The 57,671-nt window shown below is 57.9% G+C and carries 36 protein-coding genes and 3 riboswitches (2 of these 39 running past the window's edge); of the genes, 16 read left to right on the forward strand and 20 right to left on the reverse strand.

Going from position 1 to position 57,671, the window contains the following annotated elements:
• From DSCA_RS11205 to DSCA_RS11240, 8 genes are all read left to right on the forward strand, one after another.
• Nucleotides 1–442, forward strand: partial view of an ABC transporter substrate-binding protein gene (locus DSCA_RS11205; RefSeq protein ID WP_155316514.1) — the 3' portion only. It extends 353 nt beyond the left edge of the window; the window shows 442 of its 795 coding nt (coding positions 354–795); the start codon falls outside the window, past its left edge; its stop codon occupies nucleotides 440–442.
• Nucleotides 443–588: 146 nt separating this feature from the next.
• Nucleotides 589–1,257: an amino acid ABC transporter permease gene (locus tag DSCA_RS11210; RefSeq protein WP_155316515.1), complete on the forward strand. Its 669-nt coding sequence runs from the start codon at nucleotides 589–591 to the stop codon at nucleotides 1,255–1,257.
• Between the two features lie 2 nt (nucleotides 1,258–1,259).
• Nucleotides 1,260–1,928, forward strand: coding sequence for an amino acid ABC transporter permease (locus DSCA_RS11215; protein WP_155316516.1), 669 nt, complete (start codon nucleotides 1,260–1,262; stop codon nucleotides 1,926–1,928).
• A 17-nt stretch (nucleotides 1,929–1,945) separates the two neighbouring features.
• Nucleotides 1,946–2,674, forward strand: a complete 729-nt coding sequence (locus DSCA_RS11220; RefSeq protein WP_155316517.1) for an amino acid ABC transporter ATP-binding protein — start codon at nucleotides 1,946–1,948, stop codon at nucleotides 2,672–2,674.
• Nucleotides 2,675–2,718: 44 nt separating this feature from the next.
• Nucleotides 2,719–3,936 (forward strand): CapA family protein, encoded by a 1,218-nt coding sequence (locus DSCA_RS11225; protein ID WP_155316518.1) that lies wholly within the window; start codon nucleotides 2,719–2,721, stop codon nucleotides 3,934–3,936.
• A gap of 31 nt (nucleotides 3,937–3,967) precedes the next feature.
• Nucleotides 3,968–4,876, forward strand: a complete 909-nt coding sequence (locus DSCA_RS11230) for an aspartate/glutamate racemase family protein (protein ID WP_155316519.1) — start codon at nucleotides 3,968–3,970, stop codon at nucleotides 4,874–4,876.
• 23 nt (nucleotides 4,877–4,899) lie between these two features.
• The gene (locus DSCA_RS11235; protein WP_167527718.1) at nucleotides 4,900–5,886 is read left to right on the forward strand and encodes a D-alanine--D-alanine ligase family protein; all 987 of its coding nucleotides are present in this window, start codon (nucleotides 4,900–4,902) and stop codon (nucleotides 5,884–5,886) included.
• 3 nt (nucleotides 5,887–5,889) lie between these two features.
• The gene (locus DSCA_RS11240) at nucleotides 5,890–6,747 is read left to right on the forward strand and encodes an N-formylglutamate amidohydrolase (RefSeq protein WP_155316521.1); all 858 of its coding nucleotides are present in this window, start codon (nucleotides 5,890–5,892) and stop codon (nucleotides 6,745–6,747) included.
• Between the two features lie 121 nt (nucleotides 6,748–6,868).
• On the opposite strand, the gene DSCA_RS11245 is transcribed toward DSCA_RS11240, so the two are convergent.
• From DSCA_RS11245 to DSCA_RS11335, 20 genes are all read right to left on the reverse strand, one after another.
• Entirely contained in the window at nucleotides 6,869–9,307 is a 2,439-nt protein-coding gene (locus DSCA_RS11245) for a tetratricopeptide repeat protein (RefSeq protein WP_155316522.1), read from the reverse strand.
• 129 nt (nucleotides 9,308–9,436) lie between these two features.
• A complete protein-coding gene (locus tag DSCA_RS11250; RefSeq protein WP_155316523.1) occupies nucleotides 9,437–10,084 on the reverse strand; it encodes a hypothetical protein in 648 nt (215 codons plus the stop codon).
• 25 nt (nucleotides 10,085–10,109) lie between these two features.
• The gene (locus DSCA_RS11255) at nucleotides 10,110–10,931 is read right to left on the reverse strand and encodes a hypothetical protein (RefSeq protein ID WP_155316524.1); all 822 of its coding nucleotides are present in this window, start codon (nucleotides 10,929–10,931) and stop codon (nucleotides 10,110–10,112) included.
• The gene (locus tag DSCA_RS11260; RefSeq protein WP_155316525.1) at nucleotides 10,928–11,881 is read right to left on the reverse strand and encodes a MauE/DoxX family redox-associated membrane protein; all 954 of its coding nucleotides are present in this window, start codon (nucleotides 11,879–11,881) and stop codon (nucleotides 10,928–10,930) included. Before DSCA_RS11260 ends, DSCA_RS11255 begins: the two co-directional genes overlap by 4 nt.
• 7 nt (nucleotides 11,882–11,888) lie before the next feature.
• Complete coding sequence (locus DSCA_RS11265; RefSeq protein WP_155316526.1) at nucleotides 11,889–12,626, reverse strand: hypothetical protein; 738 nt, start codon at nucleotides 12,624–12,626, stop codon at nucleotides 11,889–11,891.
• Complete coding sequence (locus DSCA_RS11270; RefSeq protein WP_155316527.1) at nucleotides 12,613–14,292, reverse strand: putative porin; 1,680 nt, start codon at nucleotides 14,290–14,292, stop codon at nucleotides 12,613–12,615. Before DSCA_RS11270 ends, DSCA_RS11265 begins: the two co-directional genes overlap by 14 nt.
• 168 nt (nucleotides 14,293–14,460) lie before the next feature.
• Nucleotides 14,461–15,159 carry a TonB C-terminal domain-containing protein gene (locus DSCA_RS11275; RefSeq protein WP_155316528.1) on the reverse strand — a complete coding sequence of 233 codons (699 nt, stop codon included), beginning with the start codon at nucleotides 15,157–15,159 and terminating at the stop codon, nucleotides 14,461–14,463.
• Nucleotides 15,160–15,381: 222 nt separating this feature from the next.
• A complete protein-coding gene (locus tag DSCA_RS11280; RefSeq protein WP_167527719.1) occupies nucleotides 15,382–16,347 on the reverse strand; it encodes an archaeosortase/exosortase family protein in 966 nt (321 codons plus the stop codon).
• 222 nt (nucleotides 16,348–16,569) lie between these two features.
• Entirely contained in the window at nucleotides 16,570–16,977 is a 408-nt protein-coding gene (locus DSCA_RS11285) for an ExbD/TolR family protein (protein ID WP_155316530.1), read from the reverse strand.
• Nucleotides 16,978–18,768 carry a DUF2341 domain-containing protein gene (locus DSCA_RS11290; protein ID WP_167527720.1) on the reverse strand — a complete coding sequence of 597 codons (1,791 nt, stop codon included), beginning with the start codon at nucleotides 18,766–18,768 and terminating at the stop codon, nucleotides 16,978–16,980. It lies immediately after the preceding gene.
• Between the two features lie 85 nt (nucleotides 18,769–18,853).
• Nucleotides 18,854–28,588: a filamentous haemagglutinin family protein gene (locus DSCA_RS11295; RefSeq protein WP_155316532.1), complete on the reverse strand. Its 9,735-nt coding sequence runs from the start codon at nucleotides 28,586–28,588 to the stop codon at nucleotides 18,854–18,856.
• A gap of 168 nt (nucleotides 28,589–28,756) precedes the next feature.
• A complete protein-coding gene (locus DSCA_RS11300) occupies nucleotides 28,757–30,385 on the reverse strand; it encodes a ShlB/FhaC/HecB family hemolysin secretion/activation protein (protein ID WP_155316533.1) in 1,629 nt (542 codons plus the stop codon).
• 55 nt (nucleotides 30,386–30,440) lie between these two features.
• Nucleotides 30,441–31,784: a thioredoxin family protein gene (locus DSCA_RS11305; RefSeq protein ID WP_167527721.1), complete on the reverse strand. Its 1,344-nt coding sequence runs from the start codon at nucleotides 31,782–31,784 to the stop codon at nucleotides 30,441–30,443.
• Between the two features lie 82 nt (nucleotides 31,785–31,866).
• Entirely contained in the window at nucleotides 31,867–32,712 is an 846-nt protein-coding gene (locus DSCA_RS11310; RefSeq protein ID WP_155316535.1) for a hypothetical protein, read from the reverse strand.
• A 171-nt stretch (nucleotides 32,713–32,883) separates the two neighbouring features.
• The gene (locus DSCA_RS11315) at nucleotides 32,884–34,182 is read right to left on the reverse strand and encodes a substrate-binding domain-containing protein (RefSeq protein ID WP_155316536.1); all 1,299 of its coding nucleotides are present in this window, start codon (nucleotides 34,180–34,182) and stop codon (nucleotides 32,884–32,886) included.
• A 79-nt stretch (nucleotides 34,183–34,261) separates the two neighbouring features.
• Entirely contained in the window at nucleotides 34,262–34,969 is a 708-nt protein-coding gene (locus DSCA_RS11320; protein WP_155316537.1) for a VPLPA-CTERM sorting domain-containing protein, read from the reverse strand.
• A 124-nt stretch (nucleotides 34,970–35,093) separates the two neighbouring features.
• Nucleotides 35,094–35,179, reverse strand: a riboswitch (cyclic di-GMP riboswitch).
• A gap of 382 nt (nucleotides 35,180–35,561) precedes the next feature.
• Nucleotides 35,562–39,605, reverse strand: coding sequence for a PKD domain-containing protein (locus DSCA_RS11325; RefSeq protein ID WP_155316538.1), 4,044 nt, complete (start codon nucleotides 39,603–39,605; stop codon nucleotides 35,562–35,564).
• 226 nt (nucleotides 39,606–39,831) lie between these two features.
• Complete coding sequence (locus DSCA_RS11330) at nucleotides 39,832–40,881, reverse strand: hypothetical protein (protein WP_155316539.1); 1,050 nt, start codon at nucleotides 40,879–40,881, stop codon at nucleotides 39,832–39,834.
• Between the two features lie 274 nt (nucleotides 40,882–41,155).
• On the reverse strand, nucleotides 41,156–41,329 hold the full coding sequence (locus DSCA_RS31970) for a hypothetical protein (RefSeq protein ID WP_167527722.1): 174 nt from the start codon (nucleotides 41,327–41,329) through the stop codon (nucleotides 41,156–41,158).
• Between the two features lie 322 nt (nucleotides 41,330–41,651).
• Complete coding sequence (locus DSCA_RS11335) at nucleotides 41,652–42,143, reverse strand: hypothetical protein (protein ID WP_155316540.1); 492 nt, start codon at nucleotides 42,141–42,143, stop codon at nucleotides 41,652–41,654.
• Nucleotides 42,144–42,397: 254 nt separating this feature from the next.
• On the opposite strand from DSCA_RS11335, the gene DSCA_RS11340 reads away from it, so the two are divergent.
• From DSCA_RS11340 to DSCA_RS11375, 8 genes are all read left to right on the forward strand, one after another.
• A complete protein-coding gene (locus tag DSCA_RS11340) occupies nucleotides 42,398–44,239 on the forward strand; it encodes a lysophospholipid acyltransferase family protein (RefSeq protein WP_155316541.1) in 1,842 nt (613 codons plus the stop codon).
• Nucleotides 44,240–44,675: 436 nt separating this feature from the next.
• A riboswitch (cyclic di-GMP riboswitch) is annotated at nucleotides 44,676–44,750 on the forward strand.
• Between the two features lie 120 nt (nucleotides 44,751–44,870).
• Entirely contained in the window at nucleotides 44,871–45,389 is a 519-nt protein-coding gene (locus DSCA_RS11345; protein WP_155316542.1) for a VPLPA-CTERM sorting domain-containing protein, read from the forward strand.
• Between the two features lie 79 nt (nucleotides 45,390–45,468).
• Nucleotides 45,469–45,577, forward strand: a riboswitch (cyclic di-GMP riboswitch).
• 116 nt (nucleotides 45,578–45,693) lie between these two features.
• The gene (locus tag DSCA_RS11350) at nucleotides 45,694–46,419 is read left to right on the forward strand and encodes a VPLPA-CTERM sorting domain-containing protein (protein ID WP_155316543.1); all 726 of its coding nucleotides are present in this window, start codon (nucleotides 45,694–45,696) and stop codon (nucleotides 46,417–46,419) included.
• A 333-nt stretch (nucleotides 46,420–46,752) separates the two neighbouring features.
• Nucleotides 46,753–50,946 carry a CBM96 family carbohydrate-binding protein gene (locus DSCA_RS11355; protein ID WP_155316544.1) on the forward strand — a complete coding sequence of 1,398 codons (4,194 nt, stop codon included), beginning with the start codon at nucleotides 46,753–46,755 and terminating at the stop codon, nucleotides 50,944–50,946.
• A 342-nt stretch (nucleotides 50,947–51,288) separates the two neighbouring features.
• Nucleotides 51,289–52,269, forward strand: a complete 981-nt coding sequence (locus DSCA_RS11360; RefSeq protein ID WP_155316545.1) for a hypothetical protein — start codon at nucleotides 51,289–51,291, stop codon at nucleotides 52,267–52,269.
• A gap of 22 nt (nucleotides 52,270–52,291) precedes the next feature.
• A complete protein-coding gene (locus DSCA_RS11365; RefSeq protein WP_155316546.1) occupies nucleotides 52,292–54,196 on the forward strand; it encodes a S8/S53 family peptidase in 1,905 nt (634 codons plus the stop codon).
• 217 nt (nucleotides 54,197–54,413) lie between these two features.
• Nucleotides 54,414–57,281 (forward strand): choice-of-anchor I family protein, encoded by a 2,868-nt coding sequence (locus DSCA_RS11370; protein ID WP_167527723.1) that lies wholly within the window; start codon nucleotides 54,414–54,416, stop codon nucleotides 57,279–57,281.
• A 233-nt stretch (nucleotides 57,282–57,514) separates the two neighbouring features.
• On the forward strand, nucleotides 57,515–57,671 hold the 5' portion of the coding sequence (locus DSCA_RS11375; RefSeq protein WP_155316548.1) for a hypothetical protein. The gene runs 152 nt beyond the window's last position; the window shows 157 of its 309 coding nt (coding positions 1–157); the start codon lies at nucleotides 57,515–57,517; the stop codon falls past the right edge of the window.

Consider the following 57,671-nt stretch of genomic DNA (forward strand, 5'->3'; position numbering starts at 1 on the left):
CCAGCCCTGTGTATTCACCAAAGAAGGCGCATCTTTCCAGAAGCCTGCGGATGCCGACAAACCGGACGTCACCGTGGGCGTCCTGCTGGGCTCCACCGGTGAAACCATAGCCAAAAAATACCTGCCCAACGCCAAAATCAAAACCTACAAGGGCGGCGGCCGCATGATCGTCCAGGCCCTGCTGGCCGGCCACGTTGATGCCGGCGTCAACGACGACCTGGCGGTATTGACGGTGCTGCCGGATTTCCCGCCCGACTCGGTGCGTGTGCTGGACGACCGCCTGGGACAGGGCAAGGACCCGCTGGCCTTTGCCGTGCGCCACGAGTCGGTGAACCTGTGGCAGTGGGTCAACCTCTACCTGAAATTTGCCCACAGTGACGGGTCCTACGACAAAAACGTCAAGTACTGGATGGAATCCACGGACTGGAAAAAGGACCATTGATTCTGTCTGGTGTTCATCCAGAAACAGGCAAATTGGCCATTTATGGATGGGCACGATCTCACTGCGTTTGAAGTTCCTAATTGCAACCGGCCCCGGGAAGAAGGGATTCCCTCTGCTTCCCGGGGTCAATCGCCGAAGGGAAACCGATGCTCGAAGGGTTTAATTTCAGGATCATCTGGGAGTACATGCCGTTTTTTCTGGAGGGATTGCGCAACACCTTTCTGATCTCCATCGTCTCGCTCTTCCTGGCCCTGATCGCCGGCATCACCGCCTGCGCCGGCCGGCTGTCGCCGTGGAAAGCGGTTCGCGGCCTGGCCATCGCCTACATCGAAGCCATCCGCAGCACCCCCCTGCTGGTCCAGATCTACTTCCTGTACTTCGGCCTGCCCACGCTGGGCCTGCGGGTGCCCGAGCTTCAAACGGGCATCATCGCCCTGATGCTCAACAGCGGCGCCTACATCGCCGAGATTGTCCGGGCGGGGATGACGTCGGTGCCCAACGGCCAGATCGAAGCGGGCATCTCGTCGGGGCTGAATTACTTTCAACGCATGCGTTTCATCATCCTGCCCCAGGCGCTGGGCGTGACCGTACCGCCCCTGCTGGGCCAGGCCATCGTACTGGTGAAAGATTCCTCCCTGCTGTCCCTGATCTCGGTCCTGGAGCTGACCCGCTGCGGCCAGACCCTCACCTCCGAGCGGTTCATGCCCACGGAGGCATTTTTCACCGTGGCCTTCTTCTACCTGTGCATCTACTTCGTGCTGAAATCCCTGGCCGACTGGTCACAGAAAAAGCTCATCTTCAGGGAGGCGTACTAACCATGATGCTCTTTTATTTCCAGCGCCTGATCGAGATTCTTCCCTTTTTCATGAAAGGGCTGTGGATGACCGTGGCGGTGTCGGGTATCAGCCTGGTGCTGGGGACCGTTTTCGGGTTGCTGCTGGGCATTGTCCGCGCTTCGGGAAACAGGCTGCTGGTGGGGATCATCGGCGCCTATGTGGCCGTCATCCGGGGCACCCCGTTCGTGGTGCAGATCTTTATCGTCTTTTTCATCCTGCCCGAGTGGGGCATCCAGCTGGAGGCCTTTCCGGCGGCGATCCTCTCGTTGACCATCCTGGGAACGGCATTTATCTGCGAGATCGTGGCCGGCGGCATCAAAGCCGTTCCCCGCGGCCAGTGGGAAGCGGCCGCATCGTCGGGGCTGACCATTTACCAGCAGCTGCGCCACGTCATCGTCCCCCAGAGTCTGCAGACCATCCTGCCGCCCCTGGTGGGGCAGTATGTCCTGCTGATCAAGGACTCGTCCGTCGTATCGGTCATCGGCGTGGTTGAACTGACCCGGGTGGGCTGGGTCACCGTGGTGCGGATTCCCGAAGGATTGATGGTCTTCTCGCTGGTGGGAATCCTCTATTTTGTCATCTCCTATCCGCTGATCCGCCTGTCCAACACGCTCGAAAAGAAGATGGCGACTCAGCAGGTCATGCTCTAACCATTGGAAAGAAACCCATGATCAAATTCAACGGTGTCAACAAGTGGTTCGGCAAGCTGCATGTCCTCAGGGACATCGATCTCCATGTCACCTCCGGCGAAGTCGTCGTGGTGTGCGGCCCCAGCGGCTCGGGCAAGTCCACCCTCATCCGCTGCATCAACCGCCTGGAGAAATTCCAGAAAGGAGAGCTGTTCGTGGACGGGACCCCTCTTCACGACCATTCCACCAACCTGACCCGGCTGCGGGCGGAGATCGGTTTCGTCTTCCAGCAGTTCCACCTCTACCCCCACATGACGGCCCTGCAGAACGTCACGCTGGCCCCCATCAACGTGAGAAAAATGAAGAGCGCCGAGGCCGAAAAACTGGGCCGGGAGAAACTGGCCCGCGTGGGCCTGGCGGACAAGGCCGATGCCTACCCGATGCAGCTATCCGGCGGCCAGCAGCAGCGTGTGGCCATCGCCCGCGGGCTGGCCATGACTCCCAAGATCATGCTGTTCGACGAACCCACCAGCGCCCTGGACCCCGAGATGATCGGCGAGGTGCTGGACGTCATGGTCAAGCTGGCCAGCGAAGGCATGACCATGTGCGTGGTGACCCACGAAATGGGATTCGCCCGGCAGGTGGCCCACCGGGTCATTTTCATGGACGAGGGCACCCTGGTGGAAACCGGAGAGCCCCATGCCTTTTTCGACAATCCGCAAACCGACCGTGCCGCCCAGTTCATCAGCAAAATTCTCACGCACTGAAACCGTCAGCCGGTTGCCCCGGCGGTCTGGGTACAGGAGTTTCCATGAGTGATCGTGTGAACTGGAAAAACGGAACCTGGACGAAACAGGCGCCCGCCGGCCGGCCGTACGAAATCTGCATCGCTTCGGACTGGGCACCCATCCGTGCCTTCAGCCAGACCATTCTCGACGCCCCCGAGGCGGTATACGGGGACCTGCTGACCGAACTGCGCGCCAGTGACGTGCGCATTGCCAACCTGGAATGCCCCCTGACCCGAAGCGATTCGGCCGTTTCCAAAAGCGGCTCCGTTTTAAAAGGCCTTCCGGAGCACATCGCCGGGTTGACCTGCGTACCGGTCGACATCGTCACCCTGGCCAACAACCATGTGTTCGACTATGGACCGGATGCGTTTCAGGAGACCTTGGACCTGCTGGACGCCAATGGAATCAAAGGCGTGGGCGCCGGCCTGACCCGGCAGGCCGCCACCGCCCCGCTGACCGTCGACGTGGGAGAGACAACGGTCGCCCTGATCAGCTTCAGCGAGGGCGAAGACCTCACCGGGGCCGTGGACGGGCCCGGTGTTTTCGGCTGGGAGGTGGAGGCGGTGCTGCAGGCCGTTCGGGAGGCCAGGGCGACGGCGGACCTGGTCGTCGTAATCTGCCACGCCGGCGTGGAGTACATCCCCTTGCCCCCCCCTTACCTGGCCGGAGCGCTGCAGCGGGTGGCCCGGGCCGGGGCCGACCTGGTGGTCGGCCACCATCCCCACGTCCCCCAGGGAGTGCAGATCGTCGACGGCGTACCGGTGGCCTACAGCCTGGGCAACTTTGTCTTTTACCAGCCGTCGGACCTGATTTACCGCAAGGTCGGCTATCTGCTCAAGGTGGGCGTGTCCGCAGGCGCCCTGACCGGAATCCGGCTGGTTCCCTACCACATCGGCGACCGGGGTCTGAACCGGCTCGCCGGTGAACGCCTGGCGTGGTTCTGGCGCAAGATGGAACAGGTCTCCCGGCCGCTGGAGACCACGGCGGGCATCGAAGAAGGCTGGAACGGGTTTCTGTGTCAATACGGTGTCGGGGGCTTTTTTGAAGAGATAGAGATGCTCATGGGCAAGTTGAGAGAAGATCCTCCGAAAGGGGCCGCCATGGTCCGCAACCGGGTGGCCACCATGCAGCACCGCGAGCACTGGATCGACGCCATGACCCGCATCATCGACGGCAGCATCGACGACGCACCCGGCTGGGCCGTGGAACTGACCCGGGAATGGCTGACGCGAAAAAGTTGACCCACCCTGCAACTGACAACGCCGGACGACCATGAACCAACTGCCGGATAAAGAAAACCTGACCCTGCTGGTCACCGACTCCGGGCTGGGCGGGCTGTCCATCTGTGCCCACATGGTGCGCCACCTGACCCGCCAGTGCCTGTTCAGGGACCTGTCCGTGGTGTACTTCAACGCCTGGCCCCTCCAGGACAAGGGCTATAATTTTCTCGATGGGGATGCACAGCGCATCCGGGTGTTCGGCAATGCCATAAGCCGCATGGACCGGTATGACCCGGATCTCATTTTCATCGCCTGCAATACCCTGTCGCTGGTTTTCCGGCAGGGGGCATTGGCGGCCGGCGCCCGGGCGCCGGTCGTGGATATCATCGACTTCGGCGTGGAGATGATTGCCGGGCAGCTCAACCGGCATCCCCAAAGCACGGCACTGATTCTGGGCACCAGGACCACGGTGGCGGCCGGCGCCCACAAAAAACGTCTCATGGAACGGGGCATCGCCGGACACCGGATCGCGCAGCAGGACTGCCACGGCCTGGCCGGCGCCATCGAAAGCGACCCGGACAGCCCGCAGGTCAGGGCGCTGGTGGAGCGATTCATGTCCCGGGCCGCCGCTGCCATCGATCCGGGCACGGATCACATCTTTGCCGCCCTGTGCTGCACCCACTACGGCTACATCCGGCCGCTGATCAGGGAGATCCTGGTGCGGCACACCGGCGCCACGGTCGATATCATCGACCCCAACCGGGCCATGAGCGACTGGGTCTGCGTTGAAGGGGCAGAAAACCGTTTTTCGTCGGTAAACCTGGACGTACGCGTGGTTTCGCGGGTGCGGCTGCCAGCGCAGAAAATCAACGCCATCGCCGCCCGGGTCGCCTCCGTCAGCCCGCAGACGGCCCGGGCCCTGCGGGACTACCGGCACATACCGGATCTGTTTGACGTTTAAGAAACCATCGCGTGGAGATGCAATTGAAAAAAGTACTCATCATTACCGGCCCGGCCGGCGACGCCCAGGGCTGGGGGGATCTCGGTGTCACCGAAACCCTGCGGGACGCCCTGTGCGCCAATGGCAAGTCGGCCCGGATCGCCTTCGTGGAGTCCATGGAGGATGTCACCCGGGCCATCCGAAACCACACGTTCGATATCATCTGGAGCGCCCTGTACCACATCTCCGACAGGGCGGAGATCGTCGGGCTGAGCATGGCGGACGACGCCTGGCTGGCGGACCGGTTCGATGGGCTCGGCCTGCCCTACATCGGCCCCGACGCCCGGACCATGAAACAGCTGATCAACAAAACCGAAACCCACGGGATCCTGCAGGCGGCAGGCATCGCCGTGCCGGACCACCATCAGGTCGATGCGGGAGCGGATCTTCCCCGCATGCGTTTCCCCGCCTTTGTCAAGCCCAGCTGCGAATCCAGGTCCGTGGGCATCAGCGACGACAGCGTGGTGGAAAACCGGACGCAGCTGGCCGCCAGGGTGGCCTTCATTCATCGCGAATACGAGCAGCCGGCACTGGTCGAGGAATACCTGCCCGGCCAGGAGTACACGGTACTCATGCTGGGCAACGGCGGCAGGCAGGAGTTTCTGCCCGGCATCGTGACCCTGGACGGCGAATACGGCAGGTACCCCATCCTGCGGGCCGACCTCCGGGGCGTGGGGGTGACCCGAATCAAGCGGGCGGAGACCCTGGCCGATGAATCCGTGGCCCTGTGCCGGCAGGCGACCGAGACCCTCAACTGCCTGGACCACGTGCGGGTCGACATGCGCCTGGACCGCGCCGGCCGGCTGCGCATCATCGAGGTGAACGGCATACCGGGCCTCAAGCCGGTCAAAAGCTGGAGCCCCCAGATCTATACCCTCTACCATGGTTCCCCACAGGGGCCGGACCACGACTACCGCCAGATGGTCAACCTGATCGTGGACTCGGCACTGGAACGATACGGCATCGGCTGACCCATGACGATTCCGGACAGCCCCCGATGGCAGGCCCGTTTTCAGGCCGACGGATGTATTGACGGCCGCGGCCGCCTGGGGGGCTTCGTTTTCCGGGTGGACGGCTCCGCACCCTATATCGCCACGGCCATCCATGCCGGCGGCAGGGTCCGCAACGAATTGCTGCCCTTGATGCAGGTGGGCGCCGCGGAGCGCCATTTTGAAGAAGACCCCGAAACCGACGCCATGATCGGACAGGCGGCCTCGGCGGCATGGGGCCTCGACAGCAGGAGCGAATACGACCTCAACCGCCCCCCCGGCGACGCCCTGCCCCTCAGGCCGGAGCAGTTCTGGGGCACCCGGGTCTACGCCCGGCAGCCCACCGCGGCCATGAACCGGACGAGTCTGGCCAAGTACGACGAGTTCTATGCCTTTCTGGCCGGCTGGATAAAATTGACGTTGGAGCGCTTCGGGGTGTGCCTGGTTTACGATGTCCACGCCTACAACATCACCCGGCAGGTGCGAAAAGGCATCGCCCGTCCGCCGGTGTTCAACCTGGGCACGGCCGCCATCGACCGCCGGCGCTGGGCGGCTGCGGTCGACGACTGGCTGAAGCGGCTGGAGAAGATCGAAATTCCCGGCGTGCGGACCACCGTGGCCGAGAACCGGGTCTTCTCGGGCAGGGGCGAACTCTGCCGCCGCCTGACCCGGTGGGACCCGCGCATCCTGGTGCTGCCCACCGAGGTGGCCAAGGTCTATATGGACGAACGCACCGGCCGGGTCGACCGGTCATCGGTGGAGGCCCTTCGCGACGGGCTGGGGCGGTCCATGCAGGCCCACAGCCGGATGTTTCTGGAGGCATACGGGAACTGTGAACTGTAACTGACAACGGCCGGTTCAATTGGTTTAATTGGTTGTTCACCGTTCACTGTTTCCAGTTGACAGACAGACCATCTTCTGATTTCCCGCTATGAGCTATGAGCTATGAGCTATGAGCTATGAGCTATGAGCTATGAGCTTTTAGCTTTGAGCCCTTCGCCTTCATCTCCTTCAACAGGGCCTCGGCATGCTCGCGCCCCACAAAGTGAGTGGCGGCGCGAGTGGCGGTCAGCAGTTTTTCCCTTGCCGTGTCGATATCTCCGGATTTTTTCAGGACCACACCCATGTGGTAGTTTACAACCGGGTCTTCGGGCGCGGCGATGATCAGCTGCTCGTAAAGGTGCAGGGCCTGCTTGGTCTCCCCTTTTTTGTAATGAATCCAGCCCAGGGTATCGATGATGGCCGCATGCCCGGGTTTCACCCGATAGGCGGCCGTGGCAAATTTGAGGGCGCGATCCAGGGTTTCGACGGACGTGGCCGTGTCAGCCAGCAGGAAAGCCAGCCGATTGGCCGCGCTCCAGAATCCCGGGACCGTGGCGACGGCGGTTTCATATACCGAAATCGCTTTTTCGTATTCCTTGCGCTCTTCGTATAACCTTCCGAGCACCAGGGTGGCGGTAGGGTTCTTGGGATTGCGTTCCAGGGCCGCCTCGAAATGGTCGATGGCCTGTTTCTTTTTGTCCTGAAGCAGGAAAACGGCGGCCAGGCTGTTGCCTGCTTCCGGCCACATGGGGTCTAATTCGGCAGCGTTCTCCAAGGCCTTGCGGGCGGAATCGTACTCTTTCATGCGGGTGAAGACCTTGCCCTCCAGATAGTGGGCAAAGGCTTCGTCGGGATGGGTCTTCAACCGGTCCTCGCATAGGGCCAGGGCGTCTTCGGTGCGCTCGGCGGACAGCCAGACGGTAACCAGTTCAGCGGCCAGGGCCTGGTCTTCCTCCACCAGGTTCATCCCCTTTTGCAATTGGCTGGCGGCGTTGTCGGTCTGCCCCTGGCGGGCATACAGCCGCGCGAGTCTGATGTGCCCCACGGCCGAACGGGGCGCTTTCAGGACAATCTCACTGTATTCGCGGCGGGCGGCGCTCTCGTCGTTGAGGGCCAGGTAGAAATCGCCCAGTGCCGCCTGAGCGTCGATGGCCATCGGGTATTTTTCGACCAGGCGGTGCAGATGCGCCTCCGCCTGCTTGTAGTCTTTCTCCATCAGGCAGACGCGGTAAGAAGCCATGAGCAGTTCCCGGTTATCCGGCGCCATGCGCAGTCCCGCATTCAATGCCTTTCTGGCCATGCCGGTCCGGCGGTCCATCACATAGGCGTCGGCCAGCTGGAGGTAGCCTTGCAGGAAATCCGGCTTGCGACGCAGGACCTGCTTGAAATCCCGTTCAGCGGCCTCCGGACTGCCGGCGCTTTTCATGACCATACCCCGGGTGATCAGGGCCTGAAGGTTGGTCGGATCCTGCTGCAGTACGTTTTCGGCATAGGCGTTGGCCGCTTCGAACTGTCGGGCGGAGAGGTAGATCCTGGCCAGGGCATTGTGGATGGCGGCCCGTTCGGCGATGTCCGAAGCCTTGGTCTCCGCCACCCCTTTTTCGAGCAGGTCGACGGATTCCTGGGGCCGGCCGGTCTTGAGGTACAACTCACTCAGGGCCAGCCGCAAACGGACACTGCGATCGCCCGAAGCGAGCCCTTCGATCAGAAGATTTTGGGCGCGTTCGATCTGCTTCTTCTGCAGGTAAAAATTGGCCACGGCAATCCTGCGGGCCGGGTCGGCCGGACCCACCTCGATCGCCCGCTTCAGAACCCGGTCGGCCTGTTGGTTCTCCCGGGTTTCCCAGTACAGCATGGCCAGGGTGATCGGGTAGGCCACGTTGGCAGGGTCGATATCGATAATGGTCGTCAGGACGTCCTGGGCCGCTTTCAGATCGCCGGCACGTTGATGGGCGCCCGCCAACTGCAGGTGCAACGCGATATCCGTGGGGTGGGCGTCGATCCCCGCCTTGAGGACCGACTCGCCCAGGGCCGTCTGTCCGTTTCTGAAATGGGCCGCGGCCAGCAGCAGGATCAAGTCGCGGTGGCGCTCTCCCTTCTCAAAGCGTGGCGACAGCATGGCGATCGCATCGGCGGTGCGCTTCTGGGCCAGCAGGGCCGAGCCCTTGACCAGCATGGCATCCAGATTGCCGGGATCGTCTTTCAGCACGATCTCAAGGCGCAGCAGCGCCTCCTCCGGCATGTGGGCGGCCATCAGGATCCGGGCCAGTTCCAGTTGGGCCTGAATGTGACCGGGGTCGATGCGGGTCGCCGTGGTTAAATAATCGAAGGCCTGCTGACCCTGTTTGCCTGCAAGGGCGACCCGGCCCAGCGTGTAGTAGGCCTCGGCATAGTCCGGGTAGTTCTCGATCGCCTTTTCAAGGTTCTGCCGGGCGTCCTGGTAATCGTTTTTCTCGTAGGCTTTCAGGCCGTTTTTATAATATTTTCTGGCCGTACGGTCGGGGCCGTCCGCTGCCGATACCGGAAATGCCGTGACAAAAATTAACACAATGACCAGCAAGGTAGTGGTGATGGGCTTCATGTTTCCTCGATTCAAGATTTTTTACAGGTGGCGGCTATCGGTTGAAGTCTTTTTTTCCTGGCCGTTCACGGGGTTGAAACGATCAATGTATTGAACAAACCGAATTGTAAGACAGCGTTTACAGAGGGCCTAGATGCAAGGCCTCGGGCATGCGGATGACCCATTTGTACTTCCAATGCCCGGAAACGAAGCAGATGCGGCACCCTGTGTCTTACCCGTTTTCAGTCCGAAAGCGACGAGGCCCGACAAAAAGAACAGCAGGGACGCCGGCAGGGGAACCGGCGTGAGAGATGAATAATTACCGATCGTCATACTGCCGGTTGCTTCAAATATCCCGTTTAAAACGGGTGTATGGGAAAAGAGAAGTACATCCCCGGCCTCAGGCATCAATGCATATGGATTTTGGAACATGACAACGTCGGAAAGGTCGGGCATCGCAGGTTCCTGTTCGGGCGGGAAAACGGTTATGGTCTCCCCGATCAATGTGATGTTGCCGCTGATGCATAGATCCTGACGGGTGCTGAAAACAGAATAATCGAGGAACAGGTCCCCATTTACGAAAATATGGCAAGCGTCACCAGGGACCGTTGGGTCGGTAGTGTCCGGCACGCTGGAATCACCGTCGGTCAATACGAGGCCGTCTTCGAGGGTTGTCAGCCCATCACCGCCGGTCAAAATGATCCCGGTGCCGGACGTCGTCGACAAGTCGCCGGCATCGCCAATGGCCAGCATACCGGCTGTGGCTGGGGGAACAAAAAATAAAAAAGCGACGACCATCAGGATGGTCCGGAGCGGTTTCATGTCAATCATCCAACAATTCCAATCGTTCCTGAAGCCGTTCGAGTTCGTCGAAATGGCTGTAGATGTATTTGGGGTCTTTGATCTGGCTCCAGCGGTCGTAAAACGCATCCGCCGCCCCGCTGTCGATCTCCTCCTGGATCCGGGCAATCTGATATTGCAGCCGCTCCTGCTCACCGGCGGCAACGGAACGGTCAGGGTTCTCCACGATGGCGCCCTCCTGCCCGTCCGCCGCATCGGTTGCCGCCGATGCACCGACGGTGCCGCTCTCCTGCGACAGCACTGAACCGCCTGAGAGGTGGTGGGGTTGCTGTGGACGGGCTGAGGTGGCGTCCCTCCCGTGAATACGGCCGGTCCCGCGCCGGCCCCCTTGCGCCCGGGCCTGCTTCATGCGGGACGCGGGCCGGTCGTTTCCGGCGGCCACCGGCTTCATATCCGACGTCGGCAAGGATCGCCCCGAGGCCACAGAAGGGGTGACCGCCGCTCCCGGGTGCGGTTTTTCAAAACTGCTGTAGGAGTGCGACGGATCATTGAAAATGACCGCATAGCTGTATCCCTTGAGGACCGATTTGAGGTTGTCCATGGGCGACCGGTTGGCGAGGTCGACAACAACACGCGCCGCCCCCAGTTCTGCGAGGATGGTGATATGGGCGTTCAGTTGGTCGGCAAGCAGATCGACCGCCCGGCCGATGGGCATGGACCGGGCCGATGGCGTGGCGGCAGGTCCGGGGAGCCCCCCGTCCACGGCCGCCGCACCCCCGGCGGGGACGAGCAGTACCAACAGGATCAGGGGCCAGCACCAGGTTGTCAACCGGACGGTCCTCATGCGCCTTTCTCCTCTCTTTCAATAACGTCGACCAGCGCCCTTCGTTCCGGCACCTTATCCTGCCACCGTGCGAGGGTCCGGCCGTTCTGGATCAACAGGTATTGCGGCAGCGGATCATCCTTCATCAGGGCCAGCAGGCTTTTTTCGGTGACCGGCAGCACCGGATAAAAGGCGAAATTCTCCTCGACGAAGCGGTCGATCGCCGCCTGGTCATCGGCTGCCAGGGCATAGACCGTGAGGGCATTTCCGGCCTCGGCCACCATCTCATTGAGCAGGGGCACCGACTGGCGGCAATGCATGCAGTCGGTGGCCATCAGGGCCACCAGACAGGTGCCGGTGTTCAGGTCGACCTGTCCGCCGGACGGGGTTTGCAGGACCATGCCGGCCGCTTGGCCGGACGCCTGGGACGCCGACGCCGATTGGCGTGCTTGCAGGGTGCCAAGAGCCAGTGGCAGGGTCATGGCGATGACGGCGGTGGTGGCAACGGCCAGCGATTTCATCGGGTGCCGGTAGTAAATCGCCCGGTCCTTGAGCTTCCAGGCGGAGAAGGCGAAAACAAGCAGCAGGCCATCCTCGATCATCGCCTCCGTCGGGCTCCTGCGGGCGGCCGGGCCAAAGCAGCCGCAATCGGAGACACCGCCATGGACCATGGCCCAGGAGAGCGCCCCCATGAAGAACAGCAGGAGCAGGATGACCCCGGAAAGGGAGGCTTTAGGCCGCCAGTTGGCCACCAGGGCGGCCCCGAGGATCACTTCAACGACCACCATGAACCAGGCCGCGGCAACGGCCGGCCGGGCATCGTCGGGCAGGATGCCGTACTGCCGGATCTGCAGGGCGAACTGGTCCAGGTCGACGCCTTTGAATGCGCCGGCCGCCAGCAGGATGGCGCCTAAAACAATGGTGATGAAGCGATAGCCCAGAAGGCGGGTGTCGGGTGCTGTCCGGTTCATGATACGATTATTCCTCGTCCCGAAGGGTGTGGTCGTCGATGTTGTCCAGGTAGCCCTGGATCAACTGCTCCAGTTCCACTTTCTTGATCTGGGTGAACGGTTCGGTGTGCAGGATGGTGTTGGCGAACACCCCGTCTTCGTCATACCGGACGAGGATCGACTGGGCGGTCGCAGCCATCTGGCGGTTCTCGTCCAGGTAGCGGTCCCGGGTCCGCGTGGCGAATTGAAGATCGGATTCCAGCTGCCGGGTATTTTCCGTCATCGCCGCGATGGCGGCGTCGCGCTCACTGATGGTTGCCCTGGCCTGGCGGTGGGCGTCGGTCAATTTGGCATGGCTTTCCTTCCATTGGGCGATCGCCTCATCTTTTTTGGCCAGGCGGCCCTCAAGGGCCCGTATCTTCCCGGCGTTTTTCTTCTCCAGGGCGGCCATTTCGGCAACCTGCGCGGCCACCTGTTCGGCCAGGGCTTCGGCCTTCATTTCCGCCTGCCGCTTCAATCCCTCAACGGTCAGCCTGGCCCGCTGAAAGGCGGCGGCCTGGGCCTTCTGCTCGGCGTATTTGCGCTGCAGCAGCTCGGCCCGGTGGGCCGTCTTTTCAAGGTCCTGCCCCAGCGCCGCGTGTGCCTTGCCCAACGCATTCAGGCGATAGCCAAGGTAGCCGCTCAAACCGACGCTAAGAAAAAGCACCAGGCCGATGATGATCTTCTTACCCAATGGTGCACCTTTATAATCGTTAGAAGCGGGCATTGACATCCACCTGCAACGTATCCACCCCAAACTGCGGCCCTTCGATCTCATCCGAAGAGAGCCACCGGGTGGTCAGCCAGACGTTGCGGTACAGGCCGTACTCCCCCTTAAGGATCCAGCCTTTGGCGTTGGTGCCGCCCAGGTGGAAATCGGAATCCGTGAATGCGTCCAGCACCGCATCCGCGCCCAGGTACTTGTATTTCAGGCCCACGTTCCATTCCCCATGATTGGTGATCACGGGGTAGCCGATGGTGGCGCCCACCATGTAGCCGTCCGTGTCCTCCACCGGGTTGTCATTCCCGGTGACCTCGGCAACGTGGTCCCGGTCAAATCCGAGATTCTTGACATACTGGGCTTCAAGAATCATTTGCACCGGATAGAAAATACCCAAATTGGCGTTAAAATATATATCCAGGATATCGTAATCGGTTGCCAGCGCAGATTTAAGAGAACCGGTCGGATCGATATCCATCAAGGTGTTTCCCATCTGCATGAAGATCGGCGCGGTAAAATCATAATAATTGGGACGATCAATATCGTTCTGGATGCCTTCGATATTCTGGTAATCATAGTAGGCTGTGCTCAAGGTAAACAGCATGTCGTAGCTGGGCCTGTATTCAAAACCGACCTGCCCCCCCCAGAACCATTTGTCCCGGCTCTGCAATTCTTCCTCTTGAAGGGGAAAAATGCCGGCGGTGAAAAACAGGTTGAACGGCTGCATCTGCTCCGTATCGGTCTCGTAGCCGACGGCGGCGCCCTCGAAGTTCAGATCGGAATCCCACACCAGATCGCTGGAGAACCACGGGTTGGCAAACCGGCCGCCCACGAGGCTGACCTGGGGCATGCGGTCCCACACCGGATCGATGGGGTGCCACTTCCACTTAAGGTAGGCGCGATCGAAGACAAAACTGTCGCGGTTCATGTAATCGCCCATGGTTTCGTTGGTGGAAACCGGCTCTTCTTCATTTCCGGTGGTCATGCGGAAGCCGGCCTCCACCTTGCCGATGTTGGTCTCCCGGAAGTCCAGCAATTTGGCCTTCATTCCCAGGCGTGCACGATAGCGGAAACGATGGCGATCCGTGTTGTTATACTTCACATCGTCATCCCCGGGGTTGTCCGGGTCGGAAATGGAATCGTTATTCAACAAGATATCGTTCCCTTCAGCAAAATAATCGCCCTGGTAGCGAAGTCGGACGTCGCCGCTGAGGGTAATCCGCTGAGCCCATTCGGATTTGATGGCCTTGTCCATCAGCGGGTCCAGGGTGTTGGCCTGCATGTCGTCGATGCGCCGCACCAGCAGCCGCTGGTCGTTTATCGTCGCGTCGCTGGTTCGTCGGGTATCCTCCCGCAGGGCCTTCACATCCGCCCTGGTGGCCGGCTCCGGCCGGGTGTCGGCGGCAACCGGGATTGCGGCCCCGCCGGCGTCCGGAGTCTCCGCCGGTGGCGTCGTTTCGGCGACTTCCTTCGCTGGTTGTCCGCTGACCCGTTCCATGAAGGCCGCGGCCTCGTCGCCGGTGATGATGCCCTTGTCCTCCAGCAGTTCGATAATCGCCCGGGTCTGGTCGTCGGACAGGCCGGGAGAGGGGTCGCCGGCAAAAAGGGACCCCGCCGAGGAAAATATTAAAATGCCGGCCATCAACACGGCCACTCCGTTTCGCATGTGCATGTAACACTCCCGCTTCAATTGAGTTTGTCTTGTTTTGTTTTTTGGATATCGTCCGAATGTTGAAAACGTCTGCGGATCTCGTGCGCAACCGGTCGGGGAAATGGCCCTGGCTGGTCCACGCCCGGTCCGACGACAGCCAGGCAGGTAAAACCCGTCAGGCGCGTCCGTCTACCCCTTTGCAGAGATCTTGAGTTTGATAATCCGTGGCATGCCCCGGGGAGGCGGTTCGCTGATCGTGGCCAGCTTCAATGCATTGACCACCGCGTCGTCCATCAAGGGGTTTCCGGAGGACCGGGAAATATCGAAATTGACGATCTTGCCGAGATCATCGAGGGTGATTTGGACCTGCGTCTTGAGATTGCCGTCGGGGATGCCCCCGTTCTCTTCCATGTGGCGGTTCATCCGCTTGCGCAGCTCCTCCTGGATAATGCGGGTATACCAGCCGTAGCGGCGCATCATGGATGCATCACTGAGCGTACCGCCGATCAGCGCCCGCCCCCCTTTCCTGGCCTTGAGCCCGAAGCCGTCCGAACCGGCCGTGCCGTCGGCATCCAGGCCCAGGTCCTCGCCGGGCGGGGTATCGTCTTCAGCCATGTCGTCTGCGGGTTCAGGCGGCGTCTCCTCCGGCTCAGGCTCGATCATCTCCTCTTTTTTCTTGATTTCCGGCTCCGGGGGTTTTTCCTTTATTTTGGGCGGCGGCGGCGGCTTGACGACGGTCACCATCTGAATCCGGCGCTTGCGGCGCTGGGAGTCGTCCTTCAACAGGTACTTGAGAGCGAAGACGGCGCCGGCGACAAACAACACCACCAGGCAGGCGGCCACGCCACCGATGATGAACCTGGTTTTTCCTTTTTTATGCTTACCCATGATTGGTTTCTTTTCTCGCGTGCTAAAACGGTGCAGTGGTTATTTACTGATTATCGCCATCTACATCCGCAATGTTTGAAATATATTAGCGACGAATAAAAATCGTTGCACAACGGAGGTTCTTGGCGACGCATCGTGACGACCAGGAGGGAAAAGAGGTGAAAAAAACTTGCGCCTGGCTCCGGCACCTGTAAAGCATTAATCAGACCAAAACGCTTGTCCTCAGCCAGCAGGCTCCCGCTGCCCCCGGACGTTGACCAGAAACCCCAGGGCGACGGCCAGGGGAAGCGCGCGGACGCAGATATTGTAAACCAGTTGGGACAGAGGAGCCAGCCATTCGAACCCGAACGCCGTGATCCATACATTGCACAGCCGGAAAGCCGCCTGAAACAGGGTCAGGGCCACCAGGCCAAGGGCCAGCCATCGCAGGCGCATGACCGGGCCGGCGCCCCTGACCGCCATCAGCAGGCCGCCCAGGGCGATCAGGCTGAAGGTCTGGTAGTAGAGATGGTGGGTCCGGGGGATCACCAGCTGGAGGCCGTTCAAGCGAAAGAACGCGCCGATGAGGGTGTCGATGGCACCGACATACAGACGGTTGAGGTGTATCCAGAAAAGAAACGGCAGGCTGGAAAAAATCAAAAACCGCAGGCAGAAAGCAGCCGGTCCGTTCAGGCGGTCCGCATGGGATTGCCATCGGCACCACAGCAGGCAGACGGCGATGGTCGCCACCAGCATGCCCAGCTGGCCGAAGTAGACATGGGCCGTTTCGAACCAGTCAGGAAACTGCCGGCCGACCAGGGTGACCGCGGCAATCCGGATGATGTTGACGGTAAACAGCAGGACCGTCCCCGCTGCCCATCCGATCCATTTCCCGGCACGGGGCGCCGGAAAGGCTGCGGTAAAGGCGGCGTACAGGACCATGAGCTGGACGGCCGAACATTCGGCGATCACATTGACGCTGAAGCCGCCGGTGCTGATGCGGGTGCCCCGCACCACCGGTTCCAGACCCGTCAACCGGATCAGGTCGCCGACCAGAAGGGCGGTGAGCCGGTTGAGCGGCTGGAAAACGGTTTCGGGAACCAGACTGACGGCAAGTATGCCAACCACGGTGGCCAGCAGGAATTTTCGGGTGAACGGCAGCAACAGGGACCGCCGCCCGACGGCCCGGCGGCCGGCACCCGCCGACACCTGACGTTCTGCCCTCCTGATGCCTTTTGCCCGTTTTGCCCGCATGATGGTTCAGTACTCAGGTATGAGCTCCCCACTATTTTAGTGTTCGTCCAGAAATAGGCAAATTTGGCCGAGATCAAGGCGCGCGAAAAATTTTACCGCAGGCATAGGGTTGATCCCGAGGATAAAATGTTGAGCGCAACGCAGATATCGGGCAAATTGGCCATTTATGGATAGGCACTATTTAACCAGTTTCTGGGTCACCAGCCCCATCTGGGTGATCTCCAGTTCCTGCATCAGGTCCAGCACCGCCACCACCCGTTCGTAGTAGATTTTGGCATCCCCTTTGATGACCACGGGGAAATCGGGGTCCACCGCCTTGAACTGGCGCAGGCGCGTCTCCAGCTCGGCGATGGTCACCGGATAGGCGTCCAGGTAGAGCTGGCCGTTGGCGTGGATGGTGATGGCCTTGGTCTTGGGTTTGACCAGGCTGGGCGTGTTGCTGGCTTTGGGCAGATTGACTTTTATGCCCTGAACCGATGCGGTCACGGCGATGATGAACACCACCAGCAACGTCCAGGCAACGTCAAGCAAAGGGGTAACGTTGATTTCATCAAACCCCTTCATCTCATACAGGTCACGTCGCATTTATTCTCCATTTTCTACTTTTAGCGCAAACTCATCGATGAACACGGTCAGATCGGCCGTGATATTTTTTATCTGGGAGGTCAGAAAATTGTATCCAAAAAGGGCGGGTATGGCCACGAGGAGCCCCACGACCGTCGTGGCAAGCGCCGAGGCCACGCCCGGTGCGATGGCCATGATGTTGGCTTCGCCCGCTTCGGCCATGGCGGCAAAGGTGTTCATGACCCCCCAGATCGTCCCCAGAAGCCCCAGGAAGGGCCCCCCGGTAATGGCCATGGTCAGCACCGTCAGGTTGCCGTTGAGGCGTTTGGTTTCGTTGACATACCATTTATCGAGCTCAGTTTTGAACGTTTTCAGGGTTTTGGATGTCACCCGAGGCGTTTTCCGGTCAACCGTCTCTTCGGCCGCACTTCCGTTGTGGATCACCCGGCATCCGGCCCGATAGACCCGGTACAGGTTGGAACTGCTGTACTCATCCCCGTTGTCAATCTCCATGGCCGTAGGATCGGCCTTGGATTCAAATGTGCTGAGAAATTTTCGGTTGTCCCTTTTGGCCATAAATAGAAAAGCCGCTTTACCGAGAAAGGCAAACCAGCTGACCGCGGAAAGAATCACCAGCAGACCGATGACCACCAGGCCGTCCAAAGTGACGTTCTTTAAAATGGTGCCCAGGTAGAATACCGGCATACTGCCGCCGCCGCCCATGAGTTCCTCGCCGAAGGTCAGAAACAGGCCGTCGGGGCCCTGGGTGGCGAAGGCGGCACGGATACGGTCTCTGGACAGCGCCTGGGTGAAGATGCCGATCTCGTCCAGGTCCCCGATGAAGCTGCGGCCGCCCTGCCCGTCGTCGCCGACGACAAGATCGCCGGTGAGCGCAGGCAACGTGGCCGGCAGATTGCCCCAGGTCATCTCCATGCCATCCAGGTAAATGGCCAGCCGGCTGCCGGGACTGCCGGTGACGGTGACCAGGTGCCAGGAACCCACCGGCAGGTCGGCGCTCCGGTCGGTGGCGATCGGGTCGCCGTCCCCGCTGCCGATGGCGGCGTAGATTTTGGTGTCGTCGATTCCCACCACCAGGGAGCCCCCATCTCCCTGCCGGGAGAAAATCATGGCGTCCGCCTGTGCCATGTTGATCCGGATCCAGGCGGAAAGGGTGAAACCGGATGAGAAATCCAGGGCGGGGGTGGCGGCAACGGTCAGGCGATCGCCGGCGCCGTTCAGGGAGACACCGTTGCCGATCACGCCAGGGAGCCCCTGGCCGCCGGAAAAAAAGGCGGCGTGGTTGTCGTTGGCCGTTGCATCCCGGGGCATGCCTTCCACCTCACCCAGGTGATAGGCGGCCACCTGGGCCATATCGAACGTTCCGCCGGAATCCTGCCCCCCCAGGGCATTTTCGTTTCCGTAGTACATGTTCATATATCCCTGGTCGGTCGCCCCGGCAATGCGCGGCACACGCACCCACACCAGGGCGATTTCGTCCAGGGTATCGATTTTCTCGATATGATGCTTGAGCAGGGTCGCGTCGTCAGCGGCCACAAAGCGGATGTCTCCGCCGTCTTCCCGGGCGCTGGTAAAATCGAAATTCCCGGAATGCAGCCGCACCAGCACCGGCACCTCGCTGAGATTCTCCTTGATGTCCGCACCGGTTTCGGTCGTATTGAAAGCGATCTTCTTGCGGTATTGCCAGCCGTCATTCCACCACCCCTCGCCGGCCGGCGACAGGCCCGGCAGCAAAAGCCCGCCGATGATAATCAATGCCACTGCACGCACATGCACAATCCATCTGTTTTTCACAAACGCCTCCACGATGATGTATAACTTAAAACCAATTGAACCTGCCTGCCTCTCACCAGCTGCTTCATTCCTCAGCACTCAGCCCTCATTTTTTTTCTTTCTCCCCTTCTTGATCCACCGGCACCTCCCGGGTAACGGCAGAATCCGAGGGCTCACCGAAACCGACGACCTCAACGGCCAGCCATTTGGGGACCAGTGTCTCGGTCAGGTCGGCCACATATTCGGAAAAACGCTCCTTGGCATTACCCAGTGCCGTCTGTTCACCGGCAATGTTGCTGGTTTCCGAAACGGCACCGGAGCCGGCCAGGGCCCCGATGCTGGCAGCAGACGCAGAAACATCCGGCACACCGACGGATGAACCGCCGACCTCAATGTTTTGGACGTTGACCACTTTCGTTGCAGCCAGGATAATGTTCTTTCCGGCAATGCCGGCTTCACCGGCATCGATCTCTCCCTGGGGTGCAAAAATATATATATCACCAATCTCGGGCTGTTCTTCTGGTCCTTCAACACCGTCCGGATCATAGGTCAGCGCCCGGACACCGCTGCCTACGGCCGGAGGCGTAAATACGATTTTGGGTTCGTCTCCCGAGAGGTCAACCGTTGCCTCGGACACACTGATGGCCGTCTTGGAACCGCGACCGGCATTGATATTGCCATCCTGGGACCAGGCCGTAATGTCGCCCCCCATGAAGGTCATCAAACGGGATTCGTTGACATTCAGATCATCGTCGACGTACACGTTGATGCTGCCGCCCGACGTCGTGTAGATGCCCGAATTGTCGCTCTGGTCAGTCGCCTGCCGAAAGGTTGACTTGCCCACATTGATTTCTCCGGTGGCCAGGATATAAATGTCTCCTGCGTTGCCGCTGGTATAAATCTGCGAATTGACCATATCGATATCCCCGCCGCCTTTTGCAACGCCGTCAAAAAATGGATCGATAGTATCGCTGTTGATTTCGTCAAGAATTTGCTGAGCGGCCTCCGTGTCTCCTTCAGCCAAGGCAGCGCTGTATTCCTGGCCCTGCTCCCGGAGGTCGTCGAAAAAGCCCTCCGTTTGGTCCAGCTTGCCGGAACTTTCAGTCACATCAATCTCTACGCCTGAATAAACAGCCAATCGCATCGCAGGCTCGTCCAATTCTTCGTCTGGTGTCGGTAATACCTGATTATACAAATTACCCACTGCTTGGATCCCGCTGGTCGTTCCCAAATCAATGGAATTGCCCGCGGTGACAATTATGCTACCAGGCCCTCCGATTTCAATGCCGGCCTGATATGTGGTCCCGATACCGGTGCTGAAGCGAATATCGTTGCCGGCAGCAATCACGGTGACATCATCCAGATTCACATTCTGAGTATGGTAGAAAATATCGGCGATATCACCCCCGGCGATCAACGAGGAGGCTTTAGGGATATACAGCAGCACGTCTCGGACATCCCCTGTAGCGGTAATGGTGGCCGCCACGGGATCATCCTTATGCAGCAACGCGTCGCTGTGTGCGTAGGTGTCAGTGATGAGTTGATATGCTGCCCGGCCATCCTCAGCAAGACCATATACCAGTGATGGGTCCACGTCTGACATGGCCAGGATGTAACGGTTTTGCGAGTCCGAATCGACAGACATGCTGCGAATGTCTCCACCAGCTGTCAACGCCAGGTTTCCCGCTTCACTGGGGGCCAGATAGAAGGACTGCCCTATAAGGATATCCGTTGCCGCATCTATGATCAATGTACCTGGCAGGATGCGTATCCTGGATTTCTGATCCGCCAGATTGTCATAAAACCGCGTACTGCCTGTGAGCATTACGCTACCTGTGATAGCCCTCAGAGCAACCGAAGAAGCCTCAGTATACCGTAAATCCCAGTCGCTGGGCCCAGAATAATCGTAGTTGGCGATGGTTGGGTTCAATATCGTACCCAACTCGATACTTCCTTGAGCCACCAACTCAATTTGGGTATCGAAAGCTTCAATAGGTTGGTTGTCGAAACTTGTAAGTGTGCCGAAGTTCTCGTAGGAGTTCAAATCGATTTGGCCGTCATAGACCAGGAACCGGCCGTCGAGATCCTGTTTAGCTGTTAGGTCAAGGTCTCCCATACCAAAAAGGCCAACCGCACAGGTCACACGTCCGCCTGCATTGAGTGTGATATCACCACCGGCCATAGTAACAATGCCCCTGCTGCCCCCATTGCTATACTCGGCGTGATAGAATGCCCCATTGTATGAGGATGCATCCCAGCAATCTATTGCAAATGGCTGGCCAATGACATCGCCCTGAACCTCTAAATCGATATCGCCGCCGTCAGCGTATGACCAGTACCTATTCAAGAGGTTTCTGAGCTCATTCGCATTAGTATAAGGGTCCGGATCGGGCGCCTCGCCGATGGTACGTATCGCCCCAATGGTATTTTCTTCCCTAATGAAGTTCAGGTCGCCTGTAATCTCGATGCGAATGTCCCCGGTCGCGGTCTGAATTCCGCCATCCTTCATATTGAGATCGCCGCCAACCAGACCGAAGACCGTACCGTTGAAAGAACCGATGTTGTACTGCATACGGTTGTTCGTCATGGGTTCGTCCTGTGACCCCACAACCCCCAACTGTGTATTTCCGGCAGAGGCGAATTGAATGGTCGCATTTTCCGTGTACACCCGGACGCCATCTTCGAAGAGGATACGCCCCGGCAGCGAACCCGAAGACCGATCGATCGCCATGAAGTCGCTGCCGGCAAAATTGGCACCGGCAACCAGATTGATGCCCCAGGATTCCTGGGCCGTGTTTTCCCTCAGGGTCAATACGTCAGTACGCGCATCTATGATATCGGCGCCGATGATCAGATCGCCGGCGCTGCGCAAGGTCAACACGCCGTATGCCATGTCCTCTGCGTAACCGGCAAGGTCAATCTCCTCAGTGACCGCCAGGTTCTCTGCCGACCGGATTTCGATGCCCGCAAGAACGGTCAGGATATTTTCAACAGCAGGTGTCGTATCATTATCGAGACGGAGATGTGCGGTCCAGTCGGCGGCCTGGTCAACGAGGCCGTCCAGGTAGTCAGCGGTGACTGTGTTGTTTTCGTATATGCCCACGCCCTCTGCGATAACCGCCGACGCGCCGACAATCTCTCCCTTGAGCACCATGTTCATCCCGGTGGTACCGGTAATTCCATTTTCGTTCCTGATGGCCCGAAGATAAACGGCACCGTTTGAGAAGTCGGTACCGCTTCCACTCACATTTATCTTCGCACCTTCGTGGAAATCGATGGTTCCGCTGGCAGCCGCCAGTAAAACCTGGCCACCGTCACCGGCTTCTGTAGCGGAGGCATCCAGAACGCTTCCATCGAGCAGATTGATGTCGTCGGAAGCATAGATTTCAAGGGTGCCGCCGCCTTCCGTCCCGGACGCATCCAGTTCACCTTCAATCACCACACTACCACCGTCCGTCAAAAGGGTGATGCTATCGGCAGTCATTTCGTCTGTTTCGTTGACCGTGATGTTGCCCTGTCTGGCCAGCAGTTCAACCTTCCCTTCAAAGTCACTCTCCGCAAGCAGTTCGGCAATGGTCGCAAAATCATTGATGGACAGGGTCTCCAGATAGAAACTGCCCCCGCCCCCCCCTTCCCCGGCCTGGCCATAGAGGTCTCCCTCGATGCTGACATTCTTTTCCGGTGCAAAGATTGAAACCGCGCCGGCGTCCCCCTGTCCTCCGGCTGAAACATCGACGATTGCGCCGGCGGCAATCTCAATACTGCCATGTTCGGTTTCCAGGAAAACGGTTCCTGAAGTGGCGTAGTCGCTGCCCCTGGCATCAATCGAGGAGCCCTCGCGCAAATAAATGCCATCGCCGTCGGTTGTACCCGTGGCAACCAGTTGAACCGATCCGGCAGGGCTGAGGATCAGGCCGGAATGGTCGACAGCCCTGCCCTTCAAGGTCAATTCTCCGCCGTAGCTGTCTGGAGGTGTCCAGGTGTTTCCATTGGCTTGGGTGAACACCGTTCCTGAACTGGATATCATCCCAGCATCGGCGGTCGCGTATGTGACAGCACCATTGTCATCCACCGACGCTGTCAAAGCCGTCATGATGGCGGCGGATTCGATGGATAGATCGCCCTGTGTAACCAAATTGCCCGTGCCTGAAACGACCAGTTCGTTGGCTGCCTGGATTGTCATTGCTCCGGCACCGATAATGCTCAGGTCGTTGGCCGCATCGTCTGCGCCCCCCTGGTCTGTCATGGCACCGAAAACGATGGTCATGTCGTCGGATTGAAAGAAAAGGGATCCTGCCGGCCCGTTCGTTGGATTATCGATTTCGGCGAACACCTCCCCCTTGAGGCTTGTGTTCTGCAATTGGATTTGGGATGCTTCAACGGTTACGTCAACCCCGGTGCTCAGGACAATACGATCACTGTCAAGGGTGAGGATATCGGCAGCCTGCATCCGGAAGTCGCTGAGGAAAGTGATGTCCGAATGACTGCACAGGTTGATGGAGTCAATGCCTTCAACCTTGGCCCACATCGCCTCATCGATGAAAAGCCCGTTGGATATGGACGCGATGTCATGGTTGGCAGTGATAAATATACTCTCGTTGATCAAGGTAAGAGAGCTGTTGTCGACCTCAAGATTTCCATCCAGGTTTAAATTGATCGTATCGAGTCTAATATCGTGCGTGGCATGAAGGGTCGCGGACGGTTCGATGGATATCATCCCTTCTGGAGAAATCAGGCTGAGGATGCCGCCCGCCTCTCCTGAAGCGCTGAGCATAGAGTCGGACGCCACCACAATACGGTCCGAGGCCGCGACGGTAAGGTTAACCGCTTCGAGTATCGATCCCGCGTCAAAAACCACCTGTTCGGTAATGGCTGTATCGCCAAGGGTTACCGTTTCGAAGGCGCTGTTGCTTATGGCGGTTGCATTGACAATCAGTTGGTCCATCAGTTCATCCGGGATCGGGCTGTCGGCAGAAAAATCAGCCGGCAACTGGGCGCCCGCAGTGTTGGCGATAACTTTTTTGCTGGCGAGCGAAAGCGTACCTCCGGTATAGCCTTCAAGTGCCGTAGATTGCACCGTTGCGTTAAAAATGGTCGTGTTCGCCTGGACGGACAACGAACCGGCATCACCGGTAGTTATCTGCTCTATGGTAAAGTTCCCTTCTGCCAGAACATCCGACGATTCACGCACGCTGAAGTAGTGTGGTTGAGAGGTGGCATATGTGGCACCGGTTTCCGACCCAACTGTCGTGTAGCCGGCACTGATTGGGTAGCCCTCGCTGGTCAACGAATTGTCTCCATACGTGCCAGCTGCCGCGCCGAGGTCTTCGACGATCATGGCCCCATCAGAAAACGCGAAGGATTCATCAAGTATGGTATAAAAACCTTCATCAACCAGAGCATTGCCTTCCAGGTAGATCGTCTCGCCTGAATTTCCTGCCCCAGGCACGATAACGTACGTCTCCTCCAATGGATCAGTGGAGCCCTCTACCCCCGGTAGGAAACCATAGGCGAAGATTTCACCACCTCCTGAAAGATCCACGAGGGCACCGTCCTGCATGACAACTTCATCACCGGACAGGGAAACCGTACTTTCCAACGCCCCTTCAAATTCTACATATTTATTGGAAGCTTTATCAAGTACCTGCCAGACAACGGCCTCATCGTCCATCATACCGTAGTTGACCCGGGCACCTCCTGCCACGGATAAGATACTGCCATTTTCCAGGTAAATGCGGCCGTCTTGGCTGTCCACCGTGAATTGAAGCTGGCCTGCAGGCGCATACCATTTGCCGGTATGTGTTATGTTGGCGGCATTAACTGCCAGGCTGCCACCGGCGGACATGACCGGTGCGGCCGTCGAATTGTCGGTTGTGGACCGGGTGGTAAGGTCACCGCCGGAACTGAGAATAAAAACAGTTTGAGTGGTTGGATAAAGCCGGTCGGCATCGATGAGCAAGTCCGCAGCAGTTTCGAGGCTGCCACTCCATACGACAGGCAATGAGTCTTTGGTATCATAAAAATAATCCGCCAGCGTGATATCACGGTTGGCATGGAGGCTAATGGTCTCAAATCCTGACAGAGCGATATCGCCTGCGATGTCAATCCAGTCTGCGGTAAGCTTCAGGTTGCCACCCTGCAGGGCGGGGGATTCTTCTCCTGGCCAATAGGTATTGGTCAGAACGATCCATGGCGCACTCAGGGAAACAGAATGGTCATCAGTTGAGATAATCGGCGCATCCAGTGTCAGTTTACCGTCAACGTGGGTTGTCAATTCATCCGCAAACTGGATTTCTCCGTAACTTGATATGGTAATATTGTCAAAACCCGAATGAATATAGGTTTGCATGTCTTCGGATCCCACGGAAAGGGCTGTAAATGAATCGGTTCGTGTCAACGACAGCGTGCCTCCGATCATTCCGTCCAGCCGGGCATCCGCTTTGATCACGCCATCAAGTTGCAACTCTTTGGAGTACTCAAATTCAAGGGTACCCGGTGAACCGGCAGTTGTTTCCCCGGTGTAGCTTCCATTCGGAGTCAAAAGCAAGTGTTCAATGCGATCGGTGCCGGACACATCCAAAACCGCGTCGGGTTCTACGAATAGATTAAACGCCGAAAGGCTGATAGCGCCGCCATCCAATGGCTTGTAGGCGACAGCGACGCCCGTATCCGCAAGTAAATCGGCAGGCATCAGGTATGCTGCTGCTGATACCAAGGATCCAGATTCGATGGCCAATGCTGCTCCACTCAAGTCGGAAGTCGACTCCAACCCTATGCTTCCCGCTGGCGCCGAAACTGTGCCCGCAATCTCAACCGAAGGCCCTGATACAGATATGTTTCCCATTGGAGAAACAATGACCGAAGCATCGGAATCCACTCGTGCCGTCGCCCGTTGGTTGAGAGCATCAATTTCTCCCGGAATCACATAGTGACCACCAAGGGATTTTCCGGCGGTGAGCGTAATGGAGGACTTCTGGATTTCATTGGTATCTGCACGTATGTATTCTCCGTTGTTGTATACATCCTCTGCAGAGGTATAGTTTGCAATATTCCCGTTGGAATCCACTGCACCAGAGCCTGGGCCTGAAATTTTCAAGGTAGACGGTTCAAGCTTTACCCCGTCCTCGACAGCTATATCAGTCACACTGGTCAAAACGATGTTTGAAGCTCCGGTCAAATCGATCTGGTCGTCACTGATCATCAAATGGGTTGCCACCCCTTCGAGAAGCGGATCTGTAGCGCCCAGATCGGTGATAATCGAATTCGGTTCCGGCTGTTGTGCCGCAACGGTTACCTGCTGGGCATGGAGATCAAGCGTACCGCCATTGGCGCCGGAGAGCGAATGGGTGTAAAGGTCCCCTTCCAGAGCAATGGACGATCCGGCGACCTGGATAGATCCGCCGTCACCACAGTCAACCTCACCACTTTCGTCGATCCGCCATCCGCCGCTGGCATCGATGGCGGCTCCGGGCATGATTATTACACCTTCACCGGCCAGGGTTCCGTCTACAAGGCTGACATCGCCACCCTCAATACGACTGTAGTCGGAAATCAAACCTTCCAGGCTTGCTGTCGTTGAAAGGTCGACCTGCTGCCCTGAAACGTCGATGATGCTTCCCGTAGCCAGATAGATGCGTTCATAGCCCAAATCGGCGCTGCTGACGTATTCGGGGTTGGGTTCGCTGCCCACAAATTCATCGGTTGTCAGGTTGCTTGCCAGTTCCATGGAAACGCTGCCTTCGGGAATAACGATTGTTCCGTGATGTTCGATGTGCCTCCCGAACAGGGTCAAAGAACTGGTTGGATCCATCGCGATGCGTGCATCGGCATCCACGACGATGCCTTCCCGCACCGCCAGGGTGACATTTTTCAAACTGGAATCGTTCAAAATTTCTTCCGAAATCATCGACACCCCAGCCAACGCATCGGGAAGATCACTGGTGGCACTGAAATCATCCGGCAGGATAAATTTTTGGGCACTCACAAGGATCTCTTCAACAATCGGATCCACATCCTCATACCTGCTGTCGGTGAGCTTTTTTCCTATGTTAAAAGTTCCCGCCGAGGGTCTGACGGTTCCAAGGGTAGACTGGTAGCCGTTTTCATCCTGGGTCTCGGTTTCCTCGACCTGGTAGACACCCGGTAGCACTGAACCGTCCAAAGTGGCATTGAGCAGCACCACTGGTGCATTGACATTAAGTATGCCAGCGTCGGCGCCTTCCTGATACCCCGCGTGGTAGTTCAGGATGGGATTTGCAGATCCCACGTAAAACCCGCCACCGTAGCTCGTCGTAATACCGAAGCGCTCATTGGTGTCGCTGATCGGATTGTCCGGCCCGATAATGGCGTCATAGGCGACGTTTTCGGGCGCATCCTCGATACGATAAACTTGGTTTCCCGAAATCAGCAGGGTCGTTTCGACATGCCCCTCCTCGTAGATGATTCCGCCGCCGGAAAAATCGAGCATCGATCCCGAACGGGCAACCACATCGCCTCCGGAATCGATCTGGATTATGCCCCCTTGTGTGCTGAATTCCAGAGCGGTTTTCTCTTCTGAATTCAAGGCTCCGGAAACGTCTCCAATCCCTGAGCCCTCAACCTGGTAAAAATAGATCGTTTCTCCCTGGAGGGTCCCATCTTTCTGTGCATAGTCATCTTTAAGCTCCACACTATTGAGTTGGAGGCTGGCCACTGAGGACCCTGCGGGCAAAATCACCCAATTGCCGCTGACATCAATGAGGCTTTCGGAATCAAGGTAAACCCGGCTGTCAGCGTTCAGGGAAACACTGCCTGAGGGTGCGACGATGGAGCCCTTGACATCAATCAAACCTCCGCTGCTGATATCGATTTCGCCGCCTCCGAATTCAAAAGACTCATGCACCGTTTCGCTGGACGTGGAAATCGGGCTTTCTGTCCGGCTTTGCTCGCCAAGGGTAACCGTTTCGGAGGCCTTGAGTTCGATCTGCCCGTTGCTTTTGACGGCCGTTACCGCCCGAATCAGGCCTTCCTGGTTGACGACCCGTCCGTACATCCCGACGTTGCCCAGTTCGGCCTCCAAACGACCACTATCATAGTTGACGGCCAGACTGGAATCGCCGCCGGCGTTGACCACGGTCTTGTTGTTGGATGCCTGAATCTGATTTTCCATTGTAACCGTGGTTCCGGAGGCCAGAATGATGTTGCCCAGCGGCGCAGTGATGGAACCGCTGTTCTCTACAGTCGGCCCCAGTAAAATCACCGACCCGTTTTCATCCGTCTGGATCGTTCCATGATTGGCAACCACTGCGGCAGCGCCATCGTACATGGACGCATCCATATAATTTTGCGTTTCGAAAGCCCGCGTGCCAGCCAGAAAATCATCATTGGTCAGGTTCAGTGAAGAGGCCACCAAAGAATGAATATTTACCGAGGCTCCCGGGCTGAAGAGCATTCCGTTCTGGTTGATCAGGTATACCGTACCGTCGGCGGTGAGTTTGCCGAAGATCTGGCTGGGGTTCTGGTCATAGATGCGGTTGAGCGCACTCCAGTTGGTATTTCCCTGCTGGTCGAAGTGGGTCCATGCGTTGACGCCTATATCGAAGGATTTCCAGTCTACAATCGCCTTTTCCTGATCCTGATGGACAATGAGGCCGTTGTTACTCACCTGTTCAAGACCAGCAACCCCCTGAACGATGTTCTGAATCTGCGGAATCTGGTTGGCTGCCGGCGCTACCAGATTACCGACACCACCATAATAGCCCGGAATGCTTGCTGCGAAAACCGGCGTCGCAGGGCAGCAGGCAAGTGCCAGCGCAAGGTAAAGGGCCATCATTCGATTAACGGATCGTAAACGTCTCATCATAAAATCCTCATGCCGATTATCGTTCAGCCGATAAAGACAAATGAGTCGGAATTTTAAAAAAAATTAGAAGGCGATGCTGGCGTGGGTCAAGCATCTGCCGTTTCTCATTCAAAGCAGGTATTGGGATACAGCAAATACCCCAACACAAATTGAGAAATATAAGCTGGCTTAAAATTGGAACTTGGTCAGAAAATAGACAACGTTGTCGCCGCTATCGGTATCGGTGGTGGCTTCAAGGGCCAGGCCCCAGTCCACCACGACTTCGATGCGGTTATCCCATGTCCCCCGAATCCCGACGCCCGTTCCTTGAAGCGTGGTCTCCTCATCTTCACCGGGAAGTGGATCGTTCACCGTGAGATAGGCTGCGTCGTAATAAGCTCTCAGGTTGATTTTCAGCCGGTCCCCCCATTTGAAAAGGTCCGCCAGATTTGGGCTGGAGAACGTGAAATTGCCATGCAGCGCGTTGTCGCCGCTGGCCTCGCTCTCTTTGTAACCGTGAAGGCTCATCATCCCCCCCACTGTGTATTGCTCGTTGGAAATCAGAGGTTGGTCCGCCAACTGACCGTTGATTTTGGCCAACAGGCTCATGCCCAGGGGCAAATTTTGCTCCCGATCCACCCCTGCCCCAAAAATGATATAGTTGCCCCTTGCGTTGTAGCGTTTGTTAACAAATTCGGACTCGCTGCTCACCAGCCCCCTCAGGGCCAGATCCAGCCCGGTGCTAAAGCGGGTCACGCCTGATTCACTGCGCAGCGAAGAGCTGTATGATACACTTAACGGAACATAGGTCACCGGCGTCTCCTCCACGTCGTCGCCAAATCCAAGGTCTTCGTCGAAATCCTTGTAGTCGACGCCAAGCGTAAGGTTATGGGCGTAGTCATTTAACCGCGGTAGCGGCATAATTTCGCGATAACCGACGATATAGCCTTTCCCGAGCACCGTAAACCCGCTGCCGAATGCGGTATCACTGTCGGAAATGACGCCGTATAAGACACTCATGTTGTCCTCTCCGAAAAAGGACGGCCACACATAGGAGCCGGATATCAGCTTGACCTCCTGGGTATCCTCAGGAGATGTCTGAAACTGAAACGAAATGGCATGGTCCTTCTGCCAGAGGTTGTCGTAGCGAAGCATGCCGTTGAGCCGCAGATCGGTCGTGGTGTGGGTATTGCGGTTGTTGAGTTCCAGGCTGCCATGCAGGGGCAGTTTGTCCTTGACCTTGAGTTCGACATCGATGGTGCCCAGTTCCTTGCCCGGCATGAGCACCGGAGCCACCTTAAGGTCGGGATTGCGGTTGATTACCGCCAGTTCACTCTGCACGTTGGGCACATAGAGCATTTTGCCTTCCCTGAAGGTCGGCAGGGCGTTCAATATCTTCTCCATAGTAAAATATCGGTTGCCCGTAATTCTCACCCTGCGGATCTTGCTTTCGATCACCTCCAGACGCACAATGCCGCCTTCCACTGTCTGTTCGGGGATGTTGACCAGTGCGGTGGGGTATCCTTTCTCGTGGTAGTAACGCTCAAGGGCAAAGCGAGCCTTTTCAACGTCGTCAGCGGTTTTACCGCTGCCCAGGTATCCGCTCAACACTTCCAATAAGATCTCTTGTGGGAAAACCGAGTTTCCGCTGACCTCAAATTCATCAATCTCGAAAGTGACCAACGTGTCATCGGACCCGGCCAGGGCAACACCATGACAAAAAAGGATTGAAAAAATCAGCAGTACGAATAGCAGACGCACGATTACCGTTGGGATTGGCCTGTCTGACGACGGCACGTTCGAATGATTGTTTTCCATGGAACTCCGCTTCTGAATATCTGCATACCAGCTATTCTTTTAGGATCTTTGATCTTCATTCTTCGTCTTCTACCTTCGACGCCGCCCCAACATGTTTAATCGCGTGCGCCGCTTGCTGCATTCCGGGACCTTCCCCGAGCACCTTATTCAGCGCCAGGGCCAGAGTCCCGCCATCCTGAAATCCACCCATTTTTTTGACGATCTCGCCGTGTGGATCCATCAGTACGACCATTGGAAACCCATCCTGCTCGAAAACCTCCTTGAAGACCCGTTCTTTATCCGAATCGATTTTCAACCATACAAAACGGTCATGGTAGCGCTTGATACGCGGATCATTAAAGGTGTGGGTAAGCAGCCGCTGGCTCCACTGGCACCATTCAGCGTAAAGCACCAGCACCAGGGGTTTTCCGGTGGTCGCCGCCTGTTCCATGGCTGTGTCGTGGTCCTCGATCCAGGGCATCTCGATCTTCTCGAAAACGCTGAACTTTTTCAGGTCATTCACGGACACCTCAAAGGTCAGATTCTTACCGGCCAGGGGGTGGTTATAGTCCACGGTGAAATGGGTTTCATCCTTGCCGCTGACGACCCCCTTTTTCTCGTTGGCATCAAAGGAAGCACCGATGGTCGGATCCAGGGTAAGTACGATGCGATCCGTTTCCACCGCGAGCGTGGCCCGGCCAAATGGTTCCTCTACGGTTTCGCCGTCCGCAGCGAGGTTATCCAGGGTGACCATCCCGGCTTTAACGCCATTCACCCTTGAAGGAAAATAGGGAGACAATCGCACAATCTTGCCGGTTTCCGGCGCGGTGTCGAAGTTTTTCAGAAAAGCGCTGACCGGGAGCACGGTGGTTTTGGGCAGGTTCCGCCGGCGGGGATAGGTCTCGATCTTGCTCTCATCGGCGGGTCCGAATCCCTTTTCCGATGATACCGTGACCGTACGCCGCTGGCCCGGCTGCATTCCCAGCACGGCATGGCCGGCTCCGGGAAAAAGGCCGGATAGGCCGGCAAGCAGGGTTTCGGGACCGGTGGCCGCCCCGGCTTGGGCGAAGAAAACCCGGTAGCGGGCGTCGATGCGTGCAAACATCTCCGGCCGGGTGGAATATACAACGCGCCCTTGCGGGTCGAGGACCGTGTATTCCGCAGTCACCAGATCCGCCGGCTGAACGGTGTCCGCATCCTCTTTAAGGTGAATGTAGACATCCTTTTGTCCCCTGGTTTCAGCAGCCTCAATGGACTGATTGATCAATTGCTGAAAGGACTCGTAGTCATTGACAGCAGCTTCGATGGGGCTGTCCGCTTTGGATCCGTCACCCGCATGGCAGGCAACACCGGCCACCATCAATACTGCAGTGCAAAGAGTGGCCAGCGCCTTGAAATACATCTGGGCAGAAACATTCATTTGGGATTGCGTCCTTTTTTTTGAAGAAAGGCGTGGATGCAGTCTTTCTCCAGTTGCAACCATTTTTTTGGGGTGTCGACGCTTATTCGGTATCTTGTTCCAAGGGATGGGCCGTCACCTCGCACGCCAGTTCACGCCCGCCGAAAGGATGGTCGAAGTCAACGGTAAACAACCGGTCATCGATTTTGCTGATGCGTCCGATGTACGGCCCGACGCGCACCAACCCCCCCAGCCGGACGTCGATCTCAAAGTCGTAGTGATCGCCCCGATCGCGTACCACTGCTTCGCCGTAGTGCATCATTACTTTTTTGCCGTCTTCGATCAGATATCGGACCTCCACAGTATCTTCTTTTACGGCAATCACCTGCCACTGCATGACCTGGTCAGGGAAGAGCACCTGGCCGGCAGACGGCTCCTGCCCTGTGTTGGCCACGAACTGCTCCTTGGGGACGCTGCGCTGCTTGGGACGCTGCATGGTACGGGCAAACTGAATGAAGCGTGCCATGTCAGACAGTCCTTCGATGGCCTCGGCGCCTACGGTCATGGCGTGGGTTTCTTCATATGTCTGTCCGGTGAGCTGGTGTGAGACCTGGTAGGCAATTTCAGGCATAAGCGGAAGAATGTCCGGCGGCGCCGGCAGACGTCTTTCGGCACCCGCTGTTATGGGTATCGCGGCGTAGGCTTTCGTGGGCATGAAGGCATGGGAAAGTTGCGTCCCATCGGCAAAGGCATCGGCCCTGCTGGTGGTGGCCAAAATGGCACCGTCCTCGAGGCGGCAGGTGTAGTCCAGCAGCACCTTGTCATCGCCGGCGATCGGCGGTGGCGGCGGCGAAATCGTTGCGCATCCGGCCAACAGGGCCGCAAAAAGGGCGGCCATCAACGGACGCCAATTGTTCACAACGGTCAGGTTTCGTCGCATCGGCAGCATGGTCGAGTACTCCTTTTTAATCGGGCAATCATCGGTTATGGTCGGCTTGCAATCTAAACCGTTTTTTCACTCATTTTTGTTAGGCCCGCGTTAATCGGACTACAAAAAAATAAAAAGGACGGGCCCGCGAAGGGGCCCGTCCGCAGCTCTGCGAACAATGGTGCGATATGACTACTTCCAGCTCGGGAAGGCGAAGTCGGTACTCTTCGTCACCTTCATGTCGCCTTCGGCAGCCCAGAAACCAGCCTTGCTGGCGGGAATGTTGGCGCCGATGGAGGCATAATTGCACAGTTCGACAACCTTGGCTTTGACGGTTGGATCTTCGTCGGCACGGTAGTACAGCCACTGGGCGCTCCAGAAGTCGTAGATGCCGTTGGAAATGGTGTCGACGGTGGCGTCGGCGCCCATGTACTTCAAGCGCTGGATGCGGTCGGCCTTTTTAGGTTCGGCCGGGTCGAAATCGGCGCCGTTCTTGTCGGCGTCGGCGTAGCCCACGGCGCCGAAACCGGCATCACCGGCGTCACGCACGCATTTGACCTCGTCAGAGGAGCCTTTGTTGAAATAGGTCACCGGCACGTAACCCATAAAAACGGGGAAGGAACCCGGAAGGGCCTCATCCTTGAGCAGCGGGGAGTCGCCGCGCATGACGGCCGCATCCAGGGTGGCATGGGTGCCGGAACCGGCGTGACGCAGGCAGGCTGCGACGGGCAAGGAACTGTAGCCCATGTCACTCCAGTTGGTGACCTGGCCGGAAAAAATGGAGACGGCCTGCAGGCGGGTCAGGTTGCCCTGGGCACCGGCCGGGATGACCGGCAGGTTGTCGCTACCGAAGAAGGCAAAGGGCACGACGATGGGGCGGCACTCGTCCAGGCCAGTGGTATCTTCGGGAGTGGCGTAGGAATCGTACCAGTCACCGCCAGCGGGTCCGTACAGCGCACCGTGGGATTCCTGGTTGAAGGTCTCGCCGGCCACGTCGGAGGCGCCGATGACGATATCCTGGCATTCCAGGTCATCCACAGAACCGGCGGTTCCCGGGTAGGGCCCCCAGGTCACGCCGTTGCCGTCACCGTCCAGGTCCTGCCAGTCGGGGACCCCGGCTTCGCCGGCCGGGCAGCCGTCGAAGGTGGCGGAGCCCTTCACCGCCTGGATGCCTTTAACGGAGGAAAAGGTGGTGTAGGTGATGACGACTTCCTCACCGACGCCCTGGCAGTTCAGGCCGCGGGCGGCACCGGCGTCACGTTCGTCCATGGTGGCTTCGTTGTCGGTGACATCGCCGGATGCGGCGTGCTGAACAGTTCCCAGGCAAGCGGCGCCAGCAGGGTCGGACAGGAACTTGGGCGCAGCATCAATCCAGAAGGTGTACTGGGCGGATGCGCCGAAAAGGTGAACTTCGGTCAAGGCGTGGGCCGGTACGGCCATGGCCAGCGCTGCTGCGCCAATCAGGGCTCCCCTTGCGATTTTTTTAAACATTGTTTCTCTCCTCATAAAATTCGATTTGATGGATTAATCCGCCACCCCAATGTGGCGGGCGTGAGATGCATTGTGCGAACTAAGCGTTCTTTCTGCGGATTCCGATGAGGCCGAGCAGTCCGGAACCCAGCAGCCAGACGGCTGCAGGAACAGGAACGGCACTAGGGGCATTGAGTACAACATCGCCATTGTCGAATATGGATACCATGGCGGCGTAGTCGGTGGCAGCGTCGAAACCGGTGTTCAGCGTGTTGCCGTCGTACTGATACAGGTAGATGTCGACCTGACCGTCGATGGCAAGAGAAGCCAGCGAGGCCATGCCGTATCCGCCAGTGAGGAGACCAGCGTAGGCGCCATCTGCGAAATAATTGGAAGCGGTTTTCCCGCCGTTAGCGGTTCCCGCCACAGTCGCAGGAGACACATCGCCGTATGTTGCAAAGATTTCGCGGGTCGCACCCTGCATAAGAATAATTCCGGACCCGGAGATAACCGGAGCATATTCGTTGTTCGTTCCGACGAAGCTCTGCCAGGTGCTGTTAGAGGAATACAGAGCTACACCCATTGCAGGATCAGAAGTATCAATGTTGCCCAGGAGCAGGTCCTGATCGGCCAGGGTGAAGTCCACGCCGAGAAGACCCAGGTCGTAACCGATCTCCTCGTTGGAATCTAAGTTATAGGTAGACAAGCCCAGAGAACTTTCAGAAGCATAGGTAAAAGCCGCGGCGGCGTTGCCGGCAACGGCGAACACGAGACAGACAGCTGCTAAAACAGAAAAAAGCTTTTTCATCGAAATAACCTCCAAAAATAAAATGCTTGGTTTGTTTTCCAGGCGGATCAGCCGTCCTGCGCGAGTGAATGATTTCGGGTCCTCGTCTTCTTGTTTTCAAAGCGTATCCGATGCCATCCGGATCATTGTTAAAAACGTTCCTGAAAATACACTCTAACCGGACCTGTTTCTTTCCGTCCCCCGGTCACCCGGGGTTTGGCTTTTTCTGGAGGCTGGTTCCGGCGCCATGGCCGGATCTATTTAAACAAGTTGACCTTCGTTTACTTTTTTTGCGCACAGCCTGCTTGCGCTTTCTGCGATCACCCCCTTTGGCGTTGGAATGGATAAGAATAAAAAAAGCCCGGAGGACGAAGTATCTTTTCGTGCTCCGGGCTTTCTGGTACCTGATGGTTGATCCAGGCCAGCAAAGGACCCCTGCTGTCTGTACTGATTGTTTTTTCCGCCGGATTTCATGACCGTCGGTCGGCTGGAACCCGGTGTCGCTCACTCAGTTGCCCTGAACCTACGCGACCAATATTAGCGATTTATTAGGGCTGGGTTTGAAGTCCGTTAGGCATTGACAAAAAAACTTATTAATTTTTATTTCAAATAGTTATAATTGTTTCAACCATACGTTTCGTATGCAGACCCAGCATGCAGACACCAGCGCAGCAGAGATCGCGAGAATGCCGGGGCGCAGGCCCGGTGCCGCAGTTGCGGGCCCGGCGATCGCCGAAATGAAACAGCCGCCCCCCCCACCACCACCGCTTCCTGAGGCGTCGATGGACGGGCTACCGGCGGCGCCCACCGCATAGAGGGAAAAGTGCTCCAGCTGGCAAACCAGCACCTGGTTGGCCGTATCCACCGAGGCAATGGGGATTTCCACCCAGTGATTTTCAGTTTCGTCATAGGTGTAGACACGCAACACATCCGGGGAATCCAGACCGGCCGTCGCCAACGCTTCGGGATCGTAGGGTATCCGCACTTGCACCGGCGTATTGAACGCGAGGCCGGAGGGGCCGAATTCGATTACCGCGCCCACACCCAGCGTTTCCTCCGGCATGGAGGGCGCCCGGGTCGCCTCACCGATAAAAATCGTGGTATTTTCCTCCAGCGCTCCGGCCGGGATGGTCACCTGTACGCCGTCCAGGTTACCGCCGTCGTCCACAACCACAACGGTGTCATTGGGTGAATCGGCGGACACCGACGCAGACTGCACAACCGTAATGTCCACCTCCGTATCGTCGCCGTCCAGGTCGACCCGGAAACTTGCGGTGCCGGTCCAGCTGCTGTTGTGGACGCCGTCCGTGGCCCGGGCCCGCCAGTAATAGGTGGTATTGTCGGTCAACGCCGGTTCGACCGTCCATGTGGTCGTAGCGTCTCCCTGTACGGTTTCGTGGTCGGCCACGTAATCGCTCAGATTCTCATCCCCGTAAAGCTCGAACACGATGTTGACCTCGTCACCGTCTTCGTCTTCGGGGGTGATCACACCGAGGACAGGATTCAGGGTGTCCACGGTACCCCCGTCGTATGGCTGGTTGATCGTCGGCACGTTCGGAATATAATTGTTGGCTGTTATGGTGAAGGCCGAATAGAAGGACCAGTCGCTGTTTGTCTCACCATCAGAAGCCCGCGCCTGCCAGAGGTACCTCCGGTGGTTTTGGAGATCGGCTCCGTTCGGCGTCCAGGAGGTTGTTTCCTCCCCGCTTTCTTCGGCCAGGGGCGTGGTGAGGTCGCTTTCCGCATAAAGCCGATAGTCGTAGGCAATCTCTTCTTCATTGTCATCGGGATCCGTGACCGGCAACACCACCAGGGTGGGTGCGTAGGTGCTGACTGCGGCCCCGTCCTCCGGCGAGAAGACCTGGGGAACAGACGGCGGATCGTTTTCCAGGTTCACGAAGAACGAACCCAGGGCCCAGTCGCTGTAGGCTTGTCCGTCATGGGCACGTACCCGCCAGTAATAAAGGGTGTTGTCATCCAGATCATCTTCCGGCTGCCAGGCGGTCGAGCCGTCAGTCTCCCCGGCAACGGGCGCAGAGAGTATCTCCTCACCGCTGTTGAACGTGTTCAGGGTGTCAATTTCGAAATAGTAATTCAATGGATCCCCGTCGCTGTCATCGGCGTTGCCGGCAACCAGTTCCGGGCGAAGGTTCTGTATATCCGAGCCGTCGGCAACCGACTGCGGGGTGGGGGTAGAAGGTACGTAGTTGTAGCTGTTTACCAGAAAGCTGACCATCGGACTCCAGTCGCCGGCCAGGCCGGTGTCGTCAGTGGCCCGGGTGCGCCACCAGTAGGTCCTGTCCTCTTCCAGGTCCCCTGCCAACCGCCAGGCGGTGGTGCCGTCGGATTCCTCGACAACGGGGTTGGGACTGTTGAGGAAGGAATCGTCGACGGTTGCATCATCGTTCAAATAGAGGCGGAATTCATAAGTCAGGGCATCCCCGTCCGGGTCCGTGGTGTTTGTCACCTCCAGCAGCGGGTTAATCGAATCCACCGTGGAACCGTCGGGCGGTGAGGAAACGGCAGGGACGCCCGGCGCCTCCTGGCTGGCATTGACCAGAAATTCCGCCTTCGCCATCCAGTCGCTGGTATCGATACCGTCGGATGCCCGGGCGCGCCAGTAATAAGTCTTGTTTTCAGTCAGGTTACCGGGAACCTGCCAGGCGGTTGTATTGCCACCGGAGTCGGCCACGGATTCCTGATACAGCAGATCCGTGAGGTCCAGGTCCCCATACAGTTCGAAAGTAAAGGTCAACTCATGGCCGTCATCGTCGCCGGCATTGTTCACCGAAAGCGTCGGCGTCGGGCTGTCCACTTCACTGCCATCGGGCGGTGCGTTGACGCTGGGCGCCGGGGGGGCGTGGTTTTCCCAGACGGTGATGGTGACCGTATCCGTAGGAACGAATTCCGCATCGGAGACAGTCAACTGAAAGGTCAACTGGATTTCTTCGTCGACGTCCGGTGACGTAAAGGTCGGCTGGATACCATTATCGTTGGAAAGCGTTACCGGCACCCCTCCCGTTTGTTCCCACAGGTAGGTCAGTTCATCCCCATCGTCGTCGGTCGTCCCACTGGCGTCCAGAGTGACCGGGGTGCGCTCGAACACCGTCTGGTCCTCCCCGGCGTGGGGTACCGGCGGACTATTATCGCCCATGGTGACATTGACGATACAAGTATCCGCGTGGCTGCCGCCATGGCTGTCGGTCACGGTAAGCTGGAAGGTCAGGGTGACGTTGACGGCCGGCGCCGTGAAGGACACCGATGCGGAGTCTGCCGACGGCAGGAGGGCCACGGCCGGGCTGCCGCCGACCTGTTCCCACGAATACGTGGCGATGGTGTCGCCGCCGTCCGGATCATGGGAGCCGGATCCATCAAGGGTCACGGTCTCTTCGGCGATAACATTCTGGGTCTCCGGTGCGGCCAGCGCCACCGGATTTTGGTTGACGAACCGCACCGTGACGGCCATCTCATCGGAAGATGAAGCACCGGCGCCGTCTGTTGCTGTCAATCGAAAATAGAGGGTTTCATCGGCGTCGACGGGCGGCGCGGTAAAGGTGGGGGAAACGACCGACGCATCCGACAGGGTGACGGTCGCATTTTCGATATTGATCTGTTCCCACAGGTAGACGAGGTCGTCCCCATCCGGGTCGCTGGTGCCGCTTCCGTCCAAAGTGACCGTTTCGCCTTCATCGACGGCAAGATCGGCGCCGGCGGACGCGACAGGCGGTTGGTTGACGTTGGCGACCGTAACGGTGACCGTATCTTCTTCGGATACATTATCGGCGCTGTCCGTAACCGTCAGGCCGAAAATCAACTCAACGCCACCACCTCCAACCTCAGGTGCGGTAAAAGTGGGATTTACGGCTGTTTCATCGGAAAGTGTCACTGTAACAGGCTCATCGTCTTTACGCACCCATGCGTAGGTAATATTATCGCCATCTGGATCGCTCGAAGCACTGCCGTCCAGGGAGATCGAAGCATTCTCGTCAACCGTCTGATCGGCACCGGCGTTGGCCGTTGGCGGCCGATTGCCTGGTGGCGGATTCAAAACCACGCTGCCGTCGCTGTTGATCCTGAAGACGGCCGCATAATCGGAAGATGGATCCAGAAGTCCCTTATTCAGGGTACCGCCATCATACTGGTACAGGTAGATGTCGATGTGGCTTTCGGTGGTCAAAGGGGATAGTGCAGGTTGTCCACCGTTGCCGGTGACAAAATTGGCATAGCTGCCGTCTGCAAAGTAAGTATTGGCGCTTTTTAACCCGGAAGCTGCAACCGATGCCGGCGAAACGTCACCGTAATTCAGCCAAATGTCACGGCAGGCGTTCTGCTGACTGGCAATATTCCTGGTAGAGATAAGCGGTGCGGTCTCGACAGTAGTGCCGACAAAAGTCTGCCAGGCCGAGGTGGCCGAGTACAAAGCCACACCGGCACCAAGATCGGAGACGTCCACGGTTCCAAGGTTCAAATTTTCCTGATCCAATGTGAAATCGACGCCGATAAGCCCCAGATCGTATCCCACCTCGACGTTGGTCGCTTCGTTGAAGATAGACAGGGTCAGCGAACTGTTGGCGCCGTATGTGAAATCGGCCACGGCGTTGCCGGCGGCGGTAAACAAGAAACATAGAACAGCCAGACCAGCAAGAACTTTATTCATCGAAGACCTCCCAAAAGAAATCAGTGCCGGGATCAAAACCCTTGTTCAGGTGGAGCATCTGAAGGTGCTGTAAAAGGCAAATGCACAAGTTCCCCGGGTCCGCCAGGGAGGTGCGCGGTTGGTTTCTGATTTTTCGTCATAACCCTCTGCCGACTGTAACGACAGCAGATCAATCCTATCGGTTCGGAGTACACAATAATTTCCAAATGCTATTTGACGGCTATTGTCAGTCCAGTAGCAGTAAGTTTAAAAAGGGCAATTTTGGACGATTTGATACGATTGGATCCGTTTCACCATCGTCCAATGCACCGTTGTGATTCGAATCTTCTTCTCCATCGGAGATCCCGTCATCGTCGCTGTCCCCATCCAGAGGGTCTGTCCTGGTATCAGGGTCAGCATCCTCTATAAAAACAGTTAAATTCGTATCCGGCCCCACATCATTTGCGGTTATGCCGATTTCCGTCCCATCCTGCAATCCGTCATCGTCACTATCCATGTCGCATGGATCGGTCTCACCGTCATCCACCGTGCCATTATGATTGGCGTCCTCCGCACCGTCTGTAATTCCGTCATCGTCACTGTCGGCATCGTTAAAAAGGGTACACATTGCTGCTTCTTGTTCGTCGCTCAGCCCATCGTTGTCGGTGTCTACCGGTGCGGGATTCAACACCACACTCCCACCGTCGGTAATTCTGATGACGGCCGCATAATCGGAAGACGGATCCAGAAGTCCCTTATTCAGTGTACCGCCGTCATACTGGTAGAGGTAGATGTCGATGTGGCTTTCGGTGGTCAGGGGGGCCAGTGCAGGTTGCCCTCCGTTGCCGGTGACAAAGTTGGCATAGCTGCCGTCGGCAAAGTAAGTGTTGGCGGTTTTTAATCCGGAAGCGGCAACCGATGCCGGCGAAACGTCACCGTAATTAAGCCAAATGTCACGGCAGGCATTCTGCTGACTGGCAATATTCCTGGTAGAGATAAGCGGTGCGGTCTCGACAGTGGTGCCGACAAAAGTCTGCCAGGCCGAGGTGGCCGAATACAAAGCCACACCGGCACCAAGATCGGAGACGTCCACGGTTCCCAGGATCAAATTTTCTTGGTTCAATGTGAAATCGACGCCGATAAGCCCCAGGTCGTATCCAGCCTCGACGTTGGTCGCTTCGTTGAAGACAGACAGGGTCAGCGAACTGTTGGCGCCGTATGTGAAATCGGCCACGGCGTTACCGGCGACGGTAACCACTAAAAATAATGCAGCTAAACCAACAAGGTATCTTATCATTGAAAACCTCCAGAAAATAATCGGCACCGGGATTAGACCCCTTTTATACAAGGAGTAGTTGCAGGTACTGGACAAGGTGCATGCCCGCACGCCCCATGTCCGTCAGGGAGGTACGATTTCATCCGTAATGGCTGTTTTTAAGCCTCATTCGTGTCGCTGGTGTCTATTTTCATTAAAGGCGCTACAGATAAATTGCAGCCATCGTTTTTGCAGGCAACGGCTGGTTCCAAAGGTAACCTGTATACGTATAGCGTATGAATGGCTAAAGGACTCATCATTTCTTCAATATTTCTTCAAATTTCTCCACACGCCCGATATTCCCCTGTGTAAAATTAACTTTGATATATCCGGTAAAGTTCTCCTTTCGGATACTCGCCAGATAATCATTTAACTGCTTCAATTTATCCGTTTTTTTTGTTTTTGGTTTTAAAAGCACTTTGGCGGACATACGCAACCCTTACCTTAATGAATTTCTCCGCCGCAAACGGAGTGGGTGTCAGAAATAAACAACAGAAAAGTCGCCAACTGCAAATTTGCATTCCAACACAAATCCGATTCGCCTCAGGCACATCAAGCCAAAAGGCTGTAAAAAAGACTATGGTCTTATCTCAATTAGTTATATCAATCGGGTTTTTCGGGCCGTCAGCTGTTCATCATACCCTGGGCCCTAGGTTGGCAGCCCCATCGGAAAGTCGTTTATTAGATTGACCATGTTAGGCTTTGATTAGAGACGTGCAAATTTTAGGAAAAATTGTTTTAAGTTGTTGAAATTATTTTATGACATTATCAAGGATATATTTCATTTCGCCGGAATTTAGTTTGCTATAATAGCGCAACATGACCGTAGTCCCCTCCGGCTTCCAGACCATCATTTTAATGGAGGAATTATTTATCGTCGGCACCCCAAAAGCGTCCTTCAAGTCACGAATAAGGAGGCTGAGGTTTTTATAACCGGAGAAATCAACATCGACACCGGCAAACGCATCGTCGATGAAAATGTACTCGATTTTATCCACCGGCACCTGGCCGACCATGAGTGGATCCTTGTCACGAACAGCCCATTTCCACTGCCCCCCTCCTTTGGGCAATAGGGACAGGTCCTTAACACCTGAAAGCGGTGCTTGCCAGGCAATGTCTCCGAAACCACTAACCGGGTGTATGTCGGGATGAGTTGTTGCGCATCCACACACAAAGAGAGTTATAAGAATCCAAAAAGCATATAGCGGTTTGCCGTATGTGCTTGCGAGAAAACCAACCCGCATGAACGCCCTCCTTTTAAGGCCTAACCCTATCCCGCCAGGCTATAACGACCAAAGTTAAATACCGTCTGAATATTAGCAAACCATTAGCAGTTGCTTGAAGTTGAGGAGAAACCATTATTGTTTCCGACATGGCATAGGCATTCAGTCCCGCCTGCTCATCTATTTTTAACTCAACGTTAACACACCCTGAACAGAGGTTGTCCATTTTCAATCGAATCAATAGGGAAATCCCTCATGTCAAAAAAGAGAGGCCGATGCAAATGACAACCACTGGCAAGCTCATTGATTTACAACGCAGGTTCAGCCTTCCCGTGCCGCGCCCCGTGTCCGACTGGACGTGCAGGCCGGTTGAGCGGCTGCTGGCAATCGACCGGATCAACGCCATCCATGACCGCCTCATGCAGTCACCGGCAACCGGCGACGCCTTCAACCGGCTCTTGCAGCTGCTTGGGACAACCTATTTGATCGGCTCCGACGACCTTGCCAAAATACCCGGCCACGGCCCCCTGGTGGTGGTGGCCAACCACCCCTTCGGCGGTATCGAGGGCATCATCCTGGGCGACCTGATGCAGCGGGTCCGCCCGGACACGAAAATACTGGGCAACTATCTGCTCGGGCAAATCGGACCGATCAGCGATTCGATCATCCCCGTCGATCCCTTCGGCCGCGCGTCGTCGGTCGCGTCCAATGCAGGCGGTTTCAGAAGCTGCCTGCGATGGTTGAAAAAGGGCAACTGCCTGGTCACCTTTCCCGCCGGCGAGGTCGCCCATTACTGCCATGGGAAACGCCGCGTCGTCGACCCGCCCTGGAGTTCCCATGTGGCCGCGCTGGTGCGCATGAGCGGCGCCCGGGTCCTGCCCGTCTTTTTCCCGGGACGCAACAGCATCCTGTTCAACCTGATGGGCTTGATTCATCCGCGCCTTCGCACCGTCATGCTGGGCCGGGAACTGGTCGCCCGTCAGGCGTCCCGGGTCAGGCTCTTCGTGGGTGCAGGCATCCCGCCCGCCCGCATGAAAGCCTTCCCGAAGGATCAGGCCCTGATCCGCTGGCTGCGCTTCAGGACCTATTTCCTGGCCAACCGCATGGAAAAAAACGATCGATCCGTCATCCGTGAGAAAAAGCAGGTCAGGATTAAAAAGGAAACGCCGGAAGCCCTGATCCCCCCGGTCCCCGGGGCCCTGCTGGCCGCCGAGGTGGCCGCGCTGCCGGAAAACGCCCGCCTGGTGGCCCACAAGCACCTGAGCGTCTTCATTGCCGACAGTGAAAGGATCCCCCATCTTCTCCGGGAAATCGGCCGGCTGAGGGAAAAAACCTTCCGGGAGGTGGGAGAAGGAACCGGGCGGTCCATGGACGTGGATCTGTTCGACAGCTATTACCGCCATCTGATCCTCTGGAACACGGACAAATCCGAGGTCGTGGGCGCCTATCGCATAGGGGACACCCGCGCCGTCCTCTCACGATTCGGCCCAAAAGGCCTCTACACCCACTCCCTGTTCCGGTTCAAACCCGGCCTCCTGCGCTACCTGTCCGACTCACTGGAACTGGGCCGGTCCTTCATCCGCTCAACGTACCAGCGCCAGCCCAACTGCCTGGCCCTTTTGTGGAAGGGGATCGGCGCCTACCTGGTGAGGCATCCCGAATACCGGATCCTGTTCGGGCCGGTGAGCATCAGCGACAGCTATCACCGGGTGTCCAAACAGATCATGATCCGTTTTCTCAAAAAAAGCTGCACCTCGGGTAAGCTCAGCGCACAGGTGACCCCGCGTTGCCCGGTCCGGTTGTCCGCCGGTGGCCGGTTGAGCGACCTGGATGCCCGGCTGTCCACCGGCTCCATCGACGACGTCTCCATGATGATTTCCGAAATCGAGTCCGACGGCAAACGGGTCCCCGTGCTGGTCAAGCATTACCTCAAGATGAACGGGCAGTTTGTGGCCTTTAACGTCGACCGCGATTTCGGCCACGCCATCGACGGCCTGGTGGTGGTGGACCTGATGAAAACCAAAACCAGACTGCTGGAACGGTTCATGGGAGTGGACGGCTGCGCCAGTTACCGGGGGTACTGGGCGGAAGGGCGGGAACAACGGTCGGAGGGGTGAAAGAATAAGCTCATGGCTCGTAGCTGATAGTTTACAGTCGGTAAACGGGTAAGCGAAAAAGCTGTTGGTTGGTTTAATTGGTTCTATGGGTTGCATTGGTTTTGAGGACACTAAGTAGTTTTACGTTTTAGGTTTTAGGTCGAGGATGGGGATCGTTCTCCGAACTGCGTTCGGGTTCCGGGTTCTCGGTTCCCAGTTCACTGATCACCGTTCACTGATCACCGTGGTCAACGACCACCGTTTCCGGTTGACAGCCAAACCTTCTTCTGATTTCCCCCTTTGACCTTTGACCTTTGACCTTTGACCTTTGACCTTTGACCTTTGACCTTTGAGCCATGAGCGATCAGCTATCAGCTTTGAGCTATCAGCTCAGCTAATAACGTTTTTCTCACCGCATCCTTATCCAGGCCTAACAAAAGACAATTATTAATTCGCCAAACGACAACGCCAAACCCCGGGTGACCGGGGGACGGAAAGCCACGGGTCTCAAAGAGATCGCCGGGTTGCCAGGTACGAGGGGTACTTTGCTGACCCGGCAGGGGAACAGGAAGCCCGGTTATTGAGATTATTCTTGAACCGGGCTTTTTTTGCGCCCACAGGCAACCGGATCCATGGGATCACAGGAGGAACAATGAATCGGTCGCGGCTTTTCGTTCTTTTCACGATGTTGGTATTGGGGCTGTTGCTGGGCTCGTCGTCGGCGTTAGCGCATTCGGTGACCATAGACGATGCTTTTGAAATGGGATTGGGAGACACCGGGACGATTGGGCATAAAGACGAACCGGATTGGAAAGGCACCCTCACCTTAACCGTCACCAATACCGGCGATGATCCCTGGGGTGATTTTCATTTCTATCTGCAACAGGATGGCCCGGTGGTTTTCGGAACAACCGACACCATTTTCCCGACCATCATGGCCGGTGTTTCGGGTTACACCTACGATATCAGTGATTATGCCCTCGATTTCTATTTTTATAGTGATCCGGTCGAAAACGGCCAGAGTGCAACATTCCTGCTCTACACGGACAATACGGAAGAAAAATTAGGTCTCTTCAGCATCTCCATGGAAGCCAGCCCCGTGCCCCTTCCGGCGGCCGCCTGGCTCCTGGGTTCCGGTTTGGTCGGCATGATCGCCATGCGCCGGAAATAACAACGGGCCTGCAGGACGGAACGGGTTTTTTACCGAAACCTTATCGAATGCAAACAACGCCTCACTAAAGAAATCGGTCCAACGACAACGCCAAACCCCGGGCGACCGGGGGACGGAAAGCCACGGGTCTTAAAAACAGCCTGAAAACATTGGATCAGGCTTTCAATAGAGATCGCCGGGTTGCCGAAGGAATAGACATCAGGGTCCTTCGCTGACCATAACGGCATCAGGAAGCCCGAATCCGGAGCATACGCTCCTGGTTCGGGTTTTTTATTTTTATCCCTATTAATGAAAGGAGTTTAACGTGAAACGAGTATTTCTGGCAATCTTGGTGGTTGTTTTTTTATCAGGTGCTGCAAACGCAGACATCATTTTATTTGAGGATTTTGAGGATACGGACGTTGCTTACACGACTTCAGTTCCGGAGTTTACGGATAACTATTATGATTTTTTTCTCCGAACCGATGGGTCAGATCATAATAGTAGTATAACTTACGACAATGTTCAGGGCGATTATTATTTTGCTGGAATGGATCTCGATGGTGAAGGTGCGACCCTGCCTCTTACGATGACCTTTGCAGGTATAGATATCAGTGGCTATTCTGACCTTACCTTTTCGAGCTTGTTCGCAGAAGATACTGCCTCTGATGATGTTGAGGACTGGGATTTGCCTGATTCCTTCAAGGTGGAATACCGGATCGATGGTGGCGCGTACCAGAACTTGCTGGCCTTTGAATCGATCCCCGATGGCGACAATTTCAACGCAGTGCCGGCTTTGGATACCGACTTCGATGGAAATGGCGACGGTACTGAGTTAACAGATGTACTTAGCCTTTTTTCGGCGAGTATCGTCGGAACAGGAGATGTGCTTGATGTTCGATTCACATTCGATTTGGATTCCGGTGATGAAGATATCGCCATTGACAATGTGCAGATAAATGGCGTCAGTGCCGTCCCCGTCCCCGCCGCCGTCTGGCTGCTGGGCTCCGGCCTGGTCGGCCTGATCGGCATCCGCAGAAAAACGGCTTAATCGGGTTATCGTATACCTCCTTAACGCCCGACGGGCCGGCGGCCGTCCGTTTTCCGCCGGCCCGGTTTTTAAAGGACCCTTTAGCAACCCCCTCACCCGGTCCCTCTCCCCCACAGGGGCGAGGGGACGAAACCCGTACCATCGTTCACTGGTGAAAAAATCAAAGAGTGCCCCTCCACCATGGAGAGGCCATATGCGTCAGCCACCCATTTTCGATCCAATTGGAAGAAAAACCGCCCAGCCCCATACGGCCTGGCCCCTCCGGGGAGAGGGCCGGGGTGAGGGGTGTCCATACGTAAACCGATCAAAACGTCTACCGTTCGAGGTAATGCCATGCGTCGATACCAACTGATTGTCCTCTTTTCGATCTTCTATCTGTTAATTTTTTCACTCACCGCCCATGCCGGCGTGGTGGACATCGGTTCCTCCGAAGACGCCCAGGTGGTGGAAGCGTCGCCGACCTCCAACTACGGTACCAGCAACAATCTTTACGTGGCCAGCGCCGACGGCGGTTCCTACCTGAACGAACGGGCCTGGGTCAAATTTGACATCAGCAGCCAGGTTCCGCCAGGCGCCGTCATCAACTCGGCCAAGCTCCGGCTCTACTGCTTCAAGGCCGACGATGCCGACGACATGGTCGCCGCCGTTCATGGGAGCACGGACGATACCTGGACGGAAACGGGCATCACCTGGGACAACCAGCCCGGGTTTGATGCCACGGCCCTGGGTCAGACAACCATGACGGCCGGCCAGACCTACTACTGGGTGGAGTGGGACGTGACCGCTTTCGTCCGGACCGAGTTCACCACCAACGGTGACTTCGTGGTCAGCTTCGTGGTCAAGCCCGCCACCGAAGGCCAGGATCCCTGGCGCACCTGCGCCTTCGACGCCAGGGAGTACGGCGCCGCCCTGGCCCCTCGCCTGCGCATCGACTACACCGGCGACTGGCCCACCGACGGCGCCTTTAAGATCTTCCACATGAACGACATGCACTCGCGCCTGCTGCCCCACGAATTCGACGTGCCGGAGGTCGACGATGTGCCGGGGATGGAAATGGTCGGCGGTGCATCCTGCTTCGCCACCAAAATGCTGGAATTGAAAACGGCCAACCCGGATTCCCTGATCATGGACGCCGGCGACATCTCCGAGGGCAACCCCCTGGGCGACCTGCGGGGCAACGGCGGCATGATCGATTTCTACAACCTGCTGGACAGCAAGCTCAAGGCCCTGGGCGGTCGGGGCATCGACGCCGTGGTGGTGGGCAACCACGATGTCAACTCGGCCTTGATGCTCAACAACATGAAAAACAAAGCCAATTTCCCGGCCATCTCCATGAATATTTACGATGCGGTCAACGGGACGCCCTATTTCCCCGAATTCGTCACGGTGACCGTCAACGGCACCAAGGTGGGGATTCTCGGCTACACCACTGATTCGTCCTCCTTCCTGGGAGACGATCTGGTGGGGGTGGTGGAAGTGAGAAAGTGCGTATGGGAGGATGAGGATAACGACACCATCAATATCAAGGACATGGTCAATGAACTGCGTACCACCGAAGGCTGCGACGTGGTCATCCTGCTCTCCCACGTGGGCCAGAGCCGTGTCACCGCCGGTGAGGACGCACTCATCGCCGACAGCGGCGGGGTGCTGCCACCGGAAGTGGTGATCTCCGGCCACTGGCACACCTGGACCGAGCGGGTCTGGCAGCCGAGCAACATGAACGGCAAGACCCTCGTGGCCGAGGCCGCCTCCTACATGCAGTACATCGGTGAACTTGAAGTCACCGGCAGCGGTAAATACGTCCAGGCCCAGAAGCACGTTATCCGTAACAGCGACATCCTTCCCGATGCGGACATGGAAAACCTCATCGCCGGGCTGATCACCGAGTACAACAACCAGAGTCCGGCCCCACCCCACGGCATCCATGATGTCATCGGCTACTCGGCGGTGGACCTGACCCTGGACAAGGACAAGTGGTGGACGGTCAGCGAGTACCCCTGGGCCGCCACCAATGCCGCCGGGGCCTGGATCTGTGACGCCATGGTCTGGAAGGCCGGCCAGCTCGGATACCCCGTGGATCTGGCCCTGCAGTCCGGCGGCGGCATCCGCCGGGACGTGGCCGCCGGCGAGATCACCTACATCGAGATCTACGAGGCCTATCCCTGGTCGGACGACAACATGGTGCGGGTGCAGATGACCGGCCAGGAGATCTGGGACTGGATCCAGTCCGACTACGTGGGCACCTCCATTTCCGCCGGCTGGCACGTGACCGCCCACGACGGTCAGATCACCGCCATCACCTATCAGGAAAATCCAATCAACATGACCGGCACCTACGAGGTCGCCATCAGCGAGTACATGTTCGTAAACCCCGAGAATCCCCTCTCCGGCACCACATCAGAGGATATGGACTACTCCATCCGGGAAGGCGTGGTGGACTTTACGGCCCAGTACAACACGCCGGAAAACCCCATGTACGCCGACGGCATCGCCCCGCGCTACGACCTCAACACCGAGTTCGCCGGCGGCTTCAGGGCCGTGGTGACCATGGTGGCCGACAGCGAGAGCCAGCCCTACTTCGAAGATGCCTTCATCCGCCTCATCGAAGCCACCCCGGCGACCCTGGCCCGGCGCACCGGCTACGGCCTCTCCGAACTGGTCAGATCCGACGGCGCCATCGACCTGGGCCACCGCTTCTCCGAGATCATGCTCTATCGCAGCCACCTGGGGCTCACCGACGGCCTGCTCAAGACCGGCGACGTCATCGAGGTGTGGGGCGAGGGCGGCTTTTTCGACGGCACGCCGGAGTTCATCGACCAGGAGGGAATTTCCGAAGCGGGCGACACCATCACCATCCTCAACCGCGACGAGGCCCTGGCCCGGCCCGAGTACCATGCCGCCATCGCCTCCTTCTGGGACGAGGACCACGAAAACCATTACGTGAAGTTCTACGCCGAGAAAACCGGCGATACCACGGTTCAGGATTCGGCCGGCCAGGCGCTCACCGTTTACAAAGAGGGCGCCTACTACACCAAAACCCTGCCAGGCACGGTGGGCGACATCCTGGAACTGACCGGGATCAACACCTATGAAGGAGACAAAGGCCGGCGATTTCGATGCAACAACGCGGTGGTGGCGTCGACCGTGCCGGTGATCGGCTATCCGGCCACCTCGGCGGTGGACGCTGTCGAACCATATAATCAGTCGGGTGCATCCATCATTCTGACAGCTACGGCCGGCGACTACCAGGCCGGGCCCCCGATAAGCGGTACGACCATTTCACAAACCGGATTTGAAGAACCCACGGCTGGATCCAGCGGGGTTAAATATGTCGCCACAAACACATCCCCCGGCATTCTTTCAAACAATGGCGGCGATCAGCCGACGGTTTCATACAACGGTGCATCCGAACTTGGTTTTGAGACTTACTACAATGGCATCGAAGGGCCGACCACAGCCTCCGAAGACAATGGTGATTATATCGGGGTTGTGAATTACTACAACCGAACCGGGAGTGGTTCCTTTGAGATAGAAGATGCGGACCCTGAAGTCGAACTGCGGCTCTCACCCGTCGATCTGACCGGATATAACAGTGTGCAGGTGAGCGCCTTCCTGAAAATTCTTGGAGGAGCCTACGAAAGTGGAGACGCGGTAAGGCTGTGGGCAGATACTGATGTTGGTGAATTTGACCTTTTCAGCATGGCTGGAGATGACCTGGACACCTATCACGCCTCCAACGGGTACAACTATGTTCAATATAGCGCAATGCTTCCAGACACCGCGACGACATGCCAGCTCAAGCTGACCGTCACATCAGACGGTGGCAGTGAAGGAGCGCAACTGGATGACGTACTTTTTCTTGGTGACACGACCGGTGGTTCCGGCAATACCATCGATCCTGTCTCGGTAGAATTTTTCTACCGCCATGCCGCCGACGGTCTCGCCTGGGGCGCCTGGACCACCATAGGCACGGATACCAACCCCGCCGACGGCTGGAGCCTGGGATTCTCCTACCCGGACGGCCAGGGGTATTACGAATTCTACTCCGTTTCCACGGACGCCGACGGCAACGAAGAAGACGCGCCGATTCGAGCAGATGCCAGGGTTCTGTTCAACAATGCACCGACCGCCCCCGCCGATCCGGATCCGAGCATTGCCAACGGTGCCACCGGCGTCTCACGTAACCCCTCTTTGAGTGTAACCGTTTCCGATACGGACGGGACTGCCGTGGATGTGTGCTTTTATGGCGGCACCGGCGGGGATTTCGAGTTGATCGAGTGCATTGGCGGGGTCGCCCCCGACGGAACCGCTTCCGTCGACTGGAGCGGCCTGGCGCCGGGGACCACCTATGACTGGTATGTGGTTGTCGACGACGGGCTCGGTTCCGACCAGTCGGCCACCTGGTCCTTTACCACCGCCGCGTCGACAGCCGTTCCGGTTCCGGCCATGGACGCCACAGGAATCATTGCGGCGTTGTCGAGCCTGCTGCTGACCGGCATGGCAATGATGCGTCGCAGGCACGTGTAGACTCCATCTCGAAGATCCCTTTTTTGAGACTCCGCGCCCCTGTATAGCCCCCTCACCCCGGCCCTCTCCCCTGGGGGAGAGGGAGGTGGTGCAGGTCCTTCCTCTTTTAGCGGGCGGCGATGGTGGAACATCGATAAATCTGCCTCGATTGACCGCCGGTTGGACTGGCGTCCCCTTGCCCCTCTGGGGAGAAGGGACAGGGTGAGGGGGCAGCAATTGTAATTTTGTATGCTGTTTGCCCTTTGGGCAGGAGGCGTTCCAATAAAACTGCTGTCACGGCGCATGATGACAATTCGTGGTGATGGGGAAATGAGAGGTCAACAGCTATCAATGGAGGTGCATATGCGTGCGATTTTTAAAATCTCTATGTTATGTTTTGCCTTGCTCTGCCTGTCGATCCTTCCAACCCAGGCCGCCGGGCCGATCATCATCGATCACAACCACACCGGCATCTCCCGGATTCCCCAATCGGCTATCGAACAGGCCCGGGCCAATCTGCACATCGCCTACGGCCACACCTCCCACGGCAGTCAATTGACCGACGGCATGACCGGGCTGGTCGATTTCGCCAACGGCGGGGGGCTGGGGCTGTCACTGCCGGCCGACATTTTCGAGTGGAACAACGGCGGGACCGGCGGGGCGCTGGACCTGCATGACTACGCCATGGGCGGCGATGTGGGGTACTACCCCCAATGGGTCAACAACACCCGCGCTTACCTGGACAATCCGGCCAATGCGGATGTCAACGTGATCATCTGGTCGTGGTGCGGTCAGGCCTCGGGGTACACGGAGCAGCAGATGATCGACAGGTATCTGGCACCGATGGCTCAGCTGGAGCAGGAATATCCGCAAGTCACCTTCGTTTACATGACGGGCCATGCCGACGGAAGTGGAGAAACCGGAAATCTTCATCTCAGAAATCAGCAAATCCGAAACCATTGTCTGACCAGCGATAAGGTGCTGTACGACTTTTATGATATCGAGTGCTATGATCCGGACGGCAATTACTACGGAGATAAATTGGTAAGCGATGGTTGCGATTACGACAGCGACGGCAACGGGTCCCGCGACGCCAACTGGGCCACCGAATGGCAGGATTCCCACACCCGAGGCGTGGACTGGTACAGCTGTGGATCCGCCCACAGCCAGCCCCTCAACGCCAACCGGAAAGCCTACGCCGCCTGGTGGCTGTGGGCCAGGATAGGAGGGTGGGACGGCCCGGGCACCCCGAGCGTTCCGGCAACGAATGTCTCCATCCTCGCACCGGCCATGCTGATCCTGACCGGTGCGGCGTATTTCTCTTTGAAAAAAATGAAATCGTAAAGAAAACCAAATAAGTGATCACATGCCCGGTCCCCAAAAAGCATCCTGGAAACTCCGATTCATCGTCCTTGCGGCAACCGTTCTGCTGTGGCTGGCTGCACCGCTGCAGGCCGCCAGCTACAGGGACGACATCGGCTACACCGGGCTGGAAGATGAACGGGGAACCGATATCCCGGACGGCACCGGTGTTGGCATCACCCAGGTGGAAGCGGAAGTACCGGTGGTGGTGGACGAGGAAACGGGAGAGACCGCCGGCACCTGGACTCCAGATAGAGAAAACGATGAATTCGCAGGTAAAACCATTTCCTTCAAGTCATCATCCGACACGACTGCTGCATCGGGCCACGCGACATCCGTCGGCCGGCAATTCTACGGCAATTCCAGCTCCATGGCACCGGCGATAGTTGATATCGACGCCTACGAGACCAATGACTGGCTGACCAGCGGATTTCTCGCCTGCGGCCTGTCACTGTATGGAAATCCGGTTCAGCCCCACTATGAATGGTACGTCCAGCTCTCATCTCCCAGCCGAGTCGCCAACCACAGCTGGGTGGGGACCACAGATGACGATACGGCAGACAGCGAATTGTTAAAACGCCTCGATTTCGTGGTCGACACCGACGAGTTCATTCAGATCACAGCCGTAAATAACGGCAGCACCCAGAAATCCCTGCTCAGCGGCGCGTTCAACGCCATCACCGTGGGGCGCACCGATGCCTGTCATCCCATCGGCACAATCGCAATTGACAGTTTGTACACTCCCGGCCGCACCTGCCCCCTGCTGGTGGCGCCCATGTCCACCACCAGCAGTGCCAGCCCTATCGTGGCCTCGGCGGCGGCCCTCCTGGTGCAAACCGGTCAGGATGCTGCGCTTTCCACCGACCCGTCCGAACAAAGCACACAAAACCGCGATGGCGACGCGATCACCAATGCCGAGCGGTCGGAAGTGATCAAGGCCGCATTGCTGGCCGGTGCGGACCGCGTCACCCGCAACACCTGGTCCGCCGACCAGATTGCCGATTACCGCCAGGACGGCGACAACGGCCTGGACCGCCGCTTCGGCGCCGGGCAGGTCAACATCACCAACAGCCATCACATCATCGCCGCCGGCGAACAGAACAGCGATGAAGATGACCCGGCCGGACACGGCCAGATCGGCACCGAAGGATTCGATGTCGATCCGGCTTTCGGGGGAAGTGGCGGCAGCAACGCCACGGCATCGTACTTTTTTACCGCCGATCAGGACCGTAGCATGCTCTATGCCTCGCTGGTCTGGAATCTCCACATCGACGGCGGGGTCTTCTACCATTATGACGATACCGCGACCCTGTACGACTTTGACCTGACGCTTTATGATGTGACCGACGCGGACCATCCCACCGAGGTGGCCGCCTCCGCCAGTTCGGTCGACAACACCGAAAACCTTTGGGTACCGCTGACTTCCGGACGAACGTATCGGTTGCTGGTGCATCTGGGACCGGAGCAGGCCGATTGCCGGTGGGACTATGCCCTGGCCTGGCGGATCGCCACCCCGCCCGATACCGACGGTGACACCCTGCCCGATGACTGGGAGGTTTACCATGGAATGGATCACACCAGCATCGATACCGACGCCGACGGCATGGCCGATGGATGGGAGGAGGGCTATTCACTCGACCCGCTGACCGATGACGGCTCCCTGGACACGGATGACGACGGGCTCGACAACCTGGACGAATTCACGCTGGGCACCGCGCCCGACGACCCGGATACGGACGGGGACGGCTACACCGACGGCATGGAGGTGGCCGCAGGCACCGATCCCCTCGACGCTGAAGATTTCCCACAGATCAGCGCCGTACCGGCCGTGGCCGGAAACGGCCTTCTGGCCGCCATGGCCGCCTTGATGGTGGCCGGTAGCGTGACCATCTGCAATCGAAAAAAATGACGCGTTCATTTTTTCGATGCATACCTAACGGCCAGCAAACAAAACCCTGTCAAAATTTTTTCGATCCTGAAAAAACCGCATGCCGTTCCACCGGTCCCCATTGGCCGTGGCGGACCGCACCGTTTTCCCGGATTCGACCTCAGGCACTGCAGGCCATCAGCGGCATGCCCGTCTGCCTGCCGAATGTTTACCCCCCAACCCAACCAGGAGGACCCCGATGAACCGACGCCCGTTGTATACCACCATGGCAACCCTGTTGCTTTTCACGCTTTTTTCGGCCCCGGCATTGGCCGCGACCCGTTTCGCGGTCTTTGCCGATCCCCACTACTACGACAGCGACCTGGGCACGGCGGGCGCCGCCTTCGAGGCCTACCTCGCCCAGGATCGCAAACTGATCCGCGAAAGCGAAGCCCTGGTGCAGGCCGTGGTGGATGGAATCATCACGGCCCACGCCGCCGACCCCCTGGACTTTGTCATCGTTCCCGGTGACCTGACCAAGGACGGTGCGTTGACCAGCCATGAGGAATTTGCCGGTTACCTGGAATTGATTGAGGCCGCCGGCATTCCGGTTTTCGTCGCTCCCGGCAATCACGACATCAACAATCCCCATGCCGTCGCCTACGACGGGGAGGCGACGGTGTCGGTCGACAACGTGTCCCCCGATACGTTCTCATCCATTTACGGGCCTTTTGGCTATGACGAGGCGCTGGCGCATGATCCGGAGTCCCTGAGTTACGCCGCGGAGCCGGTACCGGGCGTCGTTCTGCTTGCCCTGGATTCCTGCAAGTACGATGATAATCTCTTCACGGGCCATCCGGAGACCGGCGGCGCGCTGGAAGACGCCACCGTGGAATGGGCCATGAGGATCATCAGGCATGCCAATGCGGCCGGCAAACAGGTGGTCGCCTTCCTGCACCACGGGTTGACCGAACACTACACCGGCCAGAGCCAGGCCTTCGCCGAGTACGTCATCGATGACTGGGAAACCGTATCTGCGACCCTGGCCGATGCCGGGCTGAAGCTGGCCTTCACCGGCCACTACCACGCCAACGACATCACCATGGCCACCGGCAGCGTCGATGGCGCCAGGCTGTACGACATCGAAACCGGCTCCCTGGTCACGGCCCCGTGCCCCTACCGCATCGTCACGTTGCACGGGGACAATGCTGCCCGGGTCGAAACCCGCCATATCACCGGGATCGACTACGATACCGGCGGCGTTCCGTTTCCCGAATATGCCATGGACTTTCTCTACGAGGGCCTGCTGGGTATTGCCCAGTACTCCCTGGTTTATCAGTACGGTCTTCCCGAAGCGCAGGCAACGGCCCTGGCCCCCATCGTGGCCAATGCCTTCGCCGCCCACTATGCCGGCGACGAACAGCCGGATGCGGACACCATGGCCATGATCATCGGTTTTGCGAACGATCCGGACCCGACAACCCAGTTCCTGGGACAGATGCTCTACGCCCTGTGGACCGATCTGGAACCGGCCGACGGCCGGGCGCTGCTGACCCTTGATCCGGCGATCCGGTTGAGCGCGCTGGGGACATATGCCAGTGGCGTTTTTGACGACGGGGCGGCCGAAATCGTGGCCTTCGATGCCAACACCCGCCGCCTGTTCGTCTCCAATGCCAACGACAACACGCTGGATGCCTTGTCTATCGCCGATCCGGCGGCTCCCGTGAAATCGTTCACCATCGATCTGTCCCCCTACGGCGCGGGCGTCAACAGCGTGGCCGTTGAAAACGGCATTGTGGCCGCAGCCGTCGAAGCCGATCCCAAACAGGACCCGGGCAAGGTGGTCTTTTTCGATACTGACGGTGCCTATCTGAGCCAGGTAACCGTCGGTGCCCTGCCGGACATGCTGACCTTCACCCCCGACGGCCGCAAGGTGCTGGTGGCCAACGAGGGGGAACCCAGCGACGACTACACCGTGGATCCGGAAGGCTCGGTGTCGGTCATCGACATCTCCCGGGGGGTTCACCGGGCCAGGGTGAAAACCGCCGATTTCCAAAAATTCAACCGATGCAAGGACAAGCTGGTTGCCGACGGTGTACGCATTTTCGGCCCCAACGCCACGGTGGCCCGGGACCTTGAGCCCGAATACATCGCCGTTGCCCCCGGTTCGCGGTATGCGTGGGTCAGCCTGCAGGAGAACAACGCCATCGCTCGACTGAACCTGCGCAGCGGTCGCATGGAAGCTGTGCTGCCCCTGGGCGTCAAGGACCACGGCATGGCCGGCAACGGTATCGACGCCTCCAACAAGGACGATGCCATCAACATCACCGCCTACGACAACGTCTTCGGCATGTTCCAGCCGGATGCCGTCGCGGCCTACCGCAGCCGGGGAGGCCAGTACCTGGTGACGGCCAATGAGGGCGATGCCCGCGACTACGACGCCTTTTCCGAAGAGGCCAGGGTCGGCGACGACGACATTCGTCTGGACCCGGACATGTTTCCCGATGCCGAAGCACTTCAGGAGAATGCCGCCCTGGGCCGCCTGAAAATCACCACGACCGCAGGCGACCTGGACAACGACGGCGATTACGACGAGCTCTATTCCTACGGTGGCCGCTCGTTCAGCATTTTTCAACCGACGAAAAAAGGCCTGAAGCTGGTTTTCGACAGCGGCGACCAGTTGGAGCAGCTTACCGCCACGGCCCTGCCTGCGGACTTCAACAGCACCAACGACGAAAACGACACCTTCGACAACCGCAGCGACGACAAGGGACCGGAACCGGAAGGGCTGGCCATTGGGGAGGTCCACGGCCGCACCTACCTGTTTCTCGGCCTGGAACGCATCGGCGGCATCATGGTGTACGACATCACCCTGCCCCGCCGCCCCGAATTCGTTCAATACATCAACAACCGTGACTTCAGCGGCGATCCCGAAACCGGCAGCGCCGGCGACCTGGCCCCCGAAGGCCTGGCCTTCATCCCAGCTCGCCAAAGCCCCACCGGCGAAAATCTGCTGGCGGTGGCCAACGAAGTCAGCGGCACCACCACCGTGTACCGCATCGACGTCAAACAGCCATGGAAACGGTGCGATGGCAAGCGTTGGGGGCATTTCGCCTGGGCCAGATAGTCTGGCAAAATCCGCAAAACGGCAGGCAGGACCCTACCGGGCCCTGCCTGTTCAACTCATACCAAGCCGTTATACGGCTTTAGCCGTTTTTTTATGCAACGCCGGAGTTAATACAATCCTAACCACTACCTAATCCTGCCAAAACCCGCCCTTGTCAGATTGAACTCGCTGGCAGGAACCAAACCAATGATCGTTGTAAACCTCAACCTTGCACCAGACAGGGAGTACGGACAATGTATTCAAACGGCGGTGGTCTTGGAATCGGTGAGCAGAAGAAAAGAATCGGGAAAATCTGGCAGCCGGGCAGTGAATCGATCGGGCAGTCATTCAGGAACGGGAAGTGCTTTGTGTGCTGCATCTGCCCGAAATGCGGCGATCGCCACAATGTCT

Source organism: Desulfosarcina alkanivorans (assembly GCF_009688945.1).
GTDB classification, from domain to species: Bacteria; Desulfobacterota; Desulfobacteria; order Desulfobacterales; family Desulfosarcinaceae; genus Desulfosarcina; species Desulfosarcina alkanivorans.

Bases quoted from the DNA above. Each gene is read 5' to 3' on its own strand.
- DSCA_RS11210 (WP_155316515.1), top strand. From the start codon at position 589: ATGCTCGAAGGGTTTAATTTCAGGATCATCTGGGAGTACATGCCGTTT.
- DSCA_RS11340 (WP_155316541.1), top strand. From the start codon at position 42,398: ATGCAAATGACAACCACTGGCAAGCTCATTGATTTACAACGCAGGTTC.
- DSCA_RS11215 (WP_155316516.1), top strand. From the start codon at position 1,260: ATGATGCTCTTTTATTTCCAGCGCCTGATCGAGATTCTTCCCTTTTTC.
- DSCA_RS11230 (WP_155316519.1), top strand. From the start codon at position 3,968: ATGAACCAACTGCCGGATAAAGAAAACCTGACCCTGCTGGTCACCGAC.
- DSCA_RS11325 (WP_155316538.1), bottom strand. From the start codon at position 39,605: ATGAATAAAGTTCTTGCTGGTCTGGCTGTTCTATGTTTCTTGTTTACC.
- DSCA_RS11255 (WP_155316524.1), bottom strand. From the start codon at position 10,931: ATGAGGACCGTCCGGTTGACAACCTGGTGCTGGCCCCTGATCCTGTTG.
- DSCA_RS11270 (WP_155316527.1), bottom strand. From the start codon at position 14,292: ATGCACATGCGAAACGGAGTGGCCGTGTTGATGGCCGGCATTTTAATA.
- DSCA_RS11250 (WP_155316523.1), bottom strand. From the start codon at position 10,084: ATGGTCGTCGCTTTTTTATTTTTTGTTCCCCCAGCCACAGCCGGTATG.
- DSCA_RS11245 (WP_155316522.1), bottom strand. From the start codon at position 9,307: ATGAAGCCCATCACCACTACCTTGCTGGTCATTGTGTTAATTTTTGTC.
- DSCA_RS11285 (WP_155316530.1), bottom strand. From the start codon at position 16,977: ATGCGACGTGACCTGTATGAGATGAAGGGGTTTGATGAAATCAACGTT.
- DSCA_RS11305 (WP_167527721.1), bottom strand. From the start codon at position 31,784: ATGAATGTTTCTGCCCAGATGTATTTCAAGGCGCTGGCCACTCTTTGC.
- DSCA_RS11370 (WP_167527723.1), top strand. From the start codon at position 54,414: ATGAACCGACGCCCGTTGTATACCACCATGGCAACCCTGTTGCTTTTC.
- DSCA_RS11300 (WP_155316533.1), bottom strand. From the start codon at position 30,385: ATGGAAAACAATCATTCGAACGTGCCGTCGTCAGACAGGCCAATCCCA.
- DSCA_RS11365 (WP_155316546.1), top strand. From the start codon at position 52,292: ATGCCCGGTCCCCAAAAAGCATCCTGGAAACTCCGATTCATCGTCCTT.
- DSCA_RS11335 (WP_155316540.1), bottom strand. From the start codon at position 42,143: ATGCGGGTTGGTTTTCTCGCAAGCACATACGGCAAACCGCTATATGCT.
- DSCA_RS11295 (WP_155316532.1), bottom strand. From the start codon at position 28,588: ATGATGAGACGTTTACGATCCGTTAATCGAATGATGGCCCTTTACCTT.
- DSCA_RS11275 (WP_155316528.1), bottom strand. From the start codon at position 15,159: ATGGGTAAGCATAAAAAAGGAAAAACCAGGTTCATCATCGGTGGCGTG.
- DSCA_RS11355 (WP_155316544.1), top strand. From the start codon at position 46,753: ATGCGTCGATACCAACTGATTGTCCTCTTTTCGATCTTCTATCTGTTA.
- DSCA_RS11360 (WP_155316545.1), top strand. From the start codon at position 51,289: ATGCGTGCGATTTTTAAAATCTCTATGTTATGTTTTGCCTTGCTCTGC.
- DSCA_RS11310 (WP_155316535.1), bottom strand. From the start codon at position 32,712: ATGCTGCCGATGCGACGAAACCTGACCGTTGTGAACAATTGGCGTCCG.
- DSCA_RS11315 (WP_155316536.1), bottom strand. From the start codon at position 34,182: ATGTTTAAAAAAATCGCAAGGGGAGCCCTGATTGGCGCAGCAGCGCTG.
- DSCA_RS11330 (WP_155316539.1), bottom strand. From the start codon at position 40,881: ATGATAAGATACCTTGTTGGTTTAGCTGCATTATTTTTAGTGGTTACC.
- DSCA_RS11265 (WP_155316526.1), bottom strand. From the start codon at position 12,626: ATGCCCGCTTCTAACGATTATAAAGGTGCACCATTGGGTAAGAAGATC.
- DSCA_RS11345 (WP_155316542.1), top strand. From the start codon at position 44,871: ATGAATCGGTCGCGGCTTTTCGTTCTTTTCACGATGTTGGTATTGGGG.
- DSCA_RS11240 (WP_155316521.1), top strand. From the start codon at position 5,890: ATGACGATTCCGGACAGCCCCCGATGGCAGGCCCGTTTTCAGGCCGAC.
- DSCA_RS11320 (WP_155316537.1), bottom strand. From the start codon at position 34,969: ATGAAAAAGCTTTTTTCTGTTTTAGCAGCTGTCTGTCTCGTGTTCGCC.
- DSCA_RS11225 (WP_155316518.1), top strand. From the start codon at position 2,719: ATGAGTGATCGTGTGAACTGGAAAAACGGAACCTGGACGAAACAGGCG.
- DSCA_RS11260 (WP_155316525.1), bottom strand. From the start codon at position 11,881: ATGAACCGGACAGCACCCGACACCCGCCTTCTGGGCTATCGCTTCATC.
- DSCA_RS31970 (WP_167527722.1), bottom strand. From the start codon at position 41,329: ATGTCCGCCAAAGTGCTTTTAAAACCAAAAACAAAAAAAACGGATAAA.
- DSCA_RS11220 (WP_155316517.1), top strand. From the start codon at position 1,946: ATGATCAAATTCAACGGTGTCAACAAGTGGTTCGGCAAGCTGCATGTC.